Annotated in this window: 56 protein-coding genes (1 of these 56 running past the window's edge); 4 read left to right on the top strand and 52 right to left on the bottom strand. The window is 44.4% G+C overall.

What is annotated here, in order from left to right:
• The 13 genes from V7D18_RS15860 to V7D18_RS15800 form a co-directional block, all read right to left on the bottom strand.
• Positions 1-178 carry the start of a D-2-hydroxyacid dehydrogenase gene (locus tag V7D18_RS15860; RefSeq protein WP_426155519.1) on the bottom strand. It extends 776 nt beyond the left edge of the window, so only the first 178 of its 954 coding nucleotides appear in the window; its start codon is at positions 176-178; its stop codon lies off the left edge, out of view.
• A 106-nt stretch (positions 179-284) separates the two neighbouring features.
• Entirely contained in the window at positions 285-1,028 is a 744-nt protein-coding gene (locus V7D18_RS15855; RefSeq protein WP_426155518.1) for an amino acid ABC transporter ATP-binding protein, read from the bottom strand.
• The gene (locus V7D18_RS15850; RefSeq protein ID WP_426155829.1) at positions 1,029-1,823 is read right to left on the bottom strand and encodes an amino acid ABC transporter permease; all 795 of its coding nucleotides are present in this window, start codon (positions 1,821-1,823) and stop codon (positions 1,029-1,031) included.
• Positions 1,824-1,929: 106 nt separating this feature from the next.
• A complete protein-coding gene (locus V7D18_RS15845; protein WP_426155516.1) occupies positions 1,930-2,808 on the bottom strand; it encodes a transporter substrate-binding domain-containing protein in 879 nt (292 codons plus the stop codon).
• 67 nt (positions 2,809-2,875) lie between these two features.
• Positions 2,876-3,475 carry a ribosome biogenesis GTP-binding protein YihA/YsxC gene (gene yihA / locus V7D18_RS15840; protein ID WP_426155514.1) on the bottom strand — a complete coding sequence of 200 codons (600 nt, stop codon included), beginning with the start codon at positions 3,473-3,475 and terminating at the stop codon, positions 2,876-2,878.
• Positions 3,476-3,487: 12 nt separating this feature from the next.
• Positions 3,488-5,806, bottom strand: coding sequence for an endopeptidase La (gene lon / locus V7D18_RS15835; RefSeq protein ID WP_426155513.1), 2,319 nt, complete (start codon positions 5,804-5,806; stop codon positions 3,488-3,490).
• 78 nt (positions 5,807-5,884) lie between these two features.
• Positions 5,885-7,186, bottom strand: coding sequence for an ATP-dependent Clp protease ATP-binding subunit ClpX (gene clpX, locus V7D18_RS15830; RefSeq protein WP_314460115.1), 1,302 nt, complete (start codon positions 7,184-7,186; stop codon positions 5,885-5,887).
• Between the two features lie 155 nt (positions 7,187-7,341).
• On the bottom strand, positions 7,342-7,962 hold the full coding sequence (gene clpP / locus V7D18_RS15825; RefSeq protein WP_426155511.1) for an ATP-dependent Clp endopeptidase proteolytic subunit ClpP: 621 nt from the start codon (positions 7,960-7,962) through the stop codon (positions 7,342-7,344).
• Between the two features lie 52 nt (positions 7,963-8,014).
• On the bottom strand, positions 8,015-9,301 hold the full coding sequence (tig, locus tag V7D18_RS15820) for a trigger factor (protein ID WP_426155509.1): 1,287 nt from the start codon (positions 9,299-9,301) through the stop codon (positions 8,015-8,017).
• 113 nt (positions 9,302-9,414) lie between these two features.
• Entirely contained in the window at positions 9,415-12,390 is a 2,976-nt protein-coding gene (locus V7D18_RS15815; protein ID WP_426155508.1) for an EAL domain-containing protein, read from the bottom strand.
• A gap of 3 nt (positions 12,391-12,393) precedes the next feature.
• Positions 12,394-13,839, bottom strand: coding sequence for an extracellular solute-binding protein (locus V7D18_RS15810; RefSeq protein WP_426155506.1), 1,446 nt, complete (start codon positions 13,837-13,839; stop codon positions 12,394-12,396).
• A gap of 15 nt (positions 13,840-13,854) precedes the next feature.
• Positions 13,855-14,415 carry a DJ-1 family glyoxalase III gene (locus V7D18_RS15805; protein ID WP_426155505.1) on the bottom strand — a complete coding sequence of 187 codons (561 nt, stop codon included), beginning with the start codon at positions 14,413-14,415 and terminating at the stop codon, positions 13,855-13,857.
• A gap of 1 nt (position 14,416) precedes the next feature.
• Positions 14,417-15,490, bottom strand: coding sequence for a galactose ABC transporter substrate-binding protein (locus tag V7D18_RS15800; RefSeq protein ID WP_426155503.1), 1,074 nt, complete (start codon positions 15,488-15,490; stop codon positions 14,417-14,419).
• A 141-nt stretch (positions 15,491-15,631) separates the two neighbouring features.
• On the opposite strand from V7D18_RS15800, the gene V7D18_RS15795 reads away from it, so the two are divergent.
• Complete coding sequence (locus tag V7D18_RS15795) at positions 15,632-16,084, top strand: CYTH domain-containing protein (protein WP_117418157.1); 453 nt, start codon at positions 15,632-15,634, stop codon at positions 16,082-16,084.
• Between the two features lie 60 nt (positions 16,085-16,144).
• On the opposite strand, the gene V7D18_RS15790 is transcribed toward V7D18_RS15795, so the two are convergent.
• From V7D18_RS15790 to V7D18_RS15730, 13 genes are all read right to left on the bottom strand, one after another.
• Positions 16,145-17,143 (bottom strand): galactose/methyl galactoside ABC transporter permease MglC, encoded by a 999-nt coding sequence (locus V7D18_RS15790; RefSeq protein ID WP_426155502.1) that lies wholly within the window; start codon positions 17,141-17,143, stop codon positions 16,145-16,147.
• Complete coding sequence (locus V7D18_RS15785; RefSeq protein WP_426155500.1) at positions 17,140-18,693, bottom strand: sugar ABC transporter ATP-binding protein; 1,554 nt, start codon at positions 18,691-18,693, stop codon at positions 17,140-17,142. The genes V7D18_RS15790 and V7D18_RS15785 overlap by 4 nt, the downstream gene beginning before the upstream one ends.
• Before the next feature lie 163 nt (positions 18,694-18,856).
• Positions 18,857-19,984, bottom strand: coding sequence for a galactose ABC transporter substrate-binding protein (locus V7D18_RS15780; protein WP_426155498.1), 1,128 nt, complete (start codon positions 19,982-19,984; stop codon positions 18,857-18,859).
• A 194-nt stretch (positions 19,985-20,178) separates the two neighbouring features.
• The gene (locus V7D18_RS15775) at positions 20,179-21,201 is read right to left on the bottom strand and encodes a galactose ABC transporter substrate-binding protein (protein ID WP_426155496.1); all 1,023 of its coding nucleotides are present in this window, start codon (positions 21,199-21,201) and stop codon (positions 20,179-20,181) included.
• Positions 21,202-21,215: 14 nt separating this feature from the next.
• Entirely contained in the window at positions 21,216-22,187 is a 972-nt protein-coding gene (locus V7D18_RS15770) for a substrate-binding domain-containing protein (RefSeq protein ID WP_426155495.1), read from the bottom strand.
• Positions 22,184-23,956 carry a sensor histidine kinase gene (locus V7D18_RS15765; protein ID WP_426155493.1) on the bottom strand — a complete coding sequence of 591 codons (1,773 nt, stop codon included), beginning with the start codon at positions 23,954-23,956 and terminating at the stop codon, positions 22,184-22,186. Before V7D18_RS15765 ends, V7D18_RS15770 begins: the two co-directional genes overlap by 4 nt.
• Positions 23,956-25,566, bottom strand: a complete 1,611-nt coding sequence (locus tag V7D18_RS15760; protein WP_426155492.1) for a response regulator — start codon at positions 25,564-25,566, stop codon at positions 23,956-23,958. Before V7D18_RS15760 ends, V7D18_RS15765 begins: the two co-directional genes overlap by 1 nt.
• 29 nt (positions 25,567-25,595) lie before the next feature.
• Complete coding sequence (locus V7D18_RS15755) at positions 25,596-26,231, bottom strand: precorrin-8X methylmutase (protein WP_426155490.1); 636 nt, start codon at positions 26,229-26,231, stop codon at positions 25,596-25,598.
• The gene (locus tag V7D18_RS15750) at positions 26,221-27,768 is read right to left on the bottom strand and encodes a cobyric acid synthase (protein ID WP_426155488.1); all 1,548 of its coding nucleotides are present in this window, start codon (positions 27,766-27,768) and stop codon (positions 26,221-26,223) included. Before V7D18_RS15750 ends, V7D18_RS15755 begins: the two co-directional genes overlap by 11 nt.
• 4 nt (positions 27,769-27,772) lie before the next feature.
• Positions 27,773-28,861, bottom strand: coding sequence for a pyridoxal phosphate-dependent aminotransferase (locus tag V7D18_RS15745; protein ID WP_426155486.1), 1,089 nt, complete (start codon positions 28,859-28,861; stop codon positions 27,773-27,775).
• 28 nt (positions 28,862-28,889) lie between these two features.
• Positions 28,890-29,870, bottom strand: a complete 981-nt coding sequence (gene cbiB / locus V7D18_RS15740) for an adenosylcobinamide-phosphate synthase CbiB (RefSeq protein ID WP_426155484.1) — start codon at positions 29,868-29,870, stop codon at positions 28,890-28,892.
• A 20-nt stretch (positions 29,871-29,890) separates the two neighbouring features.
• Entirely contained in the window at positions 29,891-30,280 is a 390-nt protein-coding gene (locus tag V7D18_RS15735) for a bifunctional adenosylcobinamide kinase/adenosylcobinamide-phosphate guanylyltransferase (RefSeq protein ID WP_426155483.1), read from the bottom strand.
• Between the two features lie 26 nt (positions 30,281-30,306).
• Positions 30,307-31,071 (bottom strand): adenosylcobinamide-GDP ribazoletransferase, encoded by a 765-nt coding sequence (locus V7D18_RS15730; protein WP_426155481.1) that lies wholly within the window; start codon positions 31,069-31,071, stop codon positions 30,307-30,309.
• 245 nt (positions 31,072-31,316) lie between these two features.
• Here V7D18_RS15730 and V7D18_RS15725 point away from each other — a divergent pair, with 245 nt between their 5' ends.
• Entirely contained in the window at positions 31,317-31,805 is a 489-nt protein-coding gene (locus V7D18_RS15725; protein ID WP_426155479.1) for a YcxB family protein, read from the top strand.
• Positions 31,806-31,871: 66 nt separating this feature from the next.
• On the opposite strand, the gene hydF is transcribed toward V7D18_RS15725, so the two are convergent.
• From hydF to V7D18_RS15610, 23 genes are all read right to left on the bottom strand, one after another.
• Complete coding sequence (hydF, locus tag V7D18_RS15720) at positions 31,872-33,065, bottom strand: [FeFe] hydrogenase H-cluster maturation GTPase HydF (protein ID WP_426155478.1); 1,194 nt, start codon at positions 33,063-33,065, stop codon at positions 31,872-31,874.
• Between the two features lie 33 nt (positions 33,066-33,098).
• Complete coding sequence (gene hydG, locus V7D18_RS15715; RefSeq protein ID WP_426155477.1) at positions 33,099-34,514, bottom strand: [FeFe] hydrogenase H-cluster radical SAM maturase HydG; 1,416 nt, start codon at positions 34,512-34,514, stop codon at positions 33,099-33,101.
• A 60-nt stretch (positions 34,515-34,574) separates the two neighbouring features.
• Positions 34,575-34,826, bottom strand: a complete 252-nt coding sequence (locus V7D18_RS15710) for a TM1266 family iron-only hydrogenase system putative regulator (RefSeq protein ID WP_117418172.1) — start codon at positions 34,824-34,826, stop codon at positions 34,575-34,577.
• A gap of 169 nt (positions 34,827-34,995) precedes the next feature.
• On the bottom strand, positions 34,996-35,541 hold the full coding sequence (locus V7D18_RS15705; protein WP_426155475.1) for a bifunctional adenosylcobinamide kinase/adenosylcobinamide-phosphate guanylyltransferase: 546 nt from the start codon (positions 35,539-35,541) through the stop codon (positions 34,996-34,998).
• Positions 35,538-36,620, bottom strand: a complete 1,083-nt coding sequence (gene cobT, locus V7D18_RS15700; protein WP_426155473.1) for a nicotinate-nucleotide--dimethylbenzimidazole phosphoribosyltransferase — start codon at positions 36,618-36,620, stop codon at positions 35,538-35,540. Before cobT ends, V7D18_RS15705 begins: the two co-directional genes overlap by 4 nt.
• 3 nt (positions 36,621-36,623) lie before the next feature.
• Positions 36,624-37,202: a GNAT family N-acetyltransferase gene (locus V7D18_RS15695; protein ID WP_426155471.1), complete on the bottom strand. Its 579-nt coding sequence runs from the start codon at positions 37,200-37,202 to the stop codon at positions 36,624-36,626.
• On the bottom strand, positions 37,163-38,551 hold the full coding sequence (locus V7D18_RS15690) for a cobyrinate a,c-diamide synthase (protein ID WP_426155469.1): 1,389 nt from the start codon (positions 38,549-38,551) through the stop codon (positions 37,163-37,165). The genes V7D18_RS15695 and V7D18_RS15690 overlap by 40 nt, the downstream gene beginning before the upstream one ends.
• Positions 38,535-39,116 carry a precorrin-6Y C5,15-methyltransferase (decarboxylating) subunit CbiT gene (cbiT, locus tag V7D18_RS15685; RefSeq protein WP_426155467.1) on the bottom strand — a complete coding sequence of 194 codons (582 nt, stop codon included), beginning with the start codon at positions 39,114-39,116 and terminating at the stop codon, positions 38,535-38,537. The genes V7D18_RS15690 and cbiT overlap by 17 nt, the downstream gene beginning before the upstream one ends.
• 10 nt (positions 39,117-39,126) lie before the next feature.
• A complete protein-coding gene (cobK, locus tag V7D18_RS15680) occupies positions 39,127-40,545 on the bottom strand; it encodes a precorrin-6A reductase (RefSeq protein ID WP_426155465.1) in 1,419 nt (472 codons plus the stop codon).
• On the bottom strand, positions 40,538-41,278 hold the full coding sequence (gene cobJ, locus V7D18_RS15675) for a precorrin-3B C(17)-methyltransferase (protein ID WP_426155463.1): 741 nt from the start codon (positions 41,276-41,278) through the stop codon (positions 40,538-40,540). The genes cobK and cobJ overlap by 8 nt, the downstream gene beginning before the upstream one ends.
• Entirely contained in the window at positions 41,275-42,312 is a 1,038-nt protein-coding gene (locus V7D18_RS15670; RefSeq protein WP_426155461.1) for a cobalt-precorrin 5A hydrolase, read from the bottom strand. The genes cobJ and V7D18_RS15670 overlap by 4 nt, the downstream gene beginning before the upstream one ends.
• Entirely contained in the window at positions 42,309-43,076 is a 768-nt protein-coding gene (cobM, locus tag V7D18_RS15665) for a precorrin-4 C(11)-methyltransferase (RefSeq protein ID WP_426155459.1), read from the bottom strand. Before cobM ends, V7D18_RS15670 begins: the two co-directional genes overlap by 4 nt.
• Positions 43,077-43,078: 2 nt before the next feature.
• Positions 43,079-43,756 (bottom strand): precorrin-2 C(20)-methyltransferase, encoded by a 678-nt coding sequence (cobI, locus tag V7D18_RS15660; RefSeq protein ID WP_426155458.1) that lies wholly within the window; start codon positions 43,754-43,756, stop codon positions 43,079-43,081.
• A 43-nt stretch (positions 43,757-43,799) separates the two neighbouring features.
• Positions 43,800-44,972: a cobalt-precorrin-5B (C(1))-methyltransferase CbiD gene (cbiD, locus tag V7D18_RS15655; RefSeq protein ID WP_426155457.1), complete on the bottom strand. Its 1,173-nt coding sequence runs from the start codon at positions 44,970-44,972 to the stop codon at positions 43,800-43,802.
• Between the two features lie 71 nt (positions 44,973-45,043).
• The gene (locus V7D18_RS15650; protein ID WP_117418183.1) at positions 45,044-45,265 is read right to left on the bottom strand and encodes a small, acid-soluble spore protein, alpha/beta type; all 222 of its coding nucleotides are present in this window, start codon (positions 45,263-45,265) and stop codon (positions 45,044-45,046) included.
• Positions 45,266-45,384: 119 nt separating this feature from the next.
• Positions 45,385-45,564, bottom strand: coding sequence for a PspC domain-containing protein (locus tag V7D18_RS15645; protein WP_117417952.1), 180 nt, complete (start codon positions 45,562-45,564; stop codon positions 45,385-45,387).
• A gap of 39 nt (positions 45,565-45,603) precedes the next feature.
• The gene (locus V7D18_RS15640) at positions 45,604-46,494 is read right to left on the bottom strand and encodes a hypothetical protein (protein WP_426155454.1); all 891 of its coding nucleotides are present in this window, start codon (positions 46,492-46,494) and stop codon (positions 45,604-45,606) included.
• Positions 46,491-47,237 (bottom strand): DUF1700 domain-containing protein, encoded by a 747-nt coding sequence (locus tag V7D18_RS15635; RefSeq protein WP_426155453.1) that lies wholly within the window; start codon positions 47,235-47,237, stop codon positions 46,491-46,493. Before V7D18_RS15635 ends, V7D18_RS15640 begins: the two co-directional genes overlap by 4 nt.
• The gene (locus V7D18_RS15630; RefSeq protein WP_104438483.1) at positions 47,234-47,554 is read right to left on the bottom strand and encodes a PadR family transcriptional regulator; all 321 of its coding nucleotides are present in this window, start codon (positions 47,552-47,554) and stop codon (positions 47,234-47,236) included. The genes V7D18_RS15635 and V7D18_RS15630 overlap by 4 nt, the downstream gene beginning before the upstream one ends.
• A gap of 35 nt (positions 47,555-47,589) precedes the next feature.
• The gene (locus tag V7D18_RS15625) at positions 47,590-47,838 is read right to left on the bottom strand and encodes a PspC domain-containing protein (RefSeq protein ID WP_288825777.1); all 249 of its coding nucleotides are present in this window, start codon (positions 47,836-47,838) and stop codon (positions 47,590-47,592) included.
• 205 nt (positions 47,839-48,043) lie between these two features.
• A complete protein-coding gene (locus tag V7D18_RS15620; RefSeq protein ID WP_426155450.1) occupies positions 48,044-49,225 on the bottom strand; it encodes an ROK family protein in 1,182 nt (393 codons plus the stop codon).
• Positions 49,206-50,786 (bottom strand): cellobiose phosphorylase, encoded by a 1,581-nt coding sequence (locus V7D18_RS15615; protein WP_426155448.1) that lies wholly within the window; start codon positions 50,784-50,786, stop codon positions 49,206-49,208. Before V7D18_RS15615 ends, V7D18_RS15620 begins: the two co-directional genes overlap by 20 nt.
• A gap of 13 nt (positions 50,787-50,799) precedes the next feature.
• The gene (locus tag V7D18_RS15610) at positions 50,800-52,158 is read right to left on the bottom strand and encodes a glycoside-pentoside-hexuronide (GPH):cation symporter (RefSeq protein ID WP_426155446.1); all 1,359 of its coding nucleotides are present in this window, start codon (positions 52,156-52,158) and stop codon (positions 50,800-50,802) included.
• 141 nt (positions 52,159-52,299) lie between these two features.
• Between V7D18_RS15610 and V7D18_RS15605 the strand changes: the two genes are divergently transcribed.
• Positions 52,300-53,343: an AraC family transcriptional regulator gene (locus V7D18_RS15605; RefSeq protein WP_426155444.1), complete on the top strand. Its 1,044-nt coding sequence runs from the start codon at positions 52,300-52,302 to the stop codon at positions 53,341-53,343.
• Positions 53,344-53,442: 99 nt separating this feature from the next.
• Here the strand turns inward: V7D18_RS15605 and V7D18_RS15600 are convergent, their stop codons facing one another.
• Positions 53,443-54,678, bottom strand: coding sequence for a D-alanyl-D-alanine carboxypeptidase family protein (locus V7D18_RS15600; protein WP_426155442.1), 1,236 nt, complete (start codon positions 54,676-54,678; stop codon positions 53,443-53,445).
• A gap of 294 nt (positions 54,679-54,972) precedes the next feature.
• On the opposite strand from V7D18_RS15600, the gene V7D18_RS15595 reads away from it, so the two are divergent.
• Positions 54,973-56,280, top strand: a complete 1,308-nt coding sequence (locus V7D18_RS15595; RefSeq protein WP_426155828.1) for a polysaccharide deacetylase family protein — start codon at positions 54,973-54,975, stop codon at positions 56,278-56,280.
• A 90-nt stretch (positions 56,281-56,370) separates the two neighbouring features.
• On the opposite strand, the gene V7D18_RS15590 is transcribed toward V7D18_RS15595, so the two are convergent.
• Positions 56,371-57,324 (bottom strand): GTP-binding protein, encoded by a 954-nt coding sequence (locus V7D18_RS15590; protein ID WP_426155440.1) that lies wholly within the window; start codon positions 57,322-57,324, stop codon positions 56,371-56,373.
• 17 nt (positions 57,325-57,341) lie between these two features.
• The coding region (locus V7D18_RS15585) for a GTP-binding protein (protein WP_426155438.1) at positions 57,342-57,671 on the bottom strand (330 nt) is incomplete at its 5' end.

The following is a 57,671-nucleotide window of genomic DNA, read 5'->3' as shown; positions in this document are numbered from 1 at the left end:
TTAGTGTTTCTTCATTCATGGGGATCTTATTTACCACAATGATATCCGCATCTCTGACCCGTTCCTGATTATACTCCGGCTCCGATTTATTATATTTCACCACTTCTCCCAGATCATAAAACGGGGAATAATCCACATCATCTCCCAGAGTATCAGTTTCCATAAATACTAGTTTCATAAGAACCTCCTTTCAGTCAATTCTTCTTTTTTATCTTCCAGTATATCAAAAAGGAGCCTGCTCCACAACTGATCTTTCAGTCATTTTGCAACAGCTCCTTCTGCTTCTATCCCTGCATAAACCGGGTTAAGAATTCCTTTGTTGAGTTTTTCCGGGGATTTCCGAATATATCTGCAGGTGCTCCCTCTTCTTCAATCACGCCTCCTGCCATATAAACCACATGGTTGGACACATCTCTTGCAAAAGCCATCTCATGTGTTACGATGATCATGGTAAGACCTTCCTTTGCAAGTGTTCTCATAACTGCAAGAACCTCTCCAACCATCTGGGGATCCAGAGCGGAAGTCGGTTCATCAAACAGCAGAACCTCCGGTTCCATGGCAAGTGCTCTGGCAATTGCCACTCTCTGCTTCTGTCCGCCTGAGAGCTGCCTTGGTTTGGCGTTGATATAAGGAGCCATTCCAACCTTCTCCAAAAACATCATCGCCTTCTTTTTCGCTTCTTCTTTATCCTTCTTTAAAACCTTCACCTGGCCTACCATACAGTTATCCAGTACGGTCATATTATTAAAGAGATTAAAGTTCTGAAACACCATACCGACTTTGGTCCGGTATTCGGGCACGTTCATCTTTCTGTCAGTGATATCCACATCATGATATAAAATCTCACCGGTAGTAGGGGTTTCCAAAAGATTGATACAGCGTAAAAGAGTGGACTTTCCGGAGCCGGATGCTCCGATAATGCAGGTCACATCTCCTGCATTTACATTGAAATCAATATCTCTTAAAACCACATTGGTTCCAAATGTCTTACTTAAATGACGAATTTTTAATACATTGCTGTCAGCCATTTATTTACCCTCCTTCTCTTTCGGATCCGGAAATTTTACCATTCCGCTGGTATAAGCTAACGTATCTGTGGTCGCCAGATCGTAGCTGTCCGGTCCATCCATCTTTTTCTCCCAGTGGCGGAGAATTCTGGAACAGGTAAAGGTCAGGACAAAGTAAATTACCATGGTAATGGTAAATGCTTCGAAATAGGTATAGTAAGCTCCTGCCACACCCTTAGTCGCGTAAAACAGCTCCACGACCCCGATGACAGAAAGCACACAGGTATCCTTAATATTGATGATTAAGTTATTGCCGATCTGGGGCATGATGTTGCGCAGCGCCTGGGGCATGATAACATTTAACATCGTCTGGTAATGGGTCATGCCAATGGCTTTTGCTCCTTCGGTCTGACCCGGATCAATGGAAAGAATTCCGCCTCTGACAGTCTCTGCCATATATGCTCCGGTATTGATGGAGACAATAAAATAGGAGGCAAATACAATGGACATATTAATTCCAAAAAGCGCGGAAGATCCATAAAAGATAAACATGGCCTGAACCATCATAGGGGTTCCGCGGAATACCTCCACATAGACATTTAAAATAAATTTGATTCCTTTAATCAGTACCTTTTTAAACAGATTATCCTGCTTTGATTCCGGGGTTGTCTGAATAATTCCCACAGCAAAGCCAATCACACAGCCGATCAGCGTACCCAAAACGGCGATCGCCATTGTTTTGCCGGCCCCTGCTAAAAAGGACGGACCATAATTTTGCAGTATAAATACGATTCTTCCAAAAAAATCTGACGGCAAAGACATATACTACCTTCTCCCTTTCACAGCTTCGTTAAAACAGAACAAGGGGCACGGAAAAAACTCTTATCCCGTGCCTTCAAGCCCTGATTCTTTTTATCCTTTATTACTTTGAAAGCGGCTGAACACTGATCGCCTCTTCCATCATCTTATTAAAATCATCCTTGGTCATCTTTTTAAGCACTCCGTTGATGGCATCCTTTAACTCAGCATTGCCTTTTTTAACAGAAACACCGATGTTAATATCTTCATCAGAGACCTTGAACTCCCCGTCTGTACCGGTGAAATCAAGGAGCTTAAAATCAGGATATGCAATAAGAGCAGCCTGACCGGTTGGCTTATCTGTTACTACCACGTCACATCTTCCGGAATTTAAAGAAACAAGCATGGCCGGAGCGGATTCCTGTGCCGGCTGAATGTCTGCTTCCGGAATCTGGGGAAGACAGTTATCATACCAGATGGTGTTTAACTGGGAGGTAGCAACTGCGCCCTTTAAGTCAGCAACACTTTTTGCGTTCTCATACTTGCCGCCTGCTTTTACTAAAGCTACGATGGTTGCAAAATAGTATGGATCTGAAAAATCAACGGACTGCATACGTTCTGCTGTGATGGATTGTCCTGCGATGACACAGTCAACCTTACCGGACTGAACAGCAGGTACTAAAGAATCCCAGTCCAGCTTCACAATTTCAAGACTATAACCAAGCTCGTCCGCAATCTTTTTCGCCATCATTACATCATAACCGTATGCATAATCAGAGCTTCCGGATATCTTCACCGCTCCGTTAGCATCGGTTGGCTGAGTCCAGTTGTAGGGAGCATAGCTGCACTCCATGGCAACTTTTAATACTTTTTTGTCTCCTGCTTCTTTTCCTGCACCAGAAGTGCCTGCTGTGGAGTTACCGCCTGAACAGGCAGTTAATGCCGCCGCTGCCAGAGCTGCCGCCATGAGAGTTGATACAATTTTCTTCATAGTTTTTTTCATAACTGTTTTCTCCTCTTTCTTCCTTAATGAACTCTATGTAATAAATAGGTTCATTATAAAAAGATTTTTACTCCTTGTCAAGACTATTTACAGAATCCTCAATCAAGTCCCAGATTTCTTCTCTGCCCTGTTTGGTCTCTGCAGAAAATGGAATCACAGTTACTTCAGATCCGATTCCCAGCCCGGTACGCACCACCTTTAATGCTTTCGCCACCTGGCTCCGCTTCAGCTTATCCAGCTTCGTGGCAATAATAACCGGCTGATACCCATTGTTAACGATCCAGTCATACATGGTTTTGTCATTGTCTGAAGGCTCGTGACGGATATCGATCAGTAAAAATACACATTTTAACATCGGGGATTTATGAAGATAATTTTCAATCATCTTTCCCCATTTTGCTTTTACTTCCACGGCTACCTTTGCATAACCGTAGCCGGGAAGATCCACATAATAGAATGAGTCATTAATGCTATAGAAATTAATGGTCTGTGTTTTACCTGGTTGAGATGAGGTCCTTGCAAAGGACTTCCGGTTCATAAGGGCATTGATGAGAGAGGATTTCCCAACATTGGACTTGCCGGCAAAAGCAAATTCCGGTTTTGTATTCTCCGGAAGCTTGCTTGTAATGCCGCATACAGTCTCCAGTTCCACGGTTTTAATAATCATATGATTTCCTTTCTATTCCTGGACGAAAGCCTCTTTTAATACTTCAGGCATTTCCTTTACAAACACAATTGTAAGGCCTTCTGTTATCTCTTCCGATAATTCTGCGATGTCCGGACGGTTTTTATCCGGAACCAGAACCGTTTTTACACGGGCCATGCGTGCTGCAAGTATTTTCTCCTTTAAGCCACCGATGGGAAGAACCCGGCCTCTTAAGGTTATTTCCCCTGTCATGGCGACTGTTGCGCATACCTTCTGGTTTGTAGCGGCAGAAAGCATGGCAGTTGCCATGGTAATTCCTGCAGACGGGCCATCCTTAGGAACTGCTCCCTCGGGTATATGAAGATGAATATCATGCTTCTCAAAATAGTCGTCCGGCACTTTATATTCCGGTCCTACCGATCTGACATAGCTTAAAGCAGTCTGTGCAGACTCCTTCATGACATCTCCCATCTGCCCTGTCATCTGAAGAGTTCCCTTACCAGGCATTACATTTACTTCAATCTGCAGGGTATCTCCCCCTACACTGGTCCATGCAAGGCCTCTTACAATTCCCACCTGGTCTTCTTCATTGACATTGTTATAGGATACTTTTTCTTTCCCTAAGTATTTCTCCAGTTCACTTTCTGTTATTTCAATCATCCGGTTTTTATCTTCCAGAAATTCTCTTGCTGCTTTTCTGAACACAGCACCGATCCGCCGCTCTAAATTTCTCACTCCGGCTTCTCTTGTGTAGTTGTGAATGATCTTCTCCAGGGCCTGATCCGTTATGGTAACCGGTTTTCCCATGAGACCGTTTCTTTCCTGCTGCTTTTTCACCAGATAGTTTTTGGCAATATGGAATTTTTCATTCTCTGTATAGCTGTTTATTTCAATTACTTCCATACGGTCGAGAAGAGGACCGGGGATCGTTGTTATGGTATTGGCTGTTGCAATAAAGAGTACATTGGATAAATCAATGGGAAGTTCAATATAATGATCTCTGAATTTCACATTCTGCTCACTGTCAAGCACCTCCAAAAGTGCGGAAGAAGTATCACCTCTGTAATCACTGCTGACTTTGTCAATCTCATCAAGAAGCATCAGGGGATTGCTGACTCCTGCCTGTTTGACAGCCTCTGCAATCCTGCCCGGCATGGCACCCACATATGTTTTTCTGTGCCCCCGGATCTCCGCTTCATCCCGGATTCCACCCAGACTGATTCTTACATATTCTTTATTCAGCGCTTTCGCTACAGATCTTGCAATTGAAGTTTTTCCCGTTCCGGGAGGTCCAACCAGACATATAATAGGACTGGTTCCCTTTTTTGTCAGAATGCGGACTGCAAGGTATTCCAGAATCCGTTCCTTGACCTTTTCCAGACCATAATGCTCTTCGTCAAGCACCTGTTGCGCGTGAACGATGTTGTTATTGTCCTTTGACATCTTCTTCCACGGGAAATCAAGGACGGTATCCAGATACATCCGGACTACATTGGCTTCCTGACTTCCTCCTGGCATGGATTTAAAACGGTCTATCTCTTTTTGGATCTTTTCCTTAATCTCTTTATCTGCTTTTAATGCTTTTAAACGTTTTGCATATTCATCGCTGTCAGTGAGCGGATTATCCTCGCCCAGCTCTTCCCGGATTACTTTCATCTGCTCTCTTAAAATGTAGTCCTTCTGATTTTTATCAATCCGTTCCTTTACATGGGACTGCAATTCTTTTTTTACCTTAGTCACTTCAATTTCAGTAATCAGGTGTTTCATAACAAGAGCGTACCGTTCTTCCAGTAGCACGCTTTCAAGCACCTGCTGGCGGAGACGGTAATCCCATGACAGCTGAACCGCCACCTGGTCTAAGAGTTCTCCTAAATCCAGAATAACCAGCAGTCCCGGCACCACTTCCTTGGCAATCCTCTGGTTTTCCCTGCCATAGGCTTCCAGCTTTTCTTTCACGATCTCAGCCATCGCCTGTATGGTAACCGGATCCAGTATATCATCCGGCACCTGCAATTCCTCGATTTCTCCCACAAGAAGCGGTCCTTCACGATCAAGAGCCAGCAGCTCTGTCCGTTCCAGCCCTTCCACCATGACACGTATTACGTTGTTGGGAAGCTTCACCAGCTGTTTGATTAAAGCTACCGTTCCTACCTGATATAAGTCATCCATTCCGGGGTCGGATTCTTCGGGATTTCTCTGGGTCACCAGACATACCTTCTGATCTCCTACCATCGCTTTTTCAACCGCTGCGATGGATTTCTCCCGGCTGATATCAAAGTGCAGCATCATTTTGGGTAGAACAGTCATACCCCTTAAGGCAATAACCGGCATTTTAATTGTCTTATCTACCATTTGGTTCTCTCCTTTGCATTCAAAAAGGTGTTCCAGCAGATTGATTCGCTGTAACACCTTCCCGACTCATGCAGGGATCTATGCGATCTCGCCTGTCTTATCTTTTCTCAATTTCTGAGCCAGTGATTTTCTGGGCACTGCCGTATCCCGATAAACCAGCTCCGGCTCTCCGTTTTTATCCACAACCTCTTTGGTGATTCTGCAGATTCCGATGCTACTGTCTGATGGAATCTCATACATCAAATCCATCATAACGCTTTCCATAATGGAGCGTAAACCTCTGGCACCGGTTTTTCTTTCAACAGCCAGTTCCGCAATACGTTCCACTGCTTCACTGGTCAGTTCCAGTTTTACGTCGTCCAGCTCAAACAATTTCTGGTATTGCTTAATCAACGCATTCTTCGGTTCTGATAAAATCTTAACCAGAGCTTCCCGATCTAAAAGTTCCAGCGATACGGTGATTGGAACGCGTCCGATAAATTCAGGGATCAACCCGAATTTAACCAGATCCTGGGGCAGGGTCTTCTTTAAGAGATCATCAATATCCGTTTTGTTCTTATCTACAATTTCCGCATTAAATCCAATGGATCCTGCGCTTAAACGGCGTTCAATGATTTTCTCCAGACCATCAAAAGCTCCGCCGCAGATAAACAGAATATTGGTGGTATTGATCTGTAAAAGCTCCTGGTGGGGATGCTTTCTTCCTCCCTGAGGCGGAACGCTTGCAACCGTGCCCTCCAGAATCTTTAACAGAGCCTGCTGAACGCCTTCACCCGAAACATCTCTGGTGATTGACACATTCTCTGATTTCTTGGTGATCTTATCAATCTCATCGATATAAATGATTCCGAATTCTGCTCTGCTGATATCATATTCAGCTGCCTGGATCAATTTTAAAAGAATGTTTTCTACGTCTTCACCAACATAACCGGCTTCTGTAAGGGCGGTGGCATCTGCAATGGCAAAGGGCACATTAAGAACCTTAGCCAGAGTCTGCGCAAGATAAGTTTTACCGGAACCGGTAGGCCCCAACATCAGAATATTGCTCTTCTGTATGTCCACATCCAGTTTTTTACCGGATGTGATTCTCTTGTAATGGTTATATACTGCTACGGACAACACCTTTTTTGCTTCGTCCTGACCGATAACGTACTCATCTAAAAATGCCTTCATCTCTTTGGGCTTCATCAGATTAATGTTACTGAAATCAGGTGCCTCATCATCATGACCGTCGAATTCTTCCTCTAATATCTCCGCGCATAAATCAATGCACTCATCACAGATGTAGACATTATTGGAACCGGCTATCAGTTTTTTTACCTGATCCTGGGTTTTCCCGCAAAAAGAGCATCGGATCTTGTCGTCTGTTCTTACCGGCATATACACACCTCATACTTTCCTTGTTAATGGCTCATGCTTTTTGAGCATAAAGGGATACCCGAAGGGTGCTCCTTGTTAATGGCTCATGCTTTTTGAGCATAAAGGGATACCCGAAGGGTGCTCCTTGTTAATGGCTCATGCTTTTTGAGCATAAATCAGCGGTCGTGACTGTAAAGAATATTATCAATCAGCCCGTAAGCCTTTGCTTCATCAGCAGTCATGTAATTATCCCGTTCTGTATCACGTTCAATTACTTCATAAGGCTGACCAGTGTTTGCCGCCATAATTTCATTCAGGCGTTTCTTTATCTTCAGAATATTCTCTGCAACGATACGAATTTCAGTTGCCTGACCTTTCGCTCCGCCTGAGGGCTGGTGAATCATAACTTCTGCATTGGGAAGTGCAAAACGCTTGCCCTTTGCACCGCCTGACAAAAGAAATGCTCCCATACTTGCAGCCATACCCATGCAGACAGTAGAAACATCGCATTTGATATAGTTCATGGTATCATAGATCGCCATTCCGGCAGTCACAGATCCGCCCGGGCTGTTAATATAAAGATTGATATCTTTGGTGGGATCCTCTGCCTCTAAAAACAACAGCTGTGCCACAATAAGGCTTGCTGAAACATCAGACACTTCTTCACCAAGAAAAATAATTCTCTCTTTTAAAAGTCTGGAATAAATATCGTAAGAGCGTTCCCCCTTACTGGTTGACTCAATGACATAAGGTACTAAACTCATCTTTCTTCCTCCTGTCTGTTCTTGCTCACTCAAAACCGAATAGACTCCGGACAGGATGTCTGGAATCTACCGGGAATAAAACTTCTTAAACTAATTTTGCTTCTGCTACCAGGAAATCAACAGCTTCCTGTACTGCCAGATCTTCTTTCATCTGTGCAATGCCGCTTTCGCCAAGATATTCTTTAATCTGTCCAACTTCCATCTTGTAGCTTTCAGCCATAGTTGCAATTTCTTTTTCTACTGCTTCATCAGAAACAGCAATATTCTCTGCCTTTGCAACTGCCTCAAGAACCAGTCTTGTCTGAATTCTCTTTAATGCCTGAGGCTTCATCTGCTCTCTTAATGTTTCAATTGTCATACCTGTAAACTTCATATACTGGTCAAGAGAAAGTCCCTGGCTCTGCATTCTTCTTGCATAGTCATTCACCATGTTGTTTACCTGGCTGTCAATCATCGGCTCAGGAATATCCATAGCTGCGTTCTCCACTACCTTCTCTACAACATGATCTTCGTTTTCAGTAGCTGCTGCCTTCTGCTTTCTCTCAGCAACTTTTTCTTTCATGTCGTTTTTGTATTCTTCCAATGTATCATATTCAGAAACTTCGCCGGCAAATTCATCATTTAACTCAGGAAGCTCTTTTCTCTTGATTTCCTTAACGGTAACCTTGAACATAGCCGGTTTTCCAGCAAGTTCAGTGGAATGATATTCATTTGGGAAGGTTACGTTTACTTCACAGGCTTCTCCAATGTTCTTTCCAATGAGCTGCTCTTCAAATGTATCGATAAAGGAATGGGAACCGATGGTAAGCGGATAATCCTCGCCCTTACCGCCTTCGAAAGACTTTCCGTCAACGAAACCTTCGAAGTCAATTACTGTCTGGTCGCCGTCTTCTACTGCTCTGTCTTCTACGGTAACAAGTCTGGAATTCTGTTCCTGGACTTTCTTTAATTCTGCTTCAATATCTTCTTCTGTTACTTCAGCAGATGCTTTGGTTACTTCAATACCTTTATATTCGCCTAAAGTCACTTCGGGTTTTACGGCTACAGTAGCAGTATAGATCAGGTTCTGGCCTTTTTCAACCTGAACAACGCTGATTTCCGGTCTGGAAACGATCTCCAGTCCGCTTTCCTCTGCTGCATCTCCATATGTCGCATCAAGAGCTTCATTTACAGCGTCCTCATATAAGACACCTGCTCCATACATCTTTTCTACCATGGCACGTGGTGCTTTGCCTTTTCTGAAACCAGGGATATTAAATCTGCCCTTATTCTTATTGTAAGCTGCGGTAAGAGCCTTCTCAAACTCCTCAGCCGGCACTTCTACCGTTAATTTTGCCATGTTCTTTTCTAATTTTTCCACTTGTAAACTCATTAATGGGTTCCTCCTTGAGATATATGTGAACCGCCTTACCGACAGGGCGTTACACTTCAATTTAGCATTATACCATACTCGTCCCCTAAATTCCAGTATTATTTACGATAAAATCAGGTTTTTCCTGCGAGCTCCTTCATTTTTCCGGCGATATAAGGATCAAGAGGACGAATCTCGATCTGGGGCCTGGCAATGTAATATCCCTGGAATAAATAAATGCCGCAATTTAGTAAAAATACCAGTTCCTCTTCCGTTTCCACACCTTCTGCCAATACACAGATTTCGTTGCTGGAAGCAAAATCAAGCAGATTTTTTAATATCATCTGTCGTTTCGTATCCTTGTGTATCTGCCTTACCAGACTCATATCCACTTTCACAATCTCCGGACGCATATGCAGAAGAACGGATTCGCTGTTATATCCGGTACCGAAGTCGTCCACAGCTGTCTGTCCCCGCCATTTTCTGGCCATATCCATCTTTCTTTCCATGAGTTCCCGGCTGGCAGGTTCTCCTTCTGTCATCTCAATGACAATCCGGCTTAGAAGGCCATTAAAATTATGCTCCAGTTCTGCCTGTTCATCCTCGGTGATACACACAGAGGCAATGGAGTTAATAAACAGCTTTTCCGTTTCTCCCAAATGGCCCTTCTCCAGTTCAGCCGCTGCTGCCTTTAAGCCAGCAAACCAGGTCAGCGACTCAATCTGAGGCAGTTTTGCCTGGGACCTTGCAAGGTTTAAAACTTCACCGATTCCCCTTAAGTTTGTAAAATGCGGTCTCATCAGAAGTTCATATCCGTAGATACTGCCTTCCCGTGTCACAATCGGCTGAAAAACAAAACTTACATCTCTTGTTTCCAGCATTCGGTTCAATTCTTCACTGCCTGTCAGCATATAAGAATTATGGGTATATTCATCCAGGTCAAATTCCCTTACGTTGCCCTTCACACTATGTTTTACCATGTACATGGCAAAATCCGCATAATTAAACAGAGTTTCAAATTCTGCGGCATCATCAGGGTACCAGGACAGTCCCCCTGAAACCCGGACAGGAAGCATGTATCCGCCCTCCATGTTGAGAGCCGCCTTTTGAATGTACTTTACAAAATCACAGACATCCTTTCGTATTTTCTCTTTGCTGTCTCCATGTAAGTACGTCACAAATTCATCGCCGGAATAACGGGCTAAAATACCCCTTCCGGCAAAGCTGTTCTTTAAACAGTCCGCAAACAGAATCAGGTAGCGGTCTCCTTCATCATGCCCATATGTATCATTGATATACTTTAAATTGTCCAGATCCCACATGATCACTGCCCCGTATTTTTCCTTCTGGGTTCTCATCACAAACTCCACCTGTTCCCGAAACGCCCTCCGGTTATACAGTTCTGTCAGCAGATCAAAATTACGTTCCCATTCCAGCTTTTCTTTTTCCTGCACATCTGCAGTCACATCAGAGCATACGCCAAGAGTGGTTCCCGCCTTGGACTCATCTATGATCACCTGTACCCACCGTGTCCCGCCTTCCATCTCCAGACTCTGAAAAACACGGTCTCCCTTTATCCGCACACCGGTAAAAGTCTGATCCATCAGCATTTCAAATCTTTCAACCTCCAGATACCGGTATGGCTCCTCTATGGTTCCCCAGCCAAGCATCTCAAAAAGAGACTGGCTGCAGAAAACCTGATCTGCACCGTCTGCATACTCAAAAACTCCGATCATAACATTGGCATGGCGGAGGATGCTGGAAATCTTTGATGCAGACTGCTCCACGTCACGGCTTAACTGTTCAATGGTTTCCGTAAGATCATCAATTTCACGGATATGAACCCTCTTCAGCGCAAGCCCCCGGTTACCGGATTTACCCTTTAACTCTCCTGCCAGTCTCCGAATCGGTTCCGTCACAATCTTTCCAATGGCAAACGCTCCAAGCAGGCTGAACAAAATGGGAACCAGCATGGCACTGAACAGCATCCGCCGGATCGCATTATAAAATGCAAGCAGATCCTTCTGCCTTGCCATTCCCACAAGTACCCAGTCTTCTTTTTCCATTACCCCGTTGTTTGCATATGCATCAAGGCTGTTAATGCTTGCATACCACTTTGTTCCATCGGAAGATTCAATCTCGCTGATTGATTTCTTTCTGTTGTCTGTATAAGTTATATTCGCCGCTTCGTTGAAATACTGATTATAGAGATAGCCGGAATCAATCACCGGAACAATTTCTTTTGTCTCCCTGTTTCTGATTCCAAGGAGCCAGCATTCTTCAAAGCTGCTGTTGGTCTGTTTCTCTGATAAAATCTGTCCCAGCTGATTCAAAGTCATCTCCAGGCCCCAGACTCCCACAACGGTTCCATCGTCTAAAATCACCGGCACCGAATAAGTAATAACGGGCATGTCTTTGGGACTTAAGCGGAAAGGCGGACTTAAATAAGCCTGTTTCATCGCTTCATCCCCACTGATTCCTGCCTGGGAAGCCATTTTTAGAGGTTTTTGGTAAAACTCATTGTTTTTTGAATCTTCCCCTTTGCCAAACCCGATTTCCCAGAATGAGTCCAAAGGTATGTTATATTTTTCTGCCACAGATGGCAGCCCCCGCTCCATCAGAAGAGAAGAATTATCCGTCAGATACCCTCCCGGATTGGAACTGCGTATGTAAAAGCCTGCTTTCATATCGCTGGAACTATTGGCTGCTGCCGGCCCGTTAAGAACAAAATAAACTCCGGTTGCATAACTCATATGAAGCATATCGATGGACTTTTCTATTATCTGTTCCACAATCTCGCGGTTTAGCATGTAATCATTTGAAATGTCAGGTGCACTGCACCGGTTTTTCTTCAGAATCTGCTCAATTTCATCGGAAACGAAAGCGGAATGATTCAGCATGACAATCCAGTGATGAAGAGTCTCCTTTTCCAGGCCCAGTCTGGTATTCTCTGTATTCCGGCTTAAAACATGGATTTCATTATTCTTTAATTTAACAGAAACACCGCCGAAAAGCACCGTTCCGGCAATCACTGCAGCCTGCACAACCAGCAGGATTAACAGCGGTCCAAGCAAATGGTTTCGTATGGACTCACTTTTCTTTTCTTTCATAAACTACTCTCCGATGACTGCTTCCAATTGCCTTTTCGTGTCTTCATACCAGTTATTAAAATTCTCATCCGTTGTGAAATCTGCAACTGCTCTCTCCCGGTCTGCACCCTGGCTTATCATTGTTTCAATCTTCTGGTAATCTTCTCTGGCCTTTGAAGCCATAGAAGTCTGAAGAATCTCTCTGGCGCGGTCTCCCCCCTTAAAAGGTTTAGAAGTATAAAGTCTGTACTTATTTGCCGTATCCAGGCCAATGAGCAGGTTCTGGGATACTGCGCTTTTCTCCCCGGCTTCCTGTAAAAAAGGCTCCAGCAGGGATTGCTCCGCTGCCGCCTTTTTAACCGGCAGATACCCGGAACCAATGGCAAACTTCATATTCTGCTTTGTGTCGGTAAACCACTTCAGGAAGCAGACGGCTGCATATTCCCGCTTTTCTTCTGATTTGAAAACCATCATACCTGCTCCCTGGGAAACAGCGCAGGGTACCGTTCCCGCAAAGCCGGGAAGGGGATAGAGCTTGCTTTCAATGGCATAGTTTGTCCCATCTTCAAGGGTTACAGAGGTTGGGAAATACGAGATTCCACTGGTAGCTCCTACAAATGCCACCAGCTGCCCGGTCTTTACATCATCACTGCGAAATCTCCCGTAAGCGCCAAAATATCCGTTTACAAAGGGTATGTAGTAATTATCCCACAGTTTTCTCATTGCCTCTTTGTCAAAATCCAGAGTGGTTTTTCCGTCTTTCACAGAAAAAATCTCGTGCCCCAGCTGCAGACTGCCGATAATCATATAGTTGGCAAATGCATCTCTGCCAAAGAAAGCTTTCCCGTCGGAAGGCTTTTGCGTCAGGCTGTCTGTCCATTTGTAATAGGCCTCCGATATCCTGGTGATTCCTTCCCAGGTAGAAAATGCATCTTCCGATTCACCGGTTGCAGCGGCAAACTTCTCCCAGTCCGTCTTATTCACTGTAAGTATCTCGGTGGATTTGGCAATTGGAAATACTTTAACAGAGCTGTCATCATCAAATCTGCCCTCTTCCATGTATGCATCCACATATTCTGATATCTCATCGGAGGTAAGGTAATTACTTAAATCCGCTGCCAGTCCCATGCGGTCCACTTCATAGACCTTGTCCGCATAGGCAGAAAACACGTCAGGAAGCGGGTCTGAACCAACTCTGTGCTCAATACTGTCATTGATCGTATTGCTCAGTTCATCAATGCTTCCTTTGTTATAAGCCTTAACTATAATTCCTTTTTCCCGTCCTTCATTTTCATTAAATGATCTGACCAGACTGTCAAATTCTTCCTTCTGGACACCATTATAATAATGCCAGATTGAGATCGTAACAGGATCCCTGGAAGAAAGTCCATAGGGATCCTTTTTCTCGCATCCGGTAAGTAAGAATAAGCAGGAAGCAAAAGCAATTGGTACCATCCAACTCTTTTTCATAGGTTCACCTGCCTGTTACATGGGGATCTGGTCGTATTGAATTGCCTCTTTTATTTTACGTGCATGCAGTTTATCAACGAGTAATGTTAACAGCTCAATTCCCATGTCAAGTGCATACCCCAGCCCTCTGGCTGTCGTTATGTTTCCGTCTGTCACCACACCCTGCTTCACCACAGCAGCTCCCTTTAATTCCTGCTCAAATCCCGGAAAACAGGTTGCTTTTTTTCCCTCCAGAATCCCAAGCCTGCCAAGAATACTGGGAGCGGCACAGATCGCTGCTATCCTGCGGTTATCTTCATGTGCTTCCATCAGCGCCCGGACCAATTCCTCATTTGCACCAAGGTTCCTGGTTCCCGGCATCCCTCCGGGAAGAAAGAGCACATCCCCGTCTTTTAAATCTGTCTGGGAAATCAATACGTCCGCCTGAAGTTTTATTCCATGAGAGCCGGTCACATTCTTTTTTCCGGTTACTGACACCAGTTTCACATCCTGGCCTCCTCTCAGCAGAACATCAACGACTGCAAGCAGTTCCACCTCTTCTGACCCATCCGCTAAAAACGCATAAACCTTACCCATATTAATCGTCTCCTTTCCAATTATGAAATGTACTGTTCATCGTAACCTTTATATAATCCACCAGATATCTCGTCTCCGCATCTTCCCCCTGAATCAGCCGGATCAGTGTGTCAGCAGCAGTCTTTGACTGGCCCTGATGGTCATTTAAAACCGTTCCTGCAATCTTTCCTTCCTTTATATAGCCCACTGTTTCCTGGAGCGCATCAACCCCCACCAGATAAATATCTTTTCCAGGCGTCATACCGGCTTCTTCCACCGCTTCCAGCGCTCCATTTGCCATGGCATCGTTGTTGCTAAATATCACATCAATTCTGGGTCCATATGTTGATAAAGCCTGTGCAGCCAGCTTTTTTCCTTCTTCCCTGTTCCAGTTGCCGGTACCGGAAAACAGCTCTTCCGATTTTACTCCGGCATCCGTTAAAGCCTTTATGGAATATTCCGTCCGGTATCGGGCGGCATCACTGCCTGCCTCCCCCTTTATCATCACATAAGAAAGGATACCATCACGGTTCCTGTCACCCTTTCCCGGGTTCTCAAGAATAATCTCCCCCTGATAGGTTCCTGCCTGCTTAGAATCCGTCTCCACGCTGGAAACTGCCATGTGCTGGTTCTTCCACCGGTTTCTCTCTGACTCATCCGGCTCGCTGTTGATGAAGACCAGAGGAACGCCTGCCTGGCTGGAAGTATCTGCAATTCTTCCCACTGCCGAAGCCTCCACCGGATTTATGATAATCCCTGCACACTTGCTGTCTATAAATTCCCTGATCTGCCGGTCCTGTTCGTTCTGGTCTCCTCCTGCATTGCGCATGATCACCTGGGCATGATAGGTCTCTTCCAGATACTGTTTCAATTCGGACCGGTACAGCTTCATAAATGTATCATCATAGCGGTAAATGCTTATTCCGATCTTTGGTCCTTCTTCTGCTTCAATTCCCTCTGTACCGGCTTCTTTATCCGAACTTTCCGCAGGTTTTGACTGGCTGCTTTTTCCTGCGCAGCCTGCCGCAGGCACCGCTGCCAGTACTGCTGCCAGTACCAGAAAAAAGAAGGCGGTCCGCCTTATCAAGCAATTCATATTTTTAATCTCCTGATTTTTACTGTATTTTCCATATTACCACGTTTTTCTTCTTTTTGCCACTATCTTCTATTTTTTATCCTATTGTGGTATACTAACCCTGTTTTACAGTATAATACTTGGAATCAGGAGGTTTTTTTCATGGAAATCGAGCGCAAATATCTGGTTACCAGTCCGCCGGAAAATTATGAATCATTTCCCCATCATCTCATTGAACAGGGATATTTATCAACGGATCCCGTTGTCCGGGTCCGCAAAGAGGATGAGACCTATATACTGACCTATAAATCCAAAGGGCTTCTGGCAAGAGAAGAATACAACCTTCCCTTAAATGAAGACTCCTACCGTCATTTAATCAGTAAAACGGACGGCTGCATTCTTACAAAAAAGAGATATTTAATCCCTGTGGAGCATTCCGGGCATCTGACCATAGAGCTGGATGTCTTTGAAGGCCGCTATGAGGGGTTAATGCTGGCTGAGGTTGAATTTGACAGTCTGGAGGAAGCTCACGCCTTTACACCGCCTTCCTGGTTCGGAAAAGATGTCACCTTATCAGGCGAATACCAGAACAGCCGGCTCAGCCAGCTGCCTTAATACTTTAAAAAGCACCCTGTCCGGCAGAATAACCGGAAAGGGCGCTTTTTAAGTAAGTATTTATTTTTTTGCAATATATTTTCTGATATCAAGAGCAATCGCAACTACAATAACGATACCCTGTGCAATGTACTGATAGTTGGTGTTGACTCCCAAATACTGGAGACATGTTTTTAAGATTTCAAAAACAAGAACACCGATTAAAACACCGGATACCTTACCGATACCTCCGTTTACTGACACACCTCCGATGGTACATGCGGCAATTGCTTCCAGCTCCCAGCCCATACCCATATTAACGGAAGATCCGCCGGATTTTGCTCCTACCAGGAAACCGCCCAGTGCGTAAAGTGCAGCAGCAGTCACATAGATAATAATCTTTGTCTTTTTGGTGTTAACACCGGAAACTTCAGCTGCCTGCTCATTTCCGCCAATGGCGTACATGTATTTTCCATGAGGAGTCTTGTTATAAACGAACCAGATCACAAGTCCTACAGCAAGGGCAATCAAAAACAGGTAAGGTATGAAACCGAACAGTCTTCCTTTTGCCACCTCCGTATAGGCAGGACGGTAACCGCCGATTGGTGTTGCATTGGTATAAACAAGACAGGCACCGTATACAATCAGCTGCATACCCAGAGTTCCGATGAAAGCAGGAACCTGCAGATAGGAAATCACCAGACCATTGATCAGACCGAAGAATGCAGCAACTAAGATACAGATCAGAAGCACTACAAACACCCACCAGATTCCAAAGTCCGGAAGATTGGGGAAAAATTTACCGCTGTAGCCCGGTTTCTGTAAAAGTGTACCTGCCAGACAGGCGGAAAGTCCTACGATACGTCCCGCTGAAAGGTCTGTACCTCTGGTAATCAGGCAGCCTGATACACCGCAGGCAATGATAAAACGAGGTGCCACATTTAAGGCAATATTTTTTAGATTGTCAAATGATCCGAATGATGGTTGCTTAATTGCCGTAAAAATGGCAAGCAGGACGAGGACAACGATGATTCCATTATTTATAAGGAAATCCTTCAAATTTATCTTCTTAGCTGTCATGACTTAACCTCCTGTTTGGAATTATTTTCCGTTTTGTTTATGTCGAATTTAGTGGCAAATGCCATGATTTTCTCCTGGGTTGCCTCACTATCCTCTACTTCTCCTGTGATTCGTCCGCCGCACATAACGATAATCCGGTTTGACATACCGATTAACTCCGGCATTTCAGAAGATATCATGATGATGGATTTGCCCTGTTTTACAAGGTCAATCATAATCTGATAAATCTCATACTTTGCACCTACATCGATACCTCTGGTCGGCTCATCCATGATTAAAATTTCAGGATTGCTTGCCAGCCATCTGGCAATAATCACTTTCTGCTGATTTCCTCCGGAAAGTGACTGGATCTGAGTCCTGTCATTTGGAGTTTTAATGCTCAGCTTTGCGATGCTGTCCTTCACAACAGATGCTACTTTCTTTTTTTGAATGACTCCCGCTGTTGTATAGTTGCGGTAAGAAGCAATGGCTGTATTGTCAGAAATACTTAAGCATCCGAAGATTCCGTTACCTCTGCGGTCCTCCGTAATCATTCCGACGGAATCACCAATGGCATCCTTTGGGCATTTAATCTCAACTTTCTTTCCAAGGACCTCAACTTCTCCTCCGGAAATATTCCTCATTCCGAAGATTGCTTCCATAAGCTCGGTTCTCTGGGCTCCTACCAGACCTCCAAATCCCAGAATCTCTCCTTTTTTCAGTTCAAAGGAGCAGTCCTGAAAGGAACGTTCATGGATACTGCTTAAATGGCTTACCTTCAAAACGGTTTCATCCGTCCGGTAATCATCCTTTGGAGGGTAAACATTTCCCAGTTCTCTTCCTACCATCTGTTTTACAATCTCTTCATCAGTGATATCTGCTACTTCCCATGAACCAACGTAAGTTCCATCCCGCATGATGGTGATGTCATCTGCAATCTGTCTGATTTCCGCCATTTTATGGCTGATATATATCATAGAAACTCCGCGGGACTTTAAGTCCCTGATGATACGGAACAGTGCTTCTACCTCATTATCAGTCAGTGATGAAGTAGGTTCATCCAGAATCACCAGTTTTGCATTCTGGCTGACTGCCTTTGCAATTTCTACTGACTGCATTTGTCCGATTGATAAGGTCCCAAGTTTCGCTTTGGGATTGAACGTCATTTTTACATCTTTTAACCATTTTTCTGCTTCTGCATTCATGGTTTTATGATCAATTACTTTAAGCGGTCCTATTTTATATATTGGAAACCGTCCAAGATACATATTCTCTGCAATAGAGCGAGCCGGTACCGGCTGAAGTTCCTGGTGTACCATTGCAAGGCCTTTATGAAGTGCATCATCCGGATTGGCAATACTCACCTTCGCACCATCAATCAGAACCTCACCTTCATCCATCTTGTATATGCCAAACAGGCATTTCATCAGTGTTGACTTACCTGCTCCGTTCTCTCCCATCAGAGCGTGAACGGTACCGGGACGTACTTTTAAATTGATTTTATCGAGCGCTTTGACGCCAGGGAAGGATTTGCTGATTCCAACCATTTCCAGTCTGTAATTCTCTGCCATCCCGCTTCTCCTTTCATTAATTCGTCCGTTTCTCAGGACATAAAGGGATACCTGTTAAGGTATTTCATTAATTCGTCCGTTTTTCCGGACATAAAGGGATACCTCTAACCTTTAAAAATCGGGTGTGCCTTACCGACACACCCGCTATTTGGGCTGCTGGAGATTATTTTTTTAATTTATCAAGAGTATCCTGGGCATTGTCCTTGGTAACCTTGATATAGTCTACCATGTTAACGTTGTCAACTGATTCACCCTTTAAGAACTTAACAGCCATATCGCTTGCTGTCTGAGCCTGAGAGAAATGATCATTAAATACGGTACCGGTCTGTTTGTCATCAATAACGTTCTGAACAGCTTCTGTTAAAGCATCAACACCTACTAAATAGATGTCTTTGTTTACGGTACGTCCTGCTGCTTCGATTGCCTGAAGTGCACCAAGTGCCATAGCATCGTTGTTGCAGAAGATTACTTCGATCTGATCGCCGTACTGTGTCAGAGCATCCTGGGCAATCTGCTGTGCTTTTGCCTGATCCCAGTCACCACGCTGTTTTAAGAGTTCTTTTACTTTTACGCCTTTGTCAGTCAGTGCTTTTACAGAGAATTCTGTTCTGTACTGTGCATCTACGTTTTCCGGGTCACCCTGGATCATGATGTAGTTTACAACGCCGTCTCCGTTGATATCACCCTTGTTGGATGTTTCAAGAATTTCTTCTCCCTGATAGGTTCCGGACTGTCTTGCATCACATCCTACATAAGTTGCATTGATCTTTTCATCTTTCCATCTCTGCTCTTCTTCGGGATCTGGCTCACGGTTAATGAAAACAACAGGGATTCCTGCATCTTTACACATATTTGTGATTTCAGGAGCTGATGAAGCCTGAACAAGATTTAAAATAAGTACGTCATATTTCTGGGTAATAAAGTTCTGGATCTGGTTGGTCTGTTCAGCCTGATCGCCCTTACCATCCTGAATTACCACATTATCTTTCTTAAAGCCCAGATCTTCTGTTAAGTAGCGCTGAAGCTCTGTACGATAAAGTGTCATGAAGTTATCATCGAATTTGTAAATGGAAATACCAACTTTCTTGTCAGCTAAATCCCCGCCTACTGCATCCTTTACGGCTGCTGCAGTTGTTTCTGCTGCGCTGGTATCCTCCTTCTTTGTTTCTGCTGCAGTGGTTGCTGCCTCAGATGCAGCTGTTGTGGCCTTTGAGCTGGAACCGCATCCTGCCATGGAAAATACCATTGCTGAAGCGAGACCTACTGCTACTACTTTTTTGAGTAATCTCATGATAAATCCTCCCTTATCATTATATAATTGTGTTCGATTAGTACTTTTACCTCATCGACAAGCACATTATAGCTTTATTTTGTGCACTATTCCATATAATTTTCTTGGTATATGTATCGAATTTTTTAGATTTTTCATGATTTACTCAATTTTTTTATAGTTTTTTATTGATAAATGCCAGTTTTTCCATTTTTCTATTTGGCAGTTAGGGTATTCTGTCTGCATTCATAATACTTATCCCTGCTTAATTCCACTGTTTCCTGTACATTTTTACCAAGAGACTCCGCTGCCGCAATTTTAAAGATCACTCCGGCATACTCATCACTGTCACATTGTACCGTTCCAAATATTTTTCCTTCCCTTACTCCTTCAACTCCCTGGGGAGTTCCGTCAATCCCAACCACCTTGACCGGTTTGGCACTTCCTTTCCGCTCAATGGCATCTGCTGCTCCCAGAGCCATATCGTCGTTGTTGCAGATCACCACCTCAATTTCATCCGGATACTGGGTCAGCCATTGATCCATCCAGGCAGATGCCTGGCTTCTGTCCCAGTTTGCGATAGCGCCTGTGATCTTTTCTAACGGCACGCCTCCATCCTTTAAAGTCTGAATGGACCACTCGGTTCTGATGAGAGAATCCTGATGGCTGCTCTCCCCTTCCAAAAGGACATAGCTCACCTTACCGTCTCCGTTTAAGTCAAGAGAAGAGGGGTCATCCCTGTAAGCATCCACCAGCATATTCCCCTGAAGCGTGGCGGATTCTTTCGCATTTTCCCCAACATAATAAAGCTTCTCCCAGCGCCGCATGTCCTCTTCCACCGGCTCTCTGTTAAAAAATACAACCGGCAGATCTGCATCCATTGCTTTCCCGATAATATTTGATGCAGCTGAACGGTCTACCATGTTGACACAGATTGCATCATACCCCAGAGAAATAAAACGGTCTACCTGGCTGTTCTGGGTATTCTGGTTCCCCTTTGCATCCACGATTTCCATAACAACCTTAATCCCGGTATCCTTTTCATATTCCTTCGCCTGTTCTTCCAGTTTTCCCCTTAAGGTATTAATAAATGAATCGTCTCCCCTGTATAAAGTCACTCCGATGCGAACCGCCTTGTTCGCCTCCTTTTTTCCGGACTTGTAATTCTGATAAAAGAATCCCAGAATAACAACAAATAAAAGAATAAACGCTGCCAGCACTCCATATTTTTTTTTCATTTCTTTTCCCCCATTCAGTCAATCGGATATAAGATTTTTTCAAATTTGCTCTCTCTTAAATCTTCTCTTCGGATATAATAAGAATCCAGTACAATCTGTTCTTTCTCAAATCCTCTGTGGACCGACTCAACCGCCTTTTCAATGCTTCTGTACCCCGCATCAAACTGGTCGCTTACCACCAGCCCTTTTATCACCCCGTTATCTAAATCTGTCAAAAGTCTGGTGGTACTTCCTACCCCGTAAAGACCGTCCACGTAACTGCCATAAACCGGACTCCCTGCAATAATTTCCGCTGTTTCATCAAGACTTTTCGTATCGATTGCCGCTATAATTACTTTTTCGCCGCCTGGATAAACCAGCCCCTCTATTGCCTTTTGAAATGTCTCTTCCATGGTTTTTTTATATATTTTCACTGTAAAACCGGCATTCTTTAATTCATTTTCTGCTCCTGAATAAATCTCCCGGTTGTAACCATAGTCTATCCCATCCATAAAGATCCATACCGGCTTACCAGGAGAGTTTTCCCTGGCAATTGCCTGGCCAAGCATCCGCCCTTCTTCTTCGAAATCAGGGGCTATTCCGCTTTTTACTCTCTCGTTTGGAATTAAATTGCCCACAATAACAGCCGGACAGTTTAAAACCATGTCATCCATCTTTCTGGCGCATTCTTCCGGCTTTACCGGAACTAAAACGACAGCTAACGCTCCGTCATTAATTTCCCGTTTCACAAGTTCCAGCTGCTGATCCTGGTCTCCCTTTTCATAGAGTGTAAGAAAACTAACATCAACATTGTATTCTTCTGCTGCCTTATCAACACCTTTTCTGAAATTGCTAAAATAATCATCGGAGGTATCGCTGATAATGACGGAAATGGGGTAGATTTCGGTCTTCTTTTCCTTAATAATCAAATCTGTGGAAGATAAAAGAAACAGAATCACAAGCACCACCGGTAAAAGAACCCACAAAATTTTTTCCTGTTTTGTCATGAACGTTTCTCCCTTTCTAAGACAGAATCATAGGGGACCGCCGGAAGGAGAATGGTGATGGTTGTCCCCTCATCAGGCTCCGAATCAATGGTAAGACCGTATCTCTCTCCAAAATAAAGCTTGATTCTTTCATTTACATTCTTCACTCCGATTCCGGATCCCTTTGTAGAGGTGACATGCACCTCATTGGAAAAGAGACTTTGTACCTGATCCTCTGTCATACCCAGACCATTGTCGGAAACCCTGAAAATAAGATCTTCTCCCTTTCGCATCACCGATAATTGAATCTCCCCCTCTCCATCCATGAATTCCATGCCATGATAGATGGCGTTTTCCACCAGCGGCTGCAGAATCAGTTTTAAACTGGTCAATTCCATGCATTCTTCCTCTGCCTGAATTTCATAGGAAAATTTATTTTTAAAACGCATATGCTGGATCATTAAATAGCTTCTCACATGTTCCAGTTCATCCCGGACTGTGATGATGCTTTTCCCTTTGCTTAAGCTGATCCGAAAAAAACGTGCCAGTGCCGTCACTGCCTTAACCGCTTCGTTCTTCTGCTCATTTTCAATCATCCAGACAATTATGTCCAGAGTGTTATATAAGAAATGGGGATTGATCTGTGATTGCAGGGTGTCAAATTCCTGTTTCCGTTTGGCTTCGTGTTCCGTTACAATATCATCCATGAGGACACGGATCTGGATCGCCATATTTTTAATGGAATTACCCAAATGCTGAATTTCATAAGAACCTCCGATGGAAACTGCCGTCTCCAAATCCCCTTCTTCCAGGATTCCTACGGATTTTTCCAACTCCTTGATTGGATTTGTTATACGAGATGAGATATAGGAGTTGATCAGTACAAGTATAAACAATATGAGAGTAATCATGAACACTATAAAAAGCCTGGTTTTAATGGTATTTAGGGAAAACACACTTTTGGGAGTAACCCCCACAATCTTCCAGCCTGTATAGCCAACGGATTTCACCGTTATAATTCTGCTTCTTCCCTCAAAAACCTCCCGGTGGATTCCATCCTTATAGCCGGAGGCGATTTTGTTATTTTCCTTCATCCGCCCTGAATCAATGAGCTGTATTCTGGGGTGATAAAGAATCTCGCCGTCACTGGCAATTAAGTAGACATAGCCTCCCTTCCCTGTGGTGACTCCGTCAAATAAATGTTCCAGACTGGAATAGCTTAAATCCACCAGCAGGACTCCCTGGGTGGTAGATGTTCCTTCCGTAAGTTCCACTGCCCTGGATAAGGAAATCACCCACCGGTACTGGTTTTCATTGTTTTCAAATATATACTGGACGTGTGGATCGGAAAAATGCTGGTTTTCCGTTTTTTCCAGAGCATTGGCGAACCATTTCTCGCCCGTTACATCAAGACTGCTTTTCAGCCTTGCCGCAGGGACGGATTCCACCATTGCTCCGTCCTGGGTAAAAAGGGCAATATTGTCCACATTATCCTTATTGTTGTCATACAGCAGGGTGATCTCATTATTAATGGACTGGGATGAAAGGTCCGCATTTTTCACAGCCCCATAATAAAGGGAGTCGGAAAGCTTCATGACTGTCCGCAAATAGGATTCCACAGATCTCGCCACCTGATTAATCAGGCTCTGATTTTCCTCCTGAACCACCTCTGCGACCTGGGAGGAAAGGCGCTGGTATAGGGACAGGGTAATCAGCAGGCCTGCGGCAAGTGCCGTTATGGTAAAATATACGAAAATTGTATAACGGATGCTGTTATTCTTTTTTTCCATTACCTCACTCCGCGAAATTTAGTTGGTGATACACCAAATTTCTTTTTAAAAACATAACTGAAATAATTTTGTTCCTGATATCCTACCTTTGCCGCAATGACATAGGTTTTATCTTCTGTTTTATTTAACAGTTCCACTGCTTTATTTAAACGCAGATCGGTCAGATAGGCGATGTAAGCCTGTCCGGTCTCCTTTTTAAACAGGGTGGAAAAATAAGCAGGGCTCATATGCAGATGGTGGCAGATCATTTCCACGGATAAATCCGGATTCTGATAATGATCCATAATATACTGTCTCGCTTCCTGAATCACCTGTCTTGTGGTAAGATCACGTTCCTGATTAATTGCCTGGTTGATTTTCTGTGCAGCCTTATAAAGCCAGGATCCGAATTCTCCTTTTTGTATCTTGTCAAAGACTGTCATGGACTCTAAATCTCCGCCCATGATTTCCTCCAGATCAAGATCGTACTGCTGTACCATCTGTATCACACTGTTCAGCACCCCAAACATATATACCTGCTGCTGTCTGAAGTGTACTTTCGCAGATTCCATCTTCTGTATAATCTGTGTCACGGCTGCTTCAATCTTTTCATCGGGCCCAAATTTTACCGCTGATATAAGATCCGCTTCTGAGACGCTGTCAAACTCCAGTTTCCCGCTTGCTACCGGCTCCATGTCATTGATGTAGATGGTACTTCCCTTTCCTGCAATCGCCTTATATCCAAGAGCGTCAATTGCCGACTGATAAGCGTATGGGATATTGGATAATTCCTCACAGCTGTGGCCGATCCCTATGGTAACGGGAACCTCCAGAATTCTCTTTGTTTCCTTACAGATATCTCCAAGCACGTCGATCAGACCGGTGATGGAATCCTCATCTAGAGCTATCACTGCAACCATCTCAGCCTCTAAAACAGACTGAAACAGTGCAAATCTGCAATACCCTTCCAGTTTTTCCCTGATAATCTGCATAACGGAAACCGGAATCAGTTCCTCTTCACTATGAAGGGTCAGAGTGTCGCCCACTTCCCCTCTTTCCACAGCCACCGCCGCGATAATCCATTTCCACGCACCGGCAATTGGAATATCATATTCTTTCAGCTTCTGCTCCGCAATTTCATTGGAAAGATTCTTGTGTACCAGATCATTAAAAAACTGTTCCCGGAAGACAGGAAGGCTCTTCCTGTAGTTTTCCCTGAGCCGGCTTATATTACGCTTTTCTTCAATTTCCCGGTCAAGATTGTTTTTGATTTTCTTTAAAATGGAAGTAAGCTCCTCTACATTTACAGGCTTTAAAATGTATTCAGTCACGTTTAATTTGATTGCTTTCTGGGCATATTCAAAATCATCGTATCCGGAAAAAATAACTACCTTCATGGAGGGGTAGCGCTGCCGGATCTTTTCTGCCAGTGCAAGTCCATCCATATAAGGCATCCGGATATCCGTCAAAACCACATCCGGTTCTAAAACTTCAATTTTTTCAATGGCATCTTCCCCGTTTTCCGCGTCACCCACCACTTTAAAACCGGCTGACTGCCATTCAATTTTCTTAATAATGCTTTTACGGACTTCCTCTTCGTCATCCACCAAAATAATACTGTATAAATCCATGCTGTTTACCCCTTTAAGAAACAATGATGTTATGAAATCTGATAAAGCAGTGCATTTACGATTGCTGCTGCCACATTACTTCCGCCTTTTCTCCCTTTTGCCACAATATAGGGCACATCAGAAAGGGATAAAATCATCTCCTTGGACTGAATCACATTGACAAAGCCCACCGGAACGCCGATGATTAATCTGGGTTTTATCATTCCTTCCTGTATCAGCTCATGAAGATGTACCAGGGCAGTCGGCGCATTGCCAATTGCAAAAATGCATTCCTTTGACAGTCTGGCCGCCTTATCCATGCTGGCATGAGCCCGTGTCGTCTGCCTGTTTTTCGCATCTTCTGCCACATCATCATCTGCCATAAAGCAGTGGACACTGCTGCCAGCCCGTTCCAGGGCTTTCTTATTGATTCCCGCTTTTCCCATGTTCGTATCGGTGATTACCGGAATCCCTTCTTTTAATGCCTCTATTCCAAGCTTAACCGCATGGGGGGAAAATATTAAATGATCGGCATAGTCAAAATCTGCCGTTGTATGAATCACCCGTTTGATTACCAGTTCCTGTTCCGGATCCAGTTTCTTATCTCCCAGCTCCTGTGTTATGATTTCAAAGCTTCTTTTCTCAATTTCCTCGGGACGAACCCGTTCCAGTTCCCTAAATTCCATTCTTTCCTCCATTGTCACCCGTTAAGCCCATAAGGCTGTAAATCCGGTCCATATCAAGGCTCTCCCGTAAAAGATCTGCCAGTCTGTCATACTGTTTTTCTTTATATTCCTGATAGCTGACAGCCGTACCCGGCTGGGAAGCAAGCCCTTTTTTCTTTCTCAGCGCCGTTACAACGGTATCCGCAATGTTCTCACTGTCAAAGAAACCGTGAATATAGGTTCCGTATACATTCTTTCTCTGACATCCGTCCATTTTCGCCAGATGGGAGCCGGACTGGCTCTCCATTACATAGGCCAGTGGCGGCAGTGCGCGCTCTGTCTGTCCCATGTGAATCTCATAGCCTTCTATATTCATTCCTGATAAATCTTCAAAAATCCCTTCCACTGCCGTGCAGGCACCGGTCACTCTTGTTCTGGTTTTTTCTGCTCCGAACTCAGTCCGTACAGGAAGCAGTCCCATACCGCGAACGGAGGAACGGCCGGCAGAAGACTCCACTGCCAGAGGATCCTTTAACTGTTCCCCAAGCATCTGAAACCCTCCGCAGATTCCAAATACCGGAATCCCTGATGAACCCAGCTTTAATATCCCGGCTTCCAGACCATTCTGGCGCATCCAGAGAAGATCTTCTATGGTATTCTTACTGCCCGGCAGAATTACAAGATCCGGGTTTCCCAGGCTTGAAACAGAATCCACATAGCGAAGAGCCACAGAAGGGATTGTGGAGAAGACAGAAAAATCCGTAAAATTTGAAATTCTCGGAAAACGGATGACCGCTATTTCCACATCGGCCCGCTCTGACTTTGCGGTTTTGTTAAGATGGTTTCCCAGGCTGTCTTCGTCTTCAATATCCACATCCATGTAAGGCACCACTCCGGCAACCGGTATGTGAAGCCGCTCTTTTATCATGTCAAGCCCTGGTTCTAAAATGGTTTTATCCCCGCGGAATTTATTTACAATCAGACCGCCGATTCTGGCCCTCTCTTCCGCCTCCAAAAGCATAACGGTGCCGTAAAGCTGCGCAAACACTCCGCCCCGGTCAATGTCTCCCACCAGCAGCACCGGTGCATCTGCCATCTTTGCCATACCCATATTGACAATGTCTTCCTGTTTTAAATTGATCTCTGCAGGACTTCCTGCGCCTTCAATTACGATAATGTCGTATTCCTCTGACAATTTGTCAAATGCTTTTTTTATCTCCGGTACCAGATTCTTTTTATATGCAAAATACTCTTTCGCAGGCATATTTCCAATGGATACACCATTTACAATTACCTGGGAACCGGTATCATTGGTGGGTTTTAACAGTACCGGATTCATGGCTGCCAAAGGAGTTACGCCTGCGGCCTCAGCCTGCACAACCTGTGCCCTGCCCATCTCAAGTCCTTCCTCTGTAATAAAGGAGTTAAGTGCCATATTCTGGGATTTAAAAGGTGCAACCCGGTATCCGTCCTGCTTAAAAATCCGGCACAGCCCTGCCGTAATCAGGCTTTTCCCTGCATTGGACATGGTCCCCTGAATCATGATTGTCTTTGCCATGCTCTCATTCTCCTTTTGTCAGTATGGATTTTAATACTGCAAGAAATGCATCATTTTCTCTTCTCTGCTTTATGCAGATCCGGTAATAGGTATGGTTTAAACCTCTGTAATTGGAACAGGACCGGATCAGTACCTGCCGGTCGAGTAATTCTTTGTATAATAGCTTTTCCTCATCCTGTGCTTTCTTTCTTGTATCTTTAAAAAACAGATAATTTGCCATGGAATCAAAGACAAGAAAACCCAGATCACTAAGGTTCTGTTTTAAGTATTTTCGTTCACCGGAAATCAGCCGCCTCGTTTCTTTTACATATTCCTTTTCACCAAGAGCTGCCTCTCCGGCTGCCTGGGCCAGAGAAGAAACACTCCAGGGCTGCCTGATCCGGTTCATGGCTTCTATGGTCTGTTCTCCGGCAGATATGCCATACCCAAGCCGAAGTCCTGCCATGGCATAAATTTTTGTAAATGCTTTTAAAACAAACACATGGTCATATCCGCCTGATGAAATTACATCAAGTACAGAATAAGCCTCAGGATCATCGAGAAATTCATTAAAGCATTCATCCACTACACAGAAAATTCCTTTTCCCCCGCAAAAATCCAGAAGTTCTTTCATCTCTTCTTTTTCAAGTGCAAATCCGGTTGGATTGTTGGGATTGCACAGAAACATCATTTCAATTCCCTGACCGCTTAATTTAAGCCATTCTATTAATCGTTTAACGGATAAACGAAACCCGTCTGCCTCCATTAAATCATACCATACAATCTCCGCAAAAACAGTCTCTAATGCCTGTTCGTACTCCAGAAAGGACGGCGCGATCAAAAGAGCCCGTCCGGGTCTTATCACCTGCACAATCTGAAAGATTAAATCCGCAGCTCCGTTGCCGCAGATAATATGCTCTTTCGAAAATCCATGAAATGCTCCAAGCTCTGTTCTCAATTTCCCGCAGCGGCTGTCCGGATAGCAGGAACAGTCATCAACTGCCTGCAAAAGTGCCTTTTTAACGCCTTGCGGAAGGCCAAAAGGATTGATGTTGGCCGAATAATCCATCGTAACGTGATTGGTGTAAATGTCTCCCCCATGCTGATATTCCATTTTTATTTCTCCCATTTCTGTGTATCTTCTAAAAAACAATAAAAAGCAGGATTCCAACGGGGATCAGTGCCAGGATGTATGTAACTGTCATCAGTACGTTGGCTCTTAAGATGTCTTCATACTCCACCAGCCTTACAGGATCTCCTATGACAGGCTTTTCATATAAGGTTCCAAAATACCATGCATTTCCAGCCAGCTCAATCTGAAGAATCCCTGCGCAGGCTGATTCGGTCTGGGCGGAATTAGGGCTTTTGTGGTTAAAACGGTCACGTTTCCAGATCCGGAATCCATTGCTCCCATTATACTTTTTTCCATAAAACAGCTGGCATAAAAAACCTGCTGCCAGCATGAAAAGAGCCGATAACCGGGCCGGAATAAAGTTAACCAGATCATCAAGCTTTGCGGCACACCTCCCAAACCAGAGATACCGGTCATTTTTATAGCCTACCATGGAATCCATGGTGTTGACTGCCTTATAGAGAACTACACCGATTCCTCCAAATAGTGTCATAAAAATCAAAGGAGCGATCACGCCATCGGAGGTATTCTCCGCCACTGTTTCCACTGCGGCCTTTGTGATACCGATATCAGTAAGATTTTTTGTATCCCGGCCCACAATCATGGATACTGCCAGCCTCGCATCTTCCGTGTCCTGTTTCAAAAATGCACGGTATACCTTCATGCTCTCTTTTCTTAAGGAATGCCAGGCCATCATCTGATAACACATGATGCTTTCCACAGCAAGCCCGGCTATGGGGGAAAGGCTGTAGAAAACAGACAAAAGAGCAAAGGAAAGACCGCCTGTTGTAAGAAGTACCAGTACAACCAGCCATACGCCTGCCTGTCTTTCCCCTGTTTCATTTTTCGGGAAAACAGGCCGTAATTTTTTCTCCAGCCAGCTTATCAGGTTTCCCATTCCGCAAACGGGATGCCACAGAAATAAGGGATCCCCAAAGCACGCATCCAGAAAGCAGCCAATCAGTACCGCAGTTACATGATATTTAAACATAAGTATTCCTTTTCCCTGTTCTATTTAATCCGGGCAGGTATTCCGCATACCAGCCGGTATACTTCCCCGCTGTGTTTTGCCAGTTTCACTGCCGCTCTGCCGGCACTTTCCCTGAACCGCCTGTCAAACGGATCTTCGGGCACGATCCCGCAGCCAAGCTCATTGATGGTAATAATCACTTCCGGATTATTTTCCAGAATATTTCGTATAAATTCTTCCGGATCCTGTTCTTCCCTCAGAAGTCTTTTGACATACTCATGAAAATTGTGAATAATTCTGGATTCAATCGCTACCTGATAAGGGTCTGAATCACCCTCTGCAACCTGTTTTATATCGTCCGTTTCCATATCTGCAAGCTGCAGGGCATAGGAAAGTTTTCCCTGCCATGCTCCGCCGATAATTAGCTTCATATTAATTAATTCCTTCCTGCCGGTACCTATATTTTCATGTGTGACAGGACAGCCAGTCCCATTACAAGAGCCAGTTCCAGAATCTGAAGAAAGTATCCTGCAAGATCTCCTGTGATTCCTCCAAATTCCCGCTTTGACATGCAGTAATAATACAAAAACACCAGAAACGATATGGTAGAAACGACCAATGCTGCCCCTGCGCCTGCTAAATTCCAGACTCCCAGGGAGGAAATTCCAAGGTAAAGAACCATAACCGTTCCAACCACTCTTTTATGAGCTCCATCTGAAAAAGCCGCTGCCAGCCCGCTTTTTTTCGCCATAGGGAAGGTAACAACTGAAAGTCCGCTTAAGGCTCTGGTTATAATAAACGACAGGCAATAGGCCGGGATCATGGCAGGCCTCATTTCCATAAAAAATGCCAGGTATAAAAGGAAATAAATACCACAACCTATAATTGCAAATGCCCCTGTATGGGGGTCTTTGAGTATCTCCAGCTTTTTCTCAGTTTCGCCGTGGGATGATTTTGCATCGATTACATCAAGCAATCCATCCATATGAATTCCACCTGTAACCACCACAGGGATGATAACCGGCATGATCTGTTCTAAAAAAGGAAATCCCAAAGTACGAAAAAGTAGAAAGGCGCCATACTCCAGCAAACCAATTACTGCTCCTATCAGTGGAAAAAAGCACATGGCATATTTCATCCGTTCTTTTGTCCACGTAACCTGGGGCACGGGTATCCGGGAATACATGGAGAAAGCGATCATCATACTGCCGGGAAGATTCATGGTCCTGCCCCCTTTCTATTATTAAAGCTCTCATTTTTGTTCTGACACTTTGCAGTCATTAAAAAATATAATATCACAAAAATTGGTAAATGTCATTTCCAATCATGATCCCGGTGCAGTTTCAAACATTTTATTTATTGACAGTCACAAAGCAATAACTTATAATTCTGTTACATAACTTCTTTTACCTAAAACTAAGGAAAATGTATTTAGGAAATGACCAATGAAACAAACGGGGGAAATGTATGTTATTGGAATTCACTTATACAAAAGATGAATATGCAGACGGTTGGAGAAAATTTTTATTCGTGACAAAGGTATTTAACAAATTTGATTTGGTTATCCTGGTATGTTCCTTACTCATCCCATTCTATTTGTTCCATCAATACGGATTTACCAAAGTTTACGTCATACTTTCCTTTGTAATATATTTTATAAATATTACGGTTATTACAGTCATTATCATCCGGCCTTATATATTTTATAAGGAATATGAACAATTGCGTCATCCTTATAAGCTGCTGTTTGAAGACGATAAAATCACGTTTGACGCACACGCCGTGCATTCCACCATGACCTGGGATATCTACAAACACTATAGGGAAAACAAGAAATATTTTTACCTTATTCAGAAAAAGCGCTCCTACACATTAATACCAAAACGTGTTTTTACATCAGAAAAAGAAATCAGCGCATTCAGACAGCTTTTAACCTCTCATTTAACAACTGCTTAAAACACACAGGCTGCCGCATTCTCAGACACCAGGGTCTTTGATGCGGCAGCCTTACAATTATTCTGCCTAAATCAGTTTTTCCAGATCAGGAAGCACCTCTAAGCTTCTTTTTAAAATTCCCTTCATATAAGCAATGGCAGTTCCATAGTTGGTAAAGGGCACTCCTGCATCCGCTGCAGTTTTTCTGCGATATACCATCTCCCTTTCATTTAACATACAGCTGCCGCAGTGAATGATCAGCTGATAGGCGGAAAGTTCTTCCGGGAATTCTCTGCCTGAAGACGTCTCAATCACCAGATCTTTTCCCGTAAATTCTTTCAGCCACCGTGGAAGTTTCACCGTGCCGATGTCATCACACTGTCTGTGATGGGTACAGCCTTCTGATATGAGAACTTTGTCCCCATCCCTTAAAGTGCTGATGGCCGCCACCCCTTTTATGGCATCCTCTAAAAAGCCTTTGTACCTTGCCATCAGAATGGAAAATGAGGTCAGCAGAATATCATCCGGCGTATCCTTATTCACCTGTTCAAACGCCTGACTGTCTGTTATAACCAGATAAGGCTTCGTTCCAAGCTTTTCAATGGTCTGCTTTAATTCGGTATCTCTTACCGATATCGCAACCGCCCCGGCCTCTAAAATATCTCTCATGGTCTGCTGCTGGGGGAGAATGATTCTGCCCTTGGGAGCTGCCGAATCAATGGGAATTACCAGAATTACAAGATCACAGGGTTTTAATAAGTCCCCTACGATCTGCATCTTCATATCCCCAGTATTGACAAGACTTCCGATCCGCTCCTTCAGTTCATGAATGCGAAATCCTGTCTGGGCACTGACAGAAAGACCGTCTTCATAATCTCCTTCCCCCACAAGATCAGACTTATTATAAGCGACTACGTAAGGAATGCTCTTCTCTTTAAACAATCCGATCAGCTGCTCATCCACTTCTGTTTTCCCTGCCGTACCATCAACCACCAGTACTGCACAGTCTACGCGGTTTAAGATCTGTTTTGTCTTTCGCACACGCATCTCACCCAGGGCGCCTTCATCATCGAATCCTGGTGTATCGATGATTACTACCGGTCCCATGGGAAGAAGCTCCATGGATTTATGAACGGGATCTGTTGTGGTTCCCTTAATATCCGATACCACAGACAGCTCCTGTCCGGTTACTGCATTTACTACACTTGATTTTCCTGCATTGCGGCGGCCAAAAAAGCCGATGTGAATTCTCTCAGATGACGGCGTCTCATTTAATCCCATGTTACTCTCCTCTTTTATGTCGTCAGTGTGGTATCAGAACCGGAAATCCCGGATTCCAGCTTCAATTTTCTCCAGATGATCTTCACAGATCAGCCGTACCTTCTCTTTAGGGATATTGTTTAATTCAGCTGCAATTAACGCTTCGCCCACTTTCCGTGTTTCCTCGGAAGCGTAATCCATTAAATACTCCTTTAATGTCATCAGTGCATTGGGCTGGCAGCAGTTTTGGATCTGACCGCTTTTACACAGGCTCATAAAACGGTCGCCGGTCCTGCCTTCTCTGTAGCATGCCGTACAGAAGGAGGGGATATATCCTAAATCCATCAGCCAGTGCACCACCTCATCAAGGGTTCTCTGGTCCGATACATCAAACTGCTCAGTATCCGTCGGACGGACCTCTTCCTCATAACCGCCCACACTGGTTCTGGAACCGCCGCTGATCTGTGACACGCCAAGACGGATCACCTTTTCTCTCACGCTCTGGCTTTCTCTCGTGGATACAATCATGCCTGTATAAGGAACACAAACACGGATCAGCGCACACAGCTTGGCAAAAATCTCGTCGTCAATGCCATTGGAAAACGCATTGGGATCAATATCATCCGCACTTTTAATACGGGGAACACTGATGGTATGAGGACCTACTCCATGAACTGCCTCCAAATGCTCCGCATGCATTAACAGCCCCGCAAATTCATATTTGTAACGTTCCAGTCCAAACAAAACTCCAATTCCTACATCGTCAATACCGCCTTCCATCGCCCGGTCCATGGCCTCTGTATGGTAAGCATAATCATGCTTTGGTCCTGTTGGGTGCAGGCTTTCATAGCTCTCTTTATGATATGTTTCCTGGAATAAAATATAGGTTCCGATTCCGGCATCTTTTAACTTCCGGTAATTTTCCACAGTCGTAGCTGCTATGTTCACATTCACTCTGCGGATGGCTCCGTTTTTATGCTTGATAGAATAAATGGTATCAATGCATTCCAGAATATATTCAATTGGGTTGTTAACAGGATCTTCTCCAGCCTCAAGTGCAAGCCGTTTATGTCCCATATCCTGAAGGGCAACGACTTCTCTGGCCAGTTCTTCCTGAGTCAGTTTCTTTCTTGCAATATGTTTGTTTTTTAAATGATAGGGACAATAGGTACAGCCATTTACACAGTAATTGGACAGATAGAGCGGTGCGAACATAACAATGCGGGTTCCGTAAAATTTCTTTTTGATTTCCTCTGCCAGATTATAAAGCTCATTGATCTTTTCCGGGATATCACAGGCTAAAAGAACCGAAGCCTCCCTGTGGGTAAGCCCCTTTAATTCTCTGGCTTTTGCAATAATCTGGTCAATCAGCTCCACATTGTTTTTGTTTTGTTCCGCATAATCAAGAGTTTTTAGAATTTCTTCATGAGAAATGAATTCTTCCGCTTTTGGCGATTTTGGATCATACATAGTAATTCATCCTTTCTTTTGGGTCAGCATCTGCTTTCCCGTCAGTGTTTTTTTGTACTTCTAAGCATTCACATTCTGATAGGCTGTTTTGGAACTGATTCCACTTAACTTCCCGATCTTTCCGGTCAGGGCGGAAATCGTACTCTGAGGGGCATCCACCGCAATGCTGATGACGCTCACTCCTTTTTTTGGATATGGAATTCCCATACGTCCGATGATGAAATGCCGGTACTCATGAAGAATCTCATTTAAAATTTCCACAGAATCTTCCTCTTCCACAACAATACCGATAACAGCAATTCTCGTTTCCATGCTTATCCCCTTCTTTCCGTCTTCCCTTCATCATTTGAAAAAAGTAAAACCGCGCCAAAAAGGCGCGGCAGACAAACAATTCCTCAAATGCCGAACCTTCTACCTCAAAACTGGTTTTTGGTATCAGGATGCTACTATGTGATAAATATAACATACTTGAGGATTTTTTTCAATTAATTCCTTCTTTGATTTTGATGGGGATTCCTGCCACTACCTCCACCACCATATGAGCTCTTTTTGCTGCAAGCCGATTGACCCTGCCAAGAACCTGCCGGTAGTCATTGGTTTGCGGGCTGTAACTGTCTCCGTCTGAAAACACATCATTTGTAACAATAATCAGATGATCGGTCTGACGCTCTAAATTTATGATTCCTTCTGCAATTTCGGCTGCCGTTTCGTTTTTGTCAAGCACCGGTATGTCTCCTTCCTCCCATAAACCAAACAATTCATTGGAAACCAGGTTTGACATACATTCTAAAAGAACAACGGATGGCCTTTTATCAAATTCCAGTTTTTTAAAGCTGCGGTAGCATTCCACAGTTTCAAACTGTTTTTTCTCCCGCATTTTTCTATGTCTTACAATTCTGTTTGCGCACTCCTCATCCCACGGTTTCATGGTGGCGATATAAATCCTGCTGCCCCCGAAAGAGACTGCCAGGTTCTCTGCATATTCCGATTTTCCGCTTCCGCTTCCTCCGATTATGAGGGCAGTCATGGCTGATCCTCCATGGGCTTATAAGCCTCGATTTCAATATCCTCAAAGGAGCTCATGGTTCCATATACATCCGCTGCCATATCAAGCAGAGGGACTGCTGCAACCGCTCCTGTTCCTTCTCCCAGACACATACCGGCCTGTATGAGAGGCGGCAGTCCCAGTTCCTCAAGAAGTATATGTCCTGCCGGTTCCGCGGACACATGGGATGCAATCATAAAATCCCGGCACCCCGGATAGATCCGTTCTGCCGCAAGTGCTGCCACAGCGGATATAAAGCCGTCTAAAAGCACGGGAATCCGATAAATGGCTCCCCCTAAAAATACTCCCGTCAAACCAGCCAGATCAAAACCGCCCACTGCTGACAGTATATCCACTTCATCCTGACACCCGGGACCATAATGGGCCACGGCCTCCCGGATTACGTTCCGCTTCTGTTTCAATCCGGCATCATTTAATCCGGCACCTCTTCCTGTCAGTTTTTCTGGGTCCTGCTTTAAAAGAAGGGATGCAGCTGCACTGCTGGTAGTGGTATTTCCGATTCCCATCTCTCCTGTCGCCACCAGATCATAACCGCTCTTAGACAGTTCACCCATGAGTTCTATCCCTGTTTTAATTGCCTGAACAGCTTCAATTCTTGTCATTGCCTTTGTTTTCCGGAAATTCTTTGTTCCATATGCAATTTTTCTGTTTAAAAGAGGATAGCGGGAGCCCGACACCAGATCTCTTGCAACGCCCATATCAACCGGATATACATCCACACCGGCCCGGTTTGCCATAATACAGACACTGCTGTTGCCTTTTGTCATATTTTCCGCTACCACTGCTGTGACTTCCATTCCGGTCTGGGTAACGCCTTCCTCAACAATCCCGTTATCCGCACAAAGAATCAGAAGTCCCCGTTTATGTAAGGATACATGAGCATCTTTTCTGATTCCCGCTATTTTTACAATATCATCTTCCAATACACCCAGACTGTTTAAAGGTTTGGCTACATGGGCCCAGCGTAGGCGTGCAGTCTCTATTGCCTTTTTATCAGGCGGCTGTATCAGCGATAAATAATCCTTTAGTTCCTCATTCATCCGTTACGCCTTTCCAGTTAAGCTTTTTTCATATAATTCAAACCATGGAATTCCATATTCTCCGTAACCTAAATCTGCCTTTCCTGCAAAACAGTAGCCAAGCTTCCTGTAAAGCTTTATGGCAGGCGTGTTCTTTTCATTTACGTCAAGACGGATTACGGCTCTTTTCTGCTCCCTGGCTTTCTCTTCTGCGAACTCCAGCAAATTTTTGCCAAATCCTCTGCCAAGAAAATCAGGATGCACTAAAAACGTATGGATCACTGCCACTTCCTCTGGTTTCGCTTCCTGCTTCCATGCTGCCGTTTCATATCCTTTTTCCTGAAACTGGTTGACAACTACGGAACCTGCTGCCTTGCCATCCGCCCAAAGCACATATAGAGTTCCCTTATCTACACCATCTTTTGCATCTTCTTTCACAGGGTAAATTCCTTTTCTCCAGCCCGGATAATTGATATGACTTTCCAAATAATCATTTACAGCATCATAAAGCTCTGCAATCTGCTCTATATCCTCTGGAGTTCCCTTCCGTATTTCAAATTCCTTCATGGGTTTTTCCCCTTCCGTTTCATAATCTGTCTGCATGCTTCTAAAAATCTTCCTGGAAGACCTGGATTTGATGGGTAATAAAAATGGGGAAAACCTGCCATTACATTATCTTTTGCCAGCACACAATCCCATTTCACATTCCGCCCAGGCTTTCGCGCCTCCATCTGTGTTCCGTTATTTGTACTGTCCCAGTAATGAAATTCATGTCCCCTGACAGACTCTCCCTTTTTGAGGAACGGCATATCTTCTTTCGCAGATGCTTCTATGTATCCGAACCGCTTTAATCTGCCTGTTGGAAAGGCCCTGCCAGGAATAACTCCTGCCATCCGGCAGACTTCATGTTCCTCTGATTCCAGTTCTTCATGAAGATAGAGAAAACCGCCGCATTCCGCCAGTATGGGAAGGCGGTCTGCGTTGGCGTGCCTGATTTCCCGCAGCATATCCTGATTGTCAGACAGTTGTTTTAAATAAAGTTCCGGGTATCCTCCGCCCAGTATAAGCCCGCAGATTCCATCCGGCAGACGGCTGTCTCTGATCGGACTGAACGGGATCAGTTCTGCCCCCATCTCCTCTAACAGCTTTCTGTTTTCCTGATAATAAAAACAGAAGGCCTCATCAACGGCGATTCCCACCCGTACTTTCTCACCGGAAGCGGTTATTTTTTCTTTCCTTTCAGATTCAAAAGAAATCACAGGGGCAGTTCCTGATAATTCAAGCAGTCCGTCTATGTCAACTGTCTCTTCTATTTTATAAGCCAGTTTTTTTAATTTATCCTTCATTCCTTCCACTTCACCAGGAAGTACCAGCCCTAAATGGCGGCTGGAAAAATCTGCCTCTGCGCATTGGGGAAGATACCCAAAAACGCGGATTCCAAACGCCTCTAACTGGGGAGTTAACCGCTCTGCCATGACAGGTGATATTCTGTTTAAAATCACTCCCTGGATACGGCTGTCTCTCCTGAACTCCAAAAAACCTTTTAAAACAGCGGCCAGAGACAGACTGGCGCCTGCGCAGTCAAGGATAAGTACTACCGGCGCTTCTACTGTACAGGCCACTTCATAGGAGCTTGCCCAAGTACTGTCTCCGCCCATTCCGTCATAATAACCCATGACTCCCTCGATGACTGAAATCTCTGTTTCCTGCGACTCCCTGATGAAAAGTTCTCTCACAGAATCTTTATCCAGAAAAAATGTATCCAGATTTCCTCCGTCTATTCCCAGAACAGCCTTATGAAACATGGGATCAATGTAATCCGGACCGCACTTAAAGGAGCGGCAGGTAATGCCTCTTAACAAAAATGCCTGCAAAAGCCCGCAGGTTATCATGGTTTTTCCGCTGCCGCTTTTTGGTGCGGCAAGCATGATCCGTTTATTTCCCTGATTCAAACGGCATTCCTCCTTCCCCTCCGAAGGAAATGATATAGACGGGATTCTGCCCCATCATCATGTGATAACTGCCTGCTGTTTTCGCCCTTGAAACCTGCATTTGAACAATCTCCGCTTCTATGGAATGTTTTTTCAGCCACAGAAGCATTTCAGATAAGGATTCCAGAGCGATGAAATTAGCAACAACCCGGACTTTCGGATTCATTCTTAAAACAAGATCTAAAACTTCTTCTAAATTTCCGGAAGTACCTCCCAGAAAAACATGAGTGGCTGTTTCAAGACCGGATAAGGCTTCCGGGGCGGTTCCTTTTATCACTGTGATACAATCTGCAGAAAATTTCTCTTTATTGGCTTCTATCAGTACCTGTGCTTCCGGCTTTTTTTCCACTGCATAAACTTTACCGTTGGTTAAATACCCGGATGCCTCAACGGATACCGAGCCGGTACCTGCTCCAATATCATAAAGAATGGAGTCCGGGCCCAGCTCCAGCTTGGATACACAAACCGCCCGGACCTCGCTTTTGGTCATGGGAACTTCGCCCCGCACAAACAATTCATCTCTCATTTGCCACCTCTCACCTCTCAATCAATACCGCCGACAGGATATCAAACGTCTGATTCTTAAGCGTTTCTGGTGTTCCTATGGTGATCCGCTCATCTTCGTAGGACAAACGTTCACCTACAGACAGACGCGCATTTTCATATCCGTTCTCCTCTAAAAGACTGCACAAAGAGTTTACTGAATTACGCTTATCCAGCAGGGCGAATATTCTCTGATTATTTTTCAATTCTTCCACCAGATCCCAGTCTCTGCCGTGCAGGCTGATCAGCCGCACATTCTCCCAGCCGGTCTTAAGTCTGGCGCATAAGTAAGAGACGGAAGATACCCCTGGAAGAATTTCCGTTTCATAAAGTTCTGAATACGGTTCCTTTAAAAGAGCGGCAGCCATTTTTTCCGCACCGCTGTAAAAACCGGCATCTCCTGAGAAAAGAACTGCAATCCTCTTATAGTCCCCGTGTTCATTCAGCCAGGGAAGAATATCCTTACTTAAATAATAAGGCAGCTTTAATACATCCGAGCTTAAGTCTCCGATATCATGAAGAATCCGCTCAGCCCCGAATACCACCTGGCAGCTCTTAAGAGTTTTTAAGGCTTTCACCGTCATCTGCTCCGGTCCGCCCATTCCGGTTCCTATTAAATAAATGGCTCCTTTACAGGAAGCTGTCTCTGCCGGTTTCTTCTTTATTAAAATTTTCTTTGCTTCTTCTAAGCCCACCCCTTCTTCGTTTAAAGGGCGTCCAATTACAACAGCTGTTATTTCACAGGAAGCAGCAGCCTGAAGTTTTTCCAAAAAACCTCCCGCCTGACCGGCTTCCTTTGTAACGAGAAAGCGGATACCATACTGTCTGATCATGGCCTGGTTCAGCTGGAGAGAAAATGGTCCCTGCATTCCAATGATCCTGTTTCCCTTAAACCCCATCTGCTCACAGGCAGTGAGTACGGATACAGTGGGAAGAACTCTTGCATAGACCCGTTCCTCAAAGCCTTCAAGCTTTGTATAGGATTCAAGCTCCTTGCTTCCTGTCGTCGCCAGCACATTGCCTGAGCTCTGGTTTAAGAAGCGGATGGCATCCTCCATGGTGTCCACCCATACCGCATGATCTCCCTCTCCGCTGTCTTTTAACGACTCCCTTAGTATCCTTAAACGTTCAACCCCTGTTGCAGTGCATGCATGAAGAATATTCCGGCTCACTTCGGCAGCATACGGGTGAGTGGCATCCAGTACAAGGATAATTCCTTTTTCCCTGATAAAGGCTTCCATTTGTTTCCCATCCATGGGAGTATCATGAATATGGAGAAACCGGCTTTCCACAAGCAGCATCTTCCCATATCCTGTTGCAACGCTGACCCATGCCTCAATCTGGTTTTCATGGCAGAATTCTGCCAGAAGCCGTCCTTCTGTTGTTCCTCCGAAAATCAAAATTCTACACATTTTTATATCCTCTTGGTGTGACCATTCTGCCGTTTATCTCTCTGGTCATGGAATTTCCTATGTAAACAGTCGTGAACATATCCACATCGGCATCTTTCAACTGGGAAAGAGATAAAACCTCCATCTCTTCTCCGTCTCTGCCGATGTTTCTTACAAGACCGCAGACCGTCTCCGGTTTCTGGTATTGCAGCACGATTTCACAGGCATTTTTCAGATAATCCGCCCGTTTTTTACTTGACGGATTGTAAAGACAGATGACCATATCACAAAGGGCCGAATTTTTCAGCCTGTCTTCAATCAGTTCCATAGGCGTAAGAAGATCACTTAAGCTGATTACGGCAAAATCATGCCCGAGAGGTGCGCCAAGCACCGCTCCGCCGCTTAGTGCTGCTGTGACACCGGGAATCACTTCAATTTCCAAGTCCTGGGAATTTTCTGCCAGCTGAAGAATGAGACCGCTCATGCCATATACGCCAGAATCTCCGCTGCAGACCATGGCAACCCGTTTTCCTTCCTGCGCTTTTAAAATTGCCATCTGACACCGTTCCTGTTCCTGCCGCATGGGTGTGGTGAGCATCTCTTTCTCCGGAAAATGTTCCCGCAAAAGATCCACATACACCGTATATCCTACAATAATCTCACTGTCTTTTAACGCACTCACTGCCCTGATTGTCATATCCTCATAGGAACCCGGACCAATCCCTACCACATACAATTTACCTGTTGTTCTCATATCATTACCTTCCAATCCCTGACTGCAGCCGCAACTGTCACGCCGGCAGCCGCTTCTTTTTTTACAATCAGTTTTCCGCCACCCAGCTCCTTAACACAGCAAAGCGCTGCCCGTTCGCATACATTGTCCACACCCGTAATCTGCTTTACAAATGGGGAAGGGGTAAATTCTCCTTCTATTCCGGCAAGAACCTCTGCCGGATATGTATAAAAAGGAACTCCCGTTTCTGCGGCAAATGCGCAGATACCTTCTTCCTCTTTCTTTAAATCAATGCTTGCACAGCCTGCTACGGCAAGTGGAGATAAATTATGCTCTTTTAAAACCCTTGATACCCCATCCCGGATAGCTGTGACAGGTGTCCCTTTCCTGCATCCGATTCCCAGAATCAGAATCTTTGGAACAAGCCTGAGCAGATGATCCGTATTTCCTTCCTCCGGCAGATTGAAAAGAGTAATAAACAGACTTATGTCAGCATCTGCTCCTGGGCATAATTCCTCCGGCAGCTTTCCTTCTATTGGAAAGTCACTGAAAAATCCAACCGTTTCTCCCCTTAACACAGCCGCTGATACCTTCTTTACCTTGTTCAGCTCTGTTATGGCAAGCCCCAGTCTTTTTGCAAACAGATCAACGGCAAATTTTCCATGTATATCGGTAGAGGTGGTAATCACAGCCTGGCCTCCTGTGATTTTGGCTGCGCGTCCAGTCAGTTCATTCGCTCCCCCTAAGTGACCGGAAATCACAGAAATACTAAACCTTCCTTCGTCATCTAAAACCACAACTGCGGGGTCCACTGCTTTTCCTTTTAAACAGGGGGCAATGGAGCGGACCGCAATTCCCATTGCTCCGATAAACACAATTCCGTCTTTTTCCAGAAACTGTTTCCTGGTCCACTCTCCCAGTGGCGATGTGAGAGGCTTTAATCCCCGTCCCTTTCCAAAGCCTTCGCAAATGTCTCCCTCTTTTATCAGTCCTTCCATCAGCTTAAGAGCGGTACTGACTCCTGCTTCTGTAAAGCAAATGACAGCAATTTTCATACCGTCTCCCCGGTTCCTTTCCGAAATTCAGTAGTAAATGACGGGTCATAGAGAAGTGATCGCCTGTAATTGCTTTGTGACACAGCCTCTCCTACCAGAATCAGCGCTGTTTTGCGTATCTGCTCCTTCAGCCCACATTCCTCAAGCGTCTGAACGGTGCAGACTATTGTCTTTTCCTCCGGCCATGTCGCCTTATAACAAATTGCTGCAGGCGTCTCCGGTGAATACCCGCCCCGAATCAGTTCTTCCGACAGTTCTCTCAGCATTCCTGTGCTTAAAAAAATTACCATGGTTGCGCCGTGAGCGGCAAAAGAGGCAATGGATTCCCGTTCCGGTACCGGCGTACGCCCCGCCATTCTGGTTATAACCACACTCTGTGTTACATCCGGAAGGGTGTACTCCATTTTAAGCGCGGAAGCCGCGCCGCAGAAGGAGCTGACACCCGGGCAGACCTCATAGTTAATTCCCCTGTCATCAAGCTCATCCATCTGCTCTCTGATGGCTCCGTAAATACAGGGATCTCCTGTATGAAGACGGACTGTCATTTCTCCTTTTGACTCCGCCTGTACTATGACCCCAATGACTTCTTCCAGTGTCATCTTCGCACTGTCATAGACAGCACAGCCTTCCTTTTTATAATCCAGAAGAGCCGGATTTACCAGAGAACCTGCATAAATAATTACATCCGCATGTTCTAAAAGCTCTTTCCCTCTTACTGTTATTAAATCCGGTGCTCCCGGACCTGCTCCTACAATATGTACCATGTTTACCTCACTATAATCAATGAATAATAACCTGCTTCGTCGGGAATCTCCATAAGTGAATGATAAACCCGCTCATCTGACATGCCGCAGTTCTCCACCATAACAGCCTCAAGTCCGCTGGCTCTGATTTCTTCCTTAACCGCCTTCATCTGTCTCCCTGCTTTCATAAGAACCTTTACACCGGGAAGCTTTAACGCCTCCCTGATCTGATAAGATGCGGGGATAATGTGAAGTTCCTCTGCTCCTGTAACCAAAGGGATGCCAAGTCTTGCCGCAGCGGCGCAAAATGATGTGATTCCGCTTTCCAGCCGTGCTGCATAGCCTTCCTTCCAAAGCCTGTCTAAAAGATAGCTGCAGGTGGAATAGATGGAGACATCCCCGAGAGTGATAAATCCCACATTTTCCTCTCTGTCCAGCCGTTCCATCACCGCTTTTGCAGCAGATTCATGGCTTTCTATAAGAACCTTCTTATCTTTTGTCATGGGCATGGGCAGATAAAGGCACTCCTTTTCCTCAATCTCCGGAACTGCCGCCTTTGCAATCTGGTATGCCGTACAAATATTTTTATCACTGTGGGGGATGGCAATGACATCCACTTCCCGGATTCTCCGGACCGCCTTTAAGGTCATCAGTTCCGGATCTCCCGGGCCCACTCCGATGCCATACATGATTCCAGCCATATGGTAACCTCCTGTCTGCTTTCACTTGTCTGTTATTCTGATTTTATGTATCCGCCGTAAAATATTTCTTAATCATCTCCGGTGCAGCCGGTGTCATGGAAAGAATCCCCAGAGTGTTTGAAAACGTAATTACTTCCACGGGTATTCCCCCTGTCCACTGCGTCATATATGCCTTTATTCTCTTTACTACCTGAGACATTACCGGTTTTAAGACTCCCAGTTCTTTTAAAATACCGGCAGCCGTTTCCATGGTATTGGCCGAAAGGATGGCTTGCTTCTCTTCACTGCCTAAAAAAGCCCGGGCACAATCCCAAAGCACCTCCATACGGCGGTCTCCATACCTGGAGTGGGTATTTTCCACACCGCCCGCAACCTTTACAAGCTTTCCGATATGTCCCACAAAAAGGATCTGCTCAAACCCTTCTTCTTTCACCATTTTGCAGGATTCCCGGATAAAATTGCTGACGGTAACGCCTTCCCCTTCCGGAAGGTTTAACTCTTCTTTTATAAATGACTCTCCATAATTGCCCGGCGTTAAAATCACCCGTTTCAGCCCGGCCACTGCTTTCATATGAAGCTCCAGCTGAATGGTTGCAACCAGAGCCTCCTCACTCATGGGCTTTACGATTCCGGTTGTTCCAAGAATGGACAGTCCCCCTGTAATTCCAAGCTTTGAATTAAATGTTTTTTCAGCCAGCTCCCTGCCTTTTGGAATCCACACACAGATCAGCAAGGCGCCTTTGAAACCGGCCATTCTTCTTACTTCATCCACTTCATCAAAGATCATGCTTCTGGGCACCGGATTAATAGCCGGATATCCAACAGGTGAAGAAAGGCCGGGTTTGGTCACCCGGCCGACACCTTCCAGTGCTGTTAAAACCAGCTGCCCGAATTCACCGGTCCTTTCTCTTATGAAAGAACAGCCGGCTATAGATCCGCCTTCTAAAGCTTCATTTAAGAATTCCACAGATGCAAAGATCAGCGCCTTGTCGGTAACATCCGGATCATCACCTGCATCTTTTTTGACTGCACAGGACACCTTGTCCTGCTTCATGACAACATGAAAAAGGGGCAGATCGGCTTCCGTCCCTTTTGGCGTCATTAGCTTCATATGTTGTAGCAGGTTACCCGAAAGCAGCATTGCTGCCGCCGCTTTGGCAGCAACAGCCGCACAGGTACCAGTGGTAAATCCGCATCGCAATTCTCTTTTTTCCATATTTCTCTTCCTCTTTGAAAAATATTATAAGAGATTTTTGCCTCCGGTGCAAGGAATTTCCTGCTTTTTACCTATACTTCCTCTTTTTTCTCAATTGCGTCGTTCTTCATTTCTCTTTTTCTTTTGGTAATCAGACCGCCGATCCGGCCGCTCTCCTTTGCACTTAAACAGCGCCAGCCTCCGGTTATCACCTTTTGGTCAAGACCAAGCTCCGTTGCTATTTCAAATTTAAGTATCTCCTCCGGTTTTAAGTTGCGGGGATCAAAGGGTTCTGTTTTCTTTCCTTTTGGCATACTGTCGTTCTCCTTTCATAAATCTAAAAAGAGTATGCCCGTTTCAGATGGAAATAAACTCCATTTGAATAAAACAAGAAGAAAGAAGCAAAATACCGCTTCTTTCTTCTTAAATAAAACTATCTTCTTGGTATAATCACTGCTGCAATGATATAAGCCACAATTCCGGAACCCGTGCAGGCAAGAATCGCCCATAAAAGACGTATAATTGTGGGGTCTACATCAAAATATTCTGCAATTCCGCCGCATACACCGCACAGCATTTTGTCCGTATCAGAACGGTATAATTTTTTCTCCATGATTAAATCTCCTCTCTTGTTTTCACTATGGTGACTTTATTAATAAAAATTAACTTCAATTGCTCCTGTACTGCAATCCAGACTCATGTCCTTGTCAGCAGAATAATCCCAGTTATCTCCGCTGGCAACGCCGGCCATCTGTTCATCTGCAATTTTAATGGCCCCAAGGCTTGACTGAACCTTGTAATTATAATCTTCCTTTTTCCCGGAAAGAAGCAGTTTTACTGCACCCACGCTGCATTCTCCATTGATATCACCAGTGGTTGTTCCGGTATATTCCAAAGCTCCCACACTGCATTCAAGATTTAAATCATTGACATTGCCCTGCCTGACGGTAAGTGCGCCTGCTTTTACTTCCAGATTCATATCATCTGCAGATAAGGAACGGCAGACTACAATGGGAGTGGCTCCCTCTCTCTTCATCATGCCTTTCTTCCTGGATACTTCTAAATCCACTTTTGAAAAACGATACTCCTTTGGCACACTGATTATCATAACCAGATCTGAGTCATCTGTCATAATCCCGCCGCCGGCAGTCAGTTCCAGTTCTCCATTGGATTCTCCTATATGCCAGTTGCCATCGTCTTTGTTGCAATATATGGTTAATTCACTCACAGCAGGATCTTCTTTTATAAAAATCCTTCCCGCCCTGATCTCCGCTTTCAGGCTTTTTGCTGTACCGGTGGTATAAATCTGCCGGCCTGATTCAGCAGGTTCATCAAGATCAAGGTAGGAATAATCTCCTGTTTCCACTGCATGATTTTCAAAATCCATATCGTCAAATGAAAAATTATTCCTCCAGTGGACCACTTCCCCCGGCGCAATATCCCAGATATTAGCTCCATAGGAGGCAGCGGCTGCAGCCATAGCTCCTCCTGCAACCACAAGAATTATTCCTGCGATCAGACATTTTTTCACAAATTTGTTCATGTCCGGGCCCTCCTTCCATGCAATAATCTGCTAAACATATTGATACAGCTTCGAAACAGAAATGGAAGAAACTTTCCGTAAAATACGCTGCACACTGCCAGTGAGACGACGCCAAGACCAAGTATGAGTATCCCCAGCCCCAGTAACAATATTCCGTCTAAGGGATGAATGATCATGGCAGTAAAACCAGCAACTGCCAGGGCAAATCCGGCTGCAAGTAATGCAAAAGTGATTGCTCCTACTGCCACCACTGCTGCAACCAAAACTCCGAAAAGACCAGCCAGTATGCCTACAATCCCTCCGCCAATGCCAAAAAGCATAGGGGATGCAGCGATGATCAGTATAATCCACAAAATAATCTTAATAAGACGTCTGCCATCCCTGGGTTTGCTTTCTGCAGGTCTCCTTCCCGTTTGTTCATACCCACTGTCTTTTTCCGGCTGCTCTGTAACCTCCGGGAGATCGTAGCGCTTTGCCATCTGGAAATTAGGATCCCGAAAGCGTTCATCCTGATAACCGCTTTCCGTAAATTCACCGCCGTCCTTTAAATGACCGTTCATATCAGCCCGGATCATGGCTGCGATCCGCTCCGGACTTCCAAATTCACGAATCACCGAATCTTCATTCTCCGCCCCAGCTTCTTCCAGATAATCTCTGTAATATTCAATTGCATCTTCTTTTTCTTCATCCGGAATATCCGCCAGCAGATATTCCAGCTCTCTCATAAACTCATCCCTGTTCATATATGTGCCTCCTCAAAAATACGGGATATCTTCTGCGAATAGCCTGCCCATTCGCTCTTATAGAGATTTAACTGTATCCGCCCTTTTTCCGTAATCTTATAATACCTGCGGTTTCTTCCATCGTATGCAAGATCATATACTTCAAGACATTCTTCCTTCTGAAGCCTGCGAAGCACAGGATAAAGCGTTGATTCTGAAATCTCAATAACATTTCTCACATCCTGGGTGATCTTGTAGCCGTAAGTTCCCTCCTGGTCCTTCGATACGACCGCCAGGACAATGGCGTCCAATAATGCTGCTCCTGTGTTAAAAACCATACGTCCACTCCTATCTTTCCTGCCTGGGTGTTCCTTTATTCTCTGCTTTCTCCAGGATCCTTTGGTATGATCACTGCTGCGAGTATATAAATGGCAATACTTCCGCCGATTAAGGATGCGCCTGTAAATAAATGAAACAGATGCCTCCATGTCTGAAACAGCATGAGCAGAACCCATATCAGCCTTATCATAACCGGATCCACAACCAGATACTCCCCTATTCCTCCGCAAACTCCAAATAAAACTTTGTTCTTCACTGAACGGTACAAACGTTTCGATCCCACGATTGACCACCTTTCCTCTGACTTTTTAATTATCATTTATAATATTATTTAGGTTTGTATATTATATGTTGTATAATATATTGTTATTATATGCTATATAATATTAGTTGTCAACACCTATCAGAAAAAAATGCAAAAAACCCCTAGCCCGCGTAATCAGGGACTAAGGGAGTTAAAACCGAAGAAAATTTTTAGCCTATGCTTTTTAACTTCGTGTATCTGAACTATTTTTTACAAGAAACTTATCAAAAGCCTTCTCAACTTCTTCTTCCTCATCTGTGTAAGCTGTAAGTTCCAGCGTTTCCTCCAGATTCAGGCTGAAAATTCCCATAATGGATTTTGCATCTACCATGTACTTTGACTGGGATAAATCCATTTCACAGTCAAAATGACTGCAAATCCTGTTAAATTCCTGTACACTTGCTACAGTAGGTATATAAACTGTTTTCTTTATCATATGAAACCTCCCGATTTTGTTTTTCTCCATATAATGATACAATGCACCAATGAGATTGGAATCATTAAAATAGCGGCAGGCAGTTACCTCCGGTGTGGGTAAAAATGGGGACAGCTTCCGCAGAGGATTCTCATTACAAAGTTTCTCCACATGTTTTCTGACATACTCAATCAGAAGAGGCTGTTTGCTGATACCGCCTCCGATTGCCACAAGCTCCGCATCAAAAAGTACCTGCAAATTATAAATCCGAACCGCAAGCTGTTTCGTAAAGCGGTCTAACCCCTTTAACACTTCCGGATTTCCCTGTTCTGCCATCTCAAAGATCCGGATTCCGTCAAGCTCTTCCTTCGAAATTCCCGTTTCTTCTGACACTGCTTTTACCAGGGCCGGAGTTCCTCCTGTTGTTCCCCAGTATCCAGTCATCTGGTCCAGATTTTCATCTGATACTGCCATGTAGCTGAATTCTCCTGCCGAAAAATGCTTTCCCTTATAGATCTTCCCGTCGATGATCAGACCTCCTCCGACAGCAGTCCCCAGCACAAGCACAATCCCATTTCTTACGTCTTTCAGGCTTCCCATCCATTTTTCTGCCAGAGCCGCGCATTTCCCGTCATTTTCAATTGTAACCGGCACTTTGCATCTTTCCTGAAGCAGCTCAACCATATTATGACCTGAAACACACCTTATCTTCCCGCCTGTATAGCAGTATCCTGTTTCACTGTCTAATATCCCGGGAGCACTCATGGCAATCCCTTTTGCCCTGTCTTCATACTTTTTGAAAATGGAATACAGGGTTTCCAGATAATCCTCCAGTTGATTGTTTTCATAAACCTTTGTCCTGACTTTGTCTTTTTCAACAATTTCCCCTCGTTCGTTCATAAGTGCATACTTAATAAACGTACCACCTGCATCAATTACCAGATATTCCATCCATATTCTCCTCCTTCTCCAGTTTTCGCAGCAAGTAGGCTGGAGTACAGCTCCATGCGTGGCAATAGCTGTTTACAGCGGATGAACCATAGGGAGATTCTTCCGGATTTTCCGGGTTATACAGTTCCCAGAATGTATCTGCCCCCTGGGAAAGCATTCCGCCCCAGTAATATTTCATATAATCCACTGCCATTTTCTTTTCTCCGCACAGAATCAGCGCTTCCACATAATGATGATTCATGTAAGGCGTCACCATCCCCATAGCGGGATTCATCTCTGTAATTCGTTTTATGAGCGCACCAGCCTCTTCACCTTTTATGACACCTGCCAGTACCATCCATACCTGGCTTGCATAAGAAACCTGACGTTTGGCCCCGCTGACAAACACATTAAGCTTTTCATCCCATAAATACTTCAAAGCCGCACTGCTGCAATACCCCTTTTCCTCCTGTAATTGCTTTGCAATCTCTTTTTCCCCCAGAATCGTAGCAAGCTCAATCGCTGCCTTCAGGGTATAGATATAGATTGCCTGAGCACTGGCCTGTTTGTCAAGTCCTTCTTTCCAGTCAACAAAGCACCAGAACTTGTCGCTGCCTTCAATTAAATACTTATCATTGAAACGCTCTCTTGCCAGTTCAATCTGCCGGTAAGCCGGCTGCCAAAGCTCCTTTAAGGTTTCCAGATCTTTTGAGGCCTCATAATAGTCCTTCAGAGTGGATACAAAAAACAAAGAATAATCAAACAAAAAAGTATCATCTACAAGATACTCCGGCTCTGTAAAAAGGCAGGCACCGATGGCTCCGTCATCTCTGGTAAGTCCGCCGAATAAATACAGGCATCTTTTAACCATATCATAATTTTTAAAGGTTTCATAATTGGCAAGTGCCTGCAGCCTTAAATCACCCAGCCAAAGCCGCCTGTCACGTTTGGGACCATCCTCAAACACAGACTGCATACAGTTTTGAAGCGTCCGTAAGCTGACTCTGTCCAGCTGTCTCATGAGCGGATTAGCAACAGATGCCACCCCTTCCATACTCACTGCCGAAACGGCCCTGCACATAACTTCCTCCACCGCCACCTGGTATTTTAAAGAGGTATCCACCACATAAATCTCCAGAAAGCGGAACGCATACCTTCTTGGAAGTTCCAAACATACGGGAAGTACATCAATATGTATATACTCTTCCTGAATCCATCCCCTGCTGATCCAGCCATTGTATTCTTCGGAATTTTCTATTATTTCTCTGGCAATTTCACCAAATTTCAGCCTTAAGTATGCTGGTGCATCCTGAGGACTTCCGGCTGATTTTAGCTTTAAACTGACATATCCTACCTGATGATCTCCAAAATCCAGAACAATAGAATCTCCTTTTTTCAGTAAAATACTGGATAAATCATTAAGCTTTGCTCCTGGATGAATCTTCCCTTTTTCATCCACAGTTACAATACCCGCCGGTTTCACCAGATTTTCTATCAGCTTTCCCTCCAGCTTTTTTGCTTTCTCTATAAATGCCTCATTGGTAACTCTCTTCATCTCTAAATCAATACTGACTGATGCCATAATTATTCCTTTCTTAACGTTTTACCGCTCTTCTTTCCTCCAGCTCCCTGTTAATCTGCGGAAGTTTTTTATCCAGGTCATACATCAGGAAAGTAATAATAGTCAAAATATTAGTTGCAAGAGGGATCCAGATATACATGGCACTGATGGCATTTAAGGCAGAGTCTGTCTGGACCTGTGCGTTTGCCACATAACCGCTTGATGCCAAAAGTGCTGCAGCAACAGAACTTGCGACTGCCATTCCCACCTTGCCTATAAATCCGTTTACTGCTGACATGGTTCCTGCAATGTTAACACCTGATTTCCATTCCCCATAATCCACCGGATCAGGCTGAATGGCGAAATGCATGCTTCCCTTCAGTCCATATCCCAAGGCTGACACTGTCACACCTGCAAGCACGACTGGAACTGAAGTTCCCCCTGCGAAAACAATAAGAAGTCCGGCTCCGTGGAACACAGAACCAGTTATCATTAGATTTCTTTTTGAAGTCAGTCGAGCCAGAAACGGAACACAAAGGTTTGTAATAACAGGGATTAAGGTTGTAATGGTCGCCGCCACACTTGAAAGCTCTTTATTGTTGAGGTTATAAGTAAAGTAATATATGATGGCTCCTGCCTGAATAATAAAGCCGCCGAAAAACCAGATAATATTGGCAGCAAACAATAGCCATGGTTTATTGTGAATCAGACAGTTAATACTGGCCTTCAGGCTTGTCTTTTCTTCACTTACCTGCACTCTTTCCTTTGTGTTGAAAAAGCAGAAAAAGAATACCAGACAGCCTATGATACCGAAAATCATCATTACGATTCGAAATCCTACGGCTTCATTTCCATTTCCAAACCGATCCACCATCTTGAGAGCAAAAGCAGATACTACAGTAGAACCCATATAAGAGAAAAACACACGGCTGGCAGCCAGATTGGTTCTCTCCTGAGGATCTGCTGTCAGAGACGGCAGTATGGAGGCCATGGGAATATTTACAATGGTATAGGCAAGAGATAAAAGCATATAGGTTACATATGCATAAATGAGCATCCCCTTCTGTGAAATATTCGGTACGCTGAACGCCAGAAACGCAGTCACTGCAAACGGTACCGCACCTGCAAATATCCATGGTCTGGATTTCCCCCATTTCGTATTGGTTCTGTCAATAAGAATCCCCACTGCCAAATCTGTAAATCCATCAAAAATTTTAGTTACCAGAAACATAACGCTTACTGCCGCTGCATTTAAATGCATCACATCTGTATAAAAATATAATAAGTACAAAGAAATTACCTGCCAGATCAGATTACAGGCAAAATCAGAAGAACCATAGCCAATCCGCTGCCTCCACTTGCTTTTTTTAATCTCTTTCTCAAAAGTATCCATCTTCTCCTACCTTTCCATTTTCATTGATAGTTGTATCCTATCATCTGGAAATGATTTTGACTAATGACTAATTTATGTTATTGACTTGATATTTTTTAAGATGGTACACTGGTAGAAAGAACATGACCGGAGGAAGCTGCCATGAAAATACACAAGAACAAATTTAAAGAATATATTTTTACATATAATGAAGATGAAGAATTTTACCGCCGCCTTTATGAAGCAGAACAACGCTCTCCCCAGAATTTCTCCTCACTTGTGAATTCGTTGGACCAGGAATATATTGAACGACGCCAGCTCTATGTCCCCTGCCTGCACCCAATATGGCATCCGTATATATCTGAAAACACATTTTTCAAATCCAGCTCCCAGAATATTTACATTGCAAGGCATAACCGCTATTCTCCCGAATTTATTCACGAGCATGAATTTTATGAATGCTTTTACGTTTATTCCGGTACCTGCACCAATACCATACAAGGAAAAAAAAGAGTGTGCAAGGCCGGAGATTTATGTATTATTCCGCCCAAAACCAAGCACAGCATTGCCGTATTTGATGACAGTATTGTGATTAATATCATGATAAAATCCAATGCCTTCCACGCTACCTTTTTTGAGCTGTTCGCCAACAACAATGCATTGTCCCTGTTTTTTGCCTATACCCTGTATAAAAAAACGGAAAACAATTACCTGCTGTTTCATACCAGGTCGGACGAGGTAATCTGCTCTCTGGTTGAAGACATCTATATTGAATTCTACGGACATGAAAAGTACTCTGACCCCCTTTTGGACAGCTATCTTCTCACATTCTGGGCAATCCTGCTGCGCCGCCATGAAAAGCATCTGGAAAGTTTTTTAAATACCACCCATGAAAACCTTGCCCTTCCTGATATCCTGAATTACTTTCAGACTCATTTCATGGATATCACGCTTTCCTCTGCGGCAGAACATTTCGGCTTTTCCGTTCCCCATTTCAGCAAGCTGGTCAAGGAACATACAGGCCAGACCTTTATTAAGCTTATCCGGAACATCCGGCTGGAAAAAGCCTGCCGGGCTCTTAAAAATACAAATTTAAGCATCTCTTCCATTTGTGAAATTATCGGATATACAAATCCGGAACACTTTAACCGGATTTTTAAGGAAACCTTTCATATGACTCCGGGAGAATATCGGAAAAATAAATGAATACCTACGCCGCCTTCACAAAAAGCATAAATAACAGCAGGTATCCTCTGTAAGAAATGAAAAGGATACCTGCTGCTATAATCCAAAAAAACAGACGTGCTACAAACTAAACACATGCAGCAGACGTTTCAAATAATCCCCAAACTTCGCCTCCCGCACAGCTCCCGCTGTCAGAACCGGTACTTCGCCGATCTTTTTCCCGCCAAGAGTATAGATCAGATTTCCTGCCGGCTGCCCATCTTCTACGGGAGCAGTCACGGAAGGAACCAGCTCCAGCTTCCTTTCTATCGCAGTAAAATCTTCTCCCTTCAGGCTTAAATAAGAAAACGAACCGCCGTACTTTAAAGGAACTATCTCTTCTACACCGTTATCCACAACCATATCCGGAAGAGGCAGCATCTCTTTGTCTTCATACAGCTTGCAGTTTGCATAACCGTAATTTAACAGAGTCTGGGCATCTGCAAATCTCACTTTATAATCCGGCGCAGCCATGATGGAAGCAATCAGACGGACACCGTCTTTTTCGGCAGTCGCAGAGAGACAGTACTTTGCAATAGATGTAGATCCGGTTTTTAAACCAGTTACCTGAAAGTTTGTTGCCATTTTTAAAAGCTTGTTGGTATTGGAAAGTCCAAATTCCTTTGTTCCCTGTTTTGTCACATGGGTGATGTTTTCCATCCAGATTGTGGAGTAATTATGAATCTGGGGATACTTGTTGATCAGTTCCCTGGACATAATTGCAATATCTCTGGCAGTGGTTACATGAGTGGGGGATTCCGTAAGACCGCAGCAGTCTTCAAAATGGGTATTTGCCATTCCCAGTGCAGCTGCCCGCTCATTCATCATTTTCACAAATTCATCCTCTGTTCCTGCTATGTATTCTGCCATGGCAACGGAGGCATCGTTTCCTGACGCTACAACGATACATTTAATCAGAGTTTCAACCGTCTGAACTTCTCCTTCTTCCAGGAATACCTGGGATCCGCCCATGGATTTGGCATGAGCACTGGTCACAACCTCATCCGTCATTTTAATCTTACCAGATTCCAGAGCATCAAAAATAAGGATCAGCGTCATAATTTTTGTGATGCTGGCAGGACTTCTTTTTTCATCTGCATCCTTCTCGTAAATGACCTGGCCGGTAGATGCTTCCATTAAAATCGCACTTGGAGACTGCAGCGCCGGACCGCCTTCTGTGTTAACTGCCTGGGCCTCTTCCGCCTTTACAATCATGTCCGAGGCAACCGCTATATCCGGCACCTGCCCTGCCGCCGTCTGACATAAACAGGAAAATAGCAGAAAAAAGCTTAATAAAAATGCTGTAACTCTTTTCATGTTATACACGTTCCTCTGATCAATACCTTTCTATCATTGTATGGGACTGCTTCCCCTACATATGCCACTTTTACTGAAAAAAATTACCCCATTTTCATTTCATCTTTCTACAAAGTATGCTATACTTGGACAGGGAATGTTATTTTAGTAATAGTTACAACCAAAAATATAACAGAATTATGAGGTTTCGTTATGAATCAAAATGATTATCGAAAATGGACTGTTGGAAAAGGGCCGAAAAATCCAAAAAATCTGATAGCAGTCATTCTTGCCGGACTGCTGATTGTAATAATAATGATACTCTGCGGTATCATTATTAATAAGAAGATGGGGCATAGAATCCTGCCCGCTGATTCATCGGTGGCATCTGTTTCTTCCGAAAGTGAAGCACAGCCTGCTTCTGAGGAAACTACCAATGCCAGTACATCACAGGCAGATGATCTGATGGCTCTTTTATCAAACGCAGAGAATCTCGCATCCCAATATGATTATGACGGAGCCATTAACCTTTTAAAATCCGATGCCGCATTAGCAGCAAAAGAGGAAGTTGTTTCAGCTGTTACCGGCTATGAGGCATCTAAAGCTGCCCTTGTCCGGATGAATCCGCAGGATGTCACCCATGTTTTTTTCCATTCACTGATTATGGATACATCTAAGGCCTTTGACGGTGATTCCAAGCAGGACGGATACAACCAGATGATGACTACCAAAGATGAATTTATAAAAATGATGCAGTCCATGTATGACAAGGGTTATGTTCTTGTAAAAATTCATGATCTGGCTTATGAAACGAAAGATGAAAACGGCAATCCAAAGTTTGTATATGGAGACATTATGCTGCCTCCGGGGAAAAAAGCCTTTGTGTTGTCTCAGGATGATTTATGCTATTATGAATATATGCAGGGGGATGGCTTTGCCACCCGCATGATTATCGGAGAGGATGGCTATCCTACCTGTGAGATGCAGATGGATGACGGCAGTGTTTCTGTCGGTGATTATGATGTAGTGCCGATTCTTGAAAACTTTATAAAGACCCACCCCGGTTTTTCCTATAGGGGCGCAAGAGGAATCCTGGCCTTTACCGGATACAATGGAATTCTCGGCTACCGGACGGACGAAGCCTATAAAGATACCAACCCCAATTACGAAGCAGACCGCCAGGCGGCTGCCAGGGTTGCACAGGCGTTAAAGGACCACGGCTGGGAATTGTCTTCCCACAGCTGGGGACACCGCAATATGGGTTCTATTTCCATGGAACACTTTAAGACTGATACGGATAAGTGGGAACGCAATGTAGAGTCTATTATCGGACCTACTGATATCATACTATTTCCCTTTGGAAGCGATATCGGAAGCTGGACTCCCTACACAGACAGCAATGAACGTTTTACATATTTAAAATCCAAGGGCTTCCGCTACTTCTGCAACGTAGATGCAAGCAAGACCACCTGGATGCAGCTTGGACCTGATTACTTCAGACAAGCCAGAAGGAATTTGGATGGTTACCGGATGTTTTATTATCCTGACAGTTTAAGTGATTTATTTAATGTATCTGATATATTTGATCCGGCAAGACCTAAGCCGGTTCCGCCTATGAAATAATAATGATAATAATAGTCCATATGCAAAGACTGACACACACTGGTTAAATTAAATAACCAGTGTGTGTCAGTCTTTTTTAATATCGTTCTTTTAAAATTGCACAACTCCTTTTACAGGTTTTGCAGGTTCTACCGACTCGGCATATAAAACCGGTCCTTCCCCTTCGTAATCTTTCCAGTATTCATATGCAATTCTGGCTTTTACGCGAACCCACTGCTTTGTCTCAAGATCTTTGGCATCCCTGGACTTGGTTATAAAGCCCAGAAACGTCATATCGTCTTCACAGCAGGTCATGGCCATACGGCCGGGTACAAAATAATTCTTCGGGAAGTCCGGAGTCTTTAAAACCATGGCGGTAAATTCCACGGTCTTCCCTTCGTAACGGTCCCGGCGTTCCATGCAGTCCAGATACCAGATTCCATATGCTTCCGGTGAAATTTCCACTAAATCGGCGCCGATATCATAAGGTAAGTCTTCTTCTGCGATTTCATTGACTTCTCCCTCAGAATCTTCGAACACAATTTCTCCCCGGAGGCACATGGCTTTTAGTGTACGCCGATAGCCGGACAAATCCTCTATTCCATCACAGCGGTTGCAGATAATCATCTCAGAATCGCGCACCATGGAATACAAAAGTGACTTCATATTGGCAGCATACAGATCAAAGGTAGACATATCAATCAGCGTTATCTGCTGATAGACCTTCCAGTCATCAGGAAGCTTCAAATCATCTAAATTCCACATGCCATTCCATTCGATTAAAACTCTCTCCGGATTATACAAAAGCTCCAGTTCCAGAAGTCTTTCCTGGTTTAGTTCTTCCAGGCTGTCGATGTAAACGGCTGCTGTCTTTGTCCGTTTCAGCAGCTCATCACTGTATTCCGTTTCGCCTTCTTCGCAGACAATGAGAAGTGTCTTCCCTTCCGCCTTAAAATAATCCTGCTCCATGGTAAATTGAAGGAACTGGGTCTTTCCTGACTCTAAAAATCCGTCGATCAGGAAAACCGGCATAAAATCATCTTCCATTTCGTCGATATTACTCATGATTCCCTCCAATTCATCTATTTGCCAAAGGCCTGTTTTAACTCTTCTTCTTTCAGATCAGCCCCGATTACGCAAACCTTTCCGGTGTATTCCGGTTTCCCGTCCCGAATTTCATATTGCTCCGGTACCAGATCAAAATAAAGCCATGTTCCCTTTTCCGTGCCGGGAATCATGCCCTTGGCACGAAGTACATCTCCAAAACCATCTCCATATGCAAGTTCGTCAAGAATCTGATCCAGTGTCTCCTTACTCATTGCAGGCACATTCTCAAGTCCCCAGCTGCTGAATACTTCATCTGCATGATGATGATCGTGGTCATGACCGCAGCTGCAGCCACCCTCATGATC

Origin of the sequence: Lacrimispora sp. 38-1, assembly GCF_049890855.1 — a bacterium.
Classification (GTDB): Bacteria; Bacillota; Clostridia; order Lachnospirales; family Lachnospiraceae; genus Lacrimispora.
This window is presented reverse-complemented; position numbering and strand designations above follow the sequence as displayed.

Coding starts and splice junctions, on each gene's coding strand:
- V7D18_RS15855 (WP_426155518.1), bottom strand. CDS start 1,028: ATGGCTGACAGCAATGTATTAAAAATTCGTCATTTAAGTAAGACATTT.
- V7D18_RS15845 (WP_426155516.1), bottom strand. CDS start 2,808: ATGAAAAAAACTATGAAGAAAATTGTATCAACTCTCATGGCGGCAGCT.
- yihA (WP_426155514.1), bottom strand. CDS start 3,475: ATGATTATTAAAACCGTGGAACTGGAGACTGTATGCGGCATTACAAGC.
- lon (WP_426155513.1), bottom strand. CDS start 5,806: ATGGTAGATAAGACAATTAAAATGCCGGTTATTGCCTTAAGGGGTATG.
- clpX (WP_314460115.1), bottom strand. CDS start 7,186: ATGCCGGTAAGAACAGACGACAAGATCCGATGCTCTTTTTGCGGGAAA.
- tig (WP_426155509.1), bottom strand. CDS start 9,301: ATGAGTTTACAAGTGGAAAAATTAGAAAAGAACATGGCAAAATTAACG.
- V7D18_RS15815 (WP_426155508.1), bottom strand. CDS start 12,390: ATGAAAGAAAAGAAAAGTGAGTCCATACGAAACCATTTGCTTGGACCG.
- V7D18_RS15810 (WP_426155506.1), bottom strand. CDS start 13,839: ATGAAAAAGAGTTGGATGGTACCAATTGCTTTTGCTTCCTGCTTATTC.
- V7D18_RS15805 (WP_426155505.1), bottom strand. CDS start 14,415: ATGGGTAAGGTTTATGCGTTTTTAGCGGATGGGTCAGAAGAGGTGGAA.
- V7D18_RS15800 (WP_426155503.1), bottom strand. CDS start 15,490: ATGAATTGCTTGATAAGGCGGACCGCCTTCTTTTTTCTGGTACTGGCA.
- V7D18_RS15795 (WP_117418157.1), top strand. CDS start 15,632: ATGGAAATCGAGCGCAAATATCTGGTTACCAGTCCGCCGGAAAATTAT.
- V7D18_RS15790 (WP_426155502.1), bottom strand. CDS start 17,143: ATGACAGCTAAGAAGATAAATTTGAAGGATTTCCTTATAAATAATGGA.
- V7D18_RS15785 (WP_426155500.1), bottom strand. CDS start 18,693: ATGGCAGAGAATTACAGACTGGAAATGGTTGGAATCAGCAAATCCTTC.
- V7D18_RS15780 (WP_426155498.1), bottom strand. CDS start 19,984: ATGAGATTACTCAAAAAAGTAGTAGCAGTAGGTCTCGCTTCAGCAATG.
- V7D18_RS15775 (WP_426155496.1), bottom strand. CDS start 21,201: ATGAAAAAAAAATATGGAGTGCTGGCAGCGTTTATTCTTTTATTTGTT.
- V7D18_RS15770 (WP_426155495.1), bottom strand. CDS start 22,187: ATGACAAAACAGGAAAAAATTTTGTGGGTTCTTTTACCGGTGGTGCTT.
- V7D18_RS15765 (WP_426155493.1), bottom strand. CDS start 23,956: ATGGAAAAAAAGAATAACAGCATCCGTTATACAATTTTCGTATATTTT.
- V7D18_RS15760 (WP_426155492.1), bottom strand. CDS start 25,566: ATGGATTTATACAGTATTATTTTGGTGGATGACGAAGAGGAAGTCCGT.
- V7D18_RS15755 (WP_426155490.1), bottom strand. CDS start 26,231: ATGGAATTTAGGGAACTGGAACGGGTTCGTCCCGAGGAAATTGAGAAA.
- V7D18_RS15750 (WP_426155488.1), bottom strand. CDS start 27,768: ATGGCAAAGACAATCATGATTCAGGGGACCATGTCCAATGCAGGGAAA.
- V7D18_RS15745 (WP_426155486.1), bottom strand. CDS start 28,861: ATGGAATATCAGCATGGGGGAGACATTTACACCAATCACGTTACGATG.
- cbiB (WP_426155484.1), bottom strand. CDS start 29,870: ATGTTTAAATATCATGTAACTGCGGTACTGATTGGCTGCTTTCTGGAT.
- V7D18_RS15735 (WP_426155483.1), bottom strand. CDS start 30,280: ATGAAGCTAATTATCGGCGGAGCATGGCAGGGAAAACTTTCCTATGCC.
- V7D18_RS15730 (WP_426155481.1), bottom strand. CDS start 31,071: ATGAATCTTCCCGGCAGTATGATGATCGCTTTCTCCATGTATTCCCGG.
- V7D18_RS15725 (WP_426155479.1), top strand. CDS start 31,317: ATGTTATTGGAATTCACTTATACAAAAGATGAATATGCAGACGGTTGG.
- hydF (WP_426155478.1), bottom strand. CDS start 33,065: ATGGGATTAAATGAGACGCCGTCATCTGAGAGAATTCACATCGGCTTT.
- hydG (WP_426155477.1), bottom strand. CDS start 34,514: ATGTATGATCCAAAATCGCCAAAAGCGGAAGAATTCATTTCTCATGAA.
- V7D18_RS15710 (WP_117418172.1), bottom strand. CDS start 34,826: ATGGAAACGAGAATTGCTGTTATCGGTATTGTTGTGGAAGAGGAAGAT.
- V7D18_RS15705 (WP_426155475.1), bottom strand. CDS start 35,541: ATGACTGCCCTCATAATCGGAGGAAGCGGAAGCGGAAAATCGGAATAT.
- cobT (WP_426155473.1), bottom strand. CDS start 36,620: ATGAATGAGGAACTAAAGGATTATTTATCGCTGATACAGCCGCCTGAT.
- V7D18_RS15695 (WP_426155471.1), bottom strand. CDS start 37,202: ATGCAGACAGATTATGAAACGGAAGGGGAAAAACCCATGAAGGAATTT.
- cbiT (WP_426155467.1), bottom strand. CDS start 39,116: ATGAGAGATGAATTGTTTGTGCGGGGCGAAGTTCCCATGACCAAAAGC.
- cobK (WP_426155465.1), bottom strand. CDS start 40,545: ATGTGTAGAATTTTGATTTTCGGAGGAACAACAGAAGGACGGCTTCTG.
- cobJ (WP_426155463.1), bottom strand. CDS start 41,278: ATGAGAACAACAGGTAAATTGTATGTGGTAGGGATTGGTCCGGGTTCC.
- V7D18_RS15670 (WP_426155461.1), bottom strand. CDS start 42,312: ATGAAAATTGCTGTCATTTGCTTTACAGAAGCAGGAGTCAGTACCGCT.
- cobM (WP_426155459.1), bottom strand. CDS start 43,076: ATGGTACATATTGTAGGAGCAGGTCCGGGAGCACCGGATTTAATAACA.
- cobI (WP_426155458.1), bottom strand. CDS start 43,756: ATGGCTGGAATCATGTATGGCATCGGAGTGGGCCCGGGAGATCCGGAA.
- cbiD (WP_426155457.1), bottom strand. CDS start 44,972: ATGGAAAAAAGAGAATTGCGATGCGGATTTACCACTGGTACCTGTGCG.
- V7D18_RS15650 (WP_117418183.1), bottom strand. CDS start 45,265: ATGCCAAAAGGAAAGAAAACAGAACCCTTTGATCCCCGCAACTTAAAA.
- V7D18_RS15645 (WP_117417952.1), bottom strand. CDS start 45,564: ATGGAGAAAAAATTATACCGTTCTGATACGGACAAAATGCTGTGCGGT.
- V7D18_RS15640 (WP_426155454.1), bottom strand. CDS start 46,494: ATGAACAAATTTGTGAAAAAATGTCTGATCGCAGGAATAATTCTTGTG.
- V7D18_RS15635 (WP_426155453.1), bottom strand. CDS start 47,237: ATGAACAGGGATGAGTTTATGAGAGAGCTGGAATATCTGCTGGCGGAT.
- V7D18_RS15630 (WP_104438483.1), bottom strand. CDS start 47,554: ATGGTTTTTAACACAGGAGCAGCATTATTGGACGCCATTGTCCTGGCG.
- V7D18_RS15620 (WP_426155450.1), bottom strand. CDS start 49,225: ATGGAATATCTGGTAATTGATGCAGGTGGTACGTTTATTAAGTATGCA.
- V7D18_RS15615 (WP_426155448.1), bottom strand. CDS start 50,786: ATGGCATCAGTCAGTATTGATTTAGAGATGAAGAGAGTTACCAATGAG.
- V7D18_RS15610 (WP_426155446.1), bottom strand. CDS start 52,158: ATGGATACTTTTGAGAAAGAGATTAAAAAAAGCAAGTGGAGGCAGCGG.
- V7D18_RS15605 (WP_426155444.1), top strand. CDS start 52,300: ATGAAAATACACAAGAACAAATTTAAAGAATATATTTTTACATATAAT.
- V7D18_RS15600 (WP_426155442.1), bottom strand. CDS start 54,678: ATGAAAAGAGTTACAGCATTTTTATTAAGCTTTTTTCTGCTATTTTCC.
- V7D18_RS15595 (WP_426155828.1), top strand. CDS start 54,973: ATGATACTCTGCGGTATCATTATTAATAAGAAGATGGGGCATAGAATC.
- V7D18_RS15590 (WP_426155440.1), bottom strand. CDS start 57,324: ATGAGTAATATCGACGAAATGGAAGATGATTTTATGCCGGTTTTCCTG.